The sequence below is a fragment of the Deltaproteobacteria bacterium genome (assembly GCA_016178705.1).
GTDB lineage: Bacteria > Desulfobacterota > Binatia > HRBIN30 > JACQVA1 > JACOST01.
Map to the genome: position 1 here is coordinate 1 of JACOST010000030.1, position 56,861 is coordinate 56,861.

52 protein-coding genes (1 of these 52 running past the window's edge) are annotated in these 56,861 nt (G+C 64.6%); 33 read left to right on the forward strand and 19 right to left on the reverse strand.

The window, feature by feature from the left end; translation table 11 throughout:
- Window positions 1–142 precede the first annotated feature (142 nt).
- The 4 genes from HYR72_21030 to HYR72_21045 all read left to right on the forward strand — a co-directional run bounded on the left by HYR72_21030 (window position 143) and on the right by HYR72_21045 (window position 4,426).
- A complete protein-coding gene (locus HYR72_21030; GenBank protein MBI1817466.1) occupies window positions 143–562 on the forward strand; it encodes a pyridoxamine 5'-phosphate oxidase family protein in 420 nt (139 codons plus the stop codon).
- Between the two features lie 325 nt (window positions 563–887).
- The gene (locus HYR72_21035) at window positions 888–2,057 is read left to right on the forward strand and encodes an acyl-CoA/acyl-ACP dehydrogenase (protein ID MBI1817467.1); all 1,170 of its coding nucleotides are present in this window, start codon (window positions 888–890) and stop codon (window positions 2,055–2,057) included.
- 119 nt (window positions 2,058–2,176) lie between these two features.
- Window positions 2,177–2,986 (forward strand): phosphate/phosphite/phosphonate ABC transporter substrate-binding protein, encoded by an 810-nt coding sequence (locus HYR72_21040; protein ID MBI1817468.1) that lies wholly within the window; start codon window positions 2,177–2,179, stop codon window positions 2,984–2,986.
- Window positions 2,987–3,166: 180 nt separating this feature from the next.
- On the forward strand, window positions 3,167–4,426 hold the full coding sequence (locus HYR72_21045) for a ferritin-like domain-containing protein (protein ID MBI1817469.1): 1,260 nt from the start codon (window positions 3,167–3,169) through the stop codon (window positions 4,424–4,426).
- Between the two features lie 158 nt (window positions 4,427–4,584).
- Here HYR72_21045 and HYR72_21050 read toward each other — a convergent pair whose 3' ends face one another.
- From HYR72_21050 to wrbA, 6 genes are all read right to left on the reverse strand, one after another.
- Window positions 4,585–6,528 (reverse strand): YncE family protein, encoded by a 1,944-nt coding sequence (locus HYR72_21050; protein MBI1817470.1) that lies wholly within the window; start codon window positions 6,526–6,528, stop codon window positions 4,585–4,587.
- Complete coding sequence (locus HYR72_21055; GenBank protein ID MBI1817471.1) at window positions 6,528–6,752, reverse strand: hypothetical protein; 225 nt, start codon at window positions 6,750–6,752, stop codon at window positions 6,528–6,530. The genes HYR72_21050 and HYR72_21055 overlap by 1 nt, the downstream gene beginning before the upstream one ends.
- 104 nt (window positions 6,753–6,856) lie before the next feature.
- Window positions 6,857–7,282, reverse strand: a complete 426-nt coding sequence (locus HYR72_21060; GenBank protein MBI1817472.1) for an ester cyclase — start codon at window positions 7,280–7,282, stop codon at window positions 6,857–6,859.
- A 325-nt stretch (window positions 7,283–7,607) separates the two neighbouring features.
- Window positions 7,608–8,078 (reverse strand): N-acetyltransferase, encoded by a 471-nt coding sequence (locus HYR72_21065; GenBank protein MBI1817473.1) that lies wholly within the window; start codon window positions 8,076–8,078, stop codon window positions 7,608–7,610.
- Window positions 8,079–8,085: 7 nt separating this feature from the next.
- Window positions 8,086–8,400, reverse strand: coding sequence for a GIY-YIG nuclease family protein (locus tag HYR72_21070; GenBank protein ID MBI1817474.1), 315 nt, complete (start codon window positions 8,398–8,400; stop codon window positions 8,086–8,088).
- Window positions 8,401–8,499: 99 nt separating this feature from the next.
- Window positions 8,500–9,105, reverse strand: coding sequence for an NAD(P)H:quinone oxidoreductase (wrbA, locus tag HYR72_21075; GenBank protein MBI1817475.1), 606 nt, complete (start codon window positions 9,103–9,105; stop codon window positions 8,500–8,502).
- A gap of 172 nt (window positions 9,106–9,277) precedes the next feature.
- Between wrbA and HYR72_21080 the strand changes: the two genes are divergently transcribed.
- The 7 genes from HYR72_21080 (at window position 9,278) to HYR72_21110 (ending at window position 18,635) form a co-directional block, all read left to right on the forward strand.
- Window positions 9,278–10,099, forward strand: a complete 822-nt coding sequence (locus tag HYR72_21080; GenBank protein ID MBI1817476.1) for an SDR family oxidoreductase — start codon at window positions 9,278–9,280, stop codon at window positions 10,097–10,099.
- Window positions 10,100–10,103: 4 nt separating this feature from the next.
- Entirely contained in the window at window positions 10,104–10,919 is an 816-nt protein-coding gene (locus HYR72_21085) for an SDR family oxidoreductase (GenBank protein MBI1817477.1), read from the forward strand.
- A gap of 305 nt (window positions 10,920–11,224) precedes the next feature.
- Window positions 11,225–12,385 carry a methionine synthase gene (locus HYR72_21090; protein MBI1817478.1) on the forward strand — a complete coding sequence of 387 codons (1,161 nt, stop codon included), beginning with the start codon at window positions 11,225–11,227 and terminating at the stop codon, window positions 12,383–12,385.
- 24 nt (window positions 12,386–12,409) lie between these two features.
- Window positions 12,410–14,518, forward strand: coding sequence for a M13 family metallopeptidase (locus tag HYR72_21095; protein MBI1817479.1), 2,109 nt, complete (start codon window positions 12,410–12,412; stop codon window positions 14,516–14,518).
- A 128-nt stretch (window positions 14,519–14,646) separates the two neighbouring features.
- Complete coding sequence (locus tag HYR72_21100; GenBank protein ID MBI1817480.1) at window positions 14,647–15,921, forward strand: Hsp70 family protein; 1,275 nt, start codon at window positions 14,647–14,649, stop codon at window positions 15,919–15,921.
- Window positions 15,922–16,119: 198 nt separating this feature from the next.
- Window positions 16,120–17,517, forward strand: a complete 1,398-nt coding sequence (locus HYR72_21105; GenBank protein MBI1817481.1) for a phenylacetate--CoA ligase family protein — start codon at window positions 16,120–16,122, stop codon at window positions 17,515–17,517.
- Between the two features lie 125 nt (window positions 17,518–17,642).
- Window positions 17,643–18,635 (forward strand): hypothetical protein, encoded by a 993-nt coding sequence (locus HYR72_21110; GenBank protein MBI1817482.1) that lies wholly within the window; start codon window positions 17,643–17,645, stop codon window positions 18,633–18,635.
- Here the strand turns inward: HYR72_21110 and HYR72_21115 are convergent.
- The 3 genes from HYR72_21115 to HYR72_21125 form a co-directional block, all read right to left on the reverse strand.
- Window positions 18,602–19,204 (reverse strand): glutathione S-transferase family protein, encoded by a 603-nt coding sequence (locus HYR72_21115; GenBank protein ID MBI1817483.1) that lies wholly within the window; start codon window positions 19,202–19,204, stop codon window positions 18,602–18,604. The two genes, HYR72_21110 and HYR72_21115, sit on opposite strands and share 34 nt — an antisense overlap.
- Window positions 19,205–19,311: 107 nt before the next feature.
- Entirely contained in the window at window positions 19,312–20,055 is a 744-nt protein-coding gene (map, locus tag HYR72_21120) for a type I methionyl aminopeptidase (GenBank protein MBI1817484.1), read from the reverse strand.
- A 46-nt stretch (window positions 20,056–20,101) separates the two neighbouring features.
- Entirely contained in the window at window positions 20,102–20,701 is a 600-nt protein-coding gene (locus HYR72_21125) for an N-acetyltransferase (protein ID MBI1817485.1), read from the reverse strand.
- Window positions 20,702–20,885: 184 nt separating this feature from the next.
- Here HYR72_21125 and HYR72_21130 point away from each other — a divergent pair, with 184 nt between their 5' ends.
- From HYR72_21130 to HYR72_21155, 6 genes are all read left to right on the forward strand, one after another.
- Window positions 20,886–22,094: a beta-ketoacyl-[acyl-carrier-protein] synthase family protein gene (locus tag HYR72_21130; protein ID MBI1817486.1), complete on the forward strand. Its 1,209-nt coding sequence runs from the start codon at window positions 20,886–20,888 to the stop codon at window positions 22,092–22,094.
- A gap of 7 nt (window positions 22,095–22,101) precedes the next feature.
- Window positions 22,102–23,388, forward strand: coding sequence for a hypothetical protein (locus tag HYR72_21135; protein ID MBI1817487.1), 1,287 nt, complete (start codon window positions 22,102–22,104; stop codon window positions 23,386–23,388).
- 2 nt (window positions 23,389–23,390) lie between these two features.
- Window positions 23,391–24,779 (forward strand): cobalamin B12-binding domain-containing protein, encoded by a 1,389-nt coding sequence (locus HYR72_21140; protein ID MBI1817488.1) that lies wholly within the window; start codon window positions 23,391–23,393, stop codon window positions 24,777–24,779.
- 11 nt (window positions 24,780–24,790) lie between these two features.
- Complete coding sequence (locus tag HYR72_21145; GenBank protein ID MBI1817489.1) at window positions 24,791–25,537, forward strand: 3-oxoacyl-ACP reductase FabG; 747 nt, start codon at window positions 24,791–24,793, stop codon at window positions 25,535–25,537.
- A 98-nt stretch (window positions 25,538–25,635) separates the two neighbouring features.
- Complete coding sequence (locus tag HYR72_21150) at window positions 25,636–26,847, forward strand: beta-ketoacyl-[acyl-carrier-protein] synthase family protein (GenBank protein ID MBI1817490.1); 1,212 nt, start codon at window positions 25,636–25,638, stop codon at window positions 26,845–26,847.
- Window positions 26,840–28,078, forward strand: coding sequence for a hypothetical protein (locus HYR72_21155; protein ID MBI1817491.1), 1,239 nt, complete (start codon window positions 26,840–26,842; stop codon window positions 28,076–28,078). The genes HYR72_21150 and HYR72_21155 overlap by 8 nt, the downstream gene beginning before the upstream one ends.
- An 823-nt stretch (window positions 28,079–28,901) precedes the next feature.
- Here the strand turns inward: HYR72_21155 and HYR72_21160 are convergent.
- Window positions 28,902–30,110, reverse strand: a complete 1,209-nt coding sequence (locus HYR72_21160) for a hypothetical protein (GenBank protein MBI1817492.1) — start codon at window positions 30,108–30,110, stop codon at window positions 28,902–28,904.
- 295 nt (window positions 30,111–30,405) lie between these two features.
- Here HYR72_21160 and HYR72_21165 point away from each other — a divergent pair, with 295 nt between their 5' ends.
- The 6 genes from HYR72_21165 to bamE (HYR72_21190) all read left to right on the forward strand — a co-directional run bounded on the left by HYR72_21165 (window position 30,406) and on the right by bamE (HYR72_21190) (window position 35,379).
- On the forward strand, window positions 30,406–31,251 hold the full coding sequence (locus HYR72_21165) for a polysaccharide deacetylase family protein (protein MBI1817493.1): 846 nt from the start codon (window positions 30,406–30,408) through the stop codon (window positions 31,249–31,251).
- Window positions 31,248–32,267 (forward strand): flippase-like domain-containing protein, encoded by a 1,020-nt coding sequence (locus tag HYR72_21170; protein ID MBI1817494.1) that lies wholly within the window; start codon window positions 31,248–31,250, stop codon window positions 32,265–32,267. Before HYR72_21165 ends, HYR72_21170 begins: the two co-directional genes overlap by 4 nt.
- Window positions 32,264–32,821: an isoprenylcysteine carboxylmethyltransferase family protein gene (locus HYR72_21175; protein MBI1817495.1), complete on the forward strand. Its 558-nt coding sequence runs from the start codon at window positions 32,264–32,266 to the stop codon at window positions 32,819–32,821. Before HYR72_21170 ends, HYR72_21175 begins: the two co-directional genes overlap by 4 nt.
- Before the next feature lie 103 nt (window positions 32,822–32,924).
- Window positions 32,925–34,442, forward strand: coding sequence for a cobalamin B12-binding domain-containing protein (locus HYR72_21180; GenBank protein ID MBI1817496.1), 1,518 nt, complete (start codon window positions 32,925–32,927; stop codon window positions 34,440–34,442).
- Between the two features lie 12 nt (window positions 34,443–34,454).
- On the forward strand, window positions 34,455–34,919 hold the full coding sequence (locus HYR72_21185) for a hypothetical protein (GenBank protein ID MBI1817497.1): 465 nt from the start codon (window positions 34,455–34,457) through the stop codon (window positions 34,917–34,919).
- A 4-nt stretch (window positions 34,920–34,923) separates the two neighbouring features.
- On the forward strand, window positions 34,924–35,379 hold the full coding sequence (gene bamE, locus HYR72_21190; GenBank protein ID MBI1817498.1) for an outer membrane protein assembly factor BamE: 456 nt from the start codon (window positions 34,924–34,926) through the stop codon (window positions 35,377–35,379).
- Between the two features lie 88 nt (window positions 35,380–35,467).
- Here bamE (HYR72_21190) and HYR72_21195 read toward each other — a convergent pair whose 3' ends face one another.
- Window positions 35,468–36,988 (reverse strand): aromatic amino acid lyase, encoded by a 1,521-nt coding sequence (locus HYR72_21195; protein MBI1817499.1) that lies wholly within the window; start codon window positions 36,986–36,988, stop codon window positions 35,468–35,470.
- 99 nt (window positions 36,989–37,087) lie between these two features.
- Here HYR72_21195 and bamE (HYR72_21200) point away from each other — a divergent pair, with 99 nt between their 5' ends.
- From bamE (HYR72_21200) to HYR72_21215, 4 genes are all read left to right on the forward strand, one after another.
- The gene (gene bamE / locus HYR72_21200) at window positions 37,088–37,744 is read left to right on the forward strand and encodes an outer membrane protein assembly factor BamE (protein MBI1817500.1); all 657 of its coding nucleotides are present in this window, start codon (window positions 37,088–37,090) and stop codon (window positions 37,742–37,744) included.
- A gap of 116 nt (window positions 37,745–37,860) precedes the next feature.
- Complete coding sequence (locus HYR72_21205; protein MBI1817501.1) at window positions 37,861–38,451, forward strand: hypothetical protein; 591 nt, start codon at window positions 37,861–37,863, stop codon at window positions 38,449–38,451.
- A gap of 95 nt (window positions 38,452–38,546) precedes the next feature.
- Window positions 38,547–39,476 carry a ferritin-like domain-containing protein gene (locus tag HYR72_21210; protein ID MBI1817502.1) on the forward strand — a complete coding sequence of 310 codons (930 nt, stop codon included), beginning with the start codon at window positions 38,547–38,549 and terminating at the stop codon, window positions 39,474–39,476.
- 72 nt (window positions 39,477–39,548) lie between these two features.
- Window positions 39,549–40,892: a tryptophan 7-halogenase gene (locus HYR72_21215; protein ID MBI1817503.1), complete on the forward strand. Its 1,344-nt coding sequence runs from the start codon at window positions 39,549–39,551 to the stop codon at window positions 40,890–40,892.
- Window positions 40,893–40,974: 82 nt separating this feature from the next.
- Here HYR72_21215 and HYR72_21220 read toward each other — a convergent pair whose 3' ends face one another.
- Window positions 40,975–42,429 (reverse strand): B12-binding domain-containing radical SAM protein, encoded by a 1,455-nt coding sequence (locus tag HYR72_21220; protein ID MBI1817504.1) that lies wholly within the window; start codon window positions 42,427–42,429, stop codon window positions 40,975–40,977.
- Between HYR72_21220 and HYR72_21225 the strand changes: the two genes are divergently transcribed.
- Entirely contained in the window at window positions 42,428–43,168 is a 741-nt protein-coding gene (locus HYR72_21225; GenBank protein ID MBI1817505.1) for a 1-acyl-sn-glycerol-3-phosphate acyltransferase, read from the forward strand. The two genes, HYR72_21220 and HYR72_21225, sit on opposite strands and share 2 nt — an antisense overlap.
- A 7-nt stretch (window positions 43,169–43,175) precedes the next feature.
- Here the strand turns inward: HYR72_21225 and HYR72_21230 are convergent, their stop codons facing one another.
- The 4 genes from HYR72_21230 to HYR72_21245 are packed head-to-tail and all read right to left on the reverse strand — an operon-like array spanning window position 43,176 to window position 47,960.
- Window positions 43,176–44,660 (reverse strand): cytochrome C, encoded by a 1,485-nt coding sequence (locus HYR72_21230; protein MBI1817506.1) that lies wholly within the window; start codon window positions 44,658–44,660, stop codon window positions 43,176–43,178.
- Window positions 44,657–45,235, reverse strand: coding sequence for a CRTAC1 family protein (locus tag HYR72_21235; GenBank protein ID MBI1817507.1), 579 nt, complete (start codon window positions 45,233–45,235; stop codon window positions 44,657–44,659). The genes HYR72_21230 and HYR72_21235 overlap by 4 nt, the downstream gene beginning before the upstream one ends.
- Entirely contained in the window at window positions 45,236–46,915 is a 1,680-nt protein-coding gene (locus HYR72_21240) for a VCBS repeat-containing protein (protein MBI1817508.1), read from the reverse strand.
- 58 nt (window positions 46,916–46,973) lie between these two features.
- A complete protein-coding gene (locus HYR72_21245; protein ID MBI1817509.1) occupies window positions 46,974–47,960 on the reverse strand; it encodes a lysophospholipid acyltransferase family protein in 987 nt (328 codons plus the stop codon).
- Between the two features lie 120 nt (window positions 47,961–48,080).
- Here HYR72_21245 and HYR72_21250 point away from each other — a divergent pair, with 120 nt between their 5' ends.
- Complete coding sequence (locus HYR72_21250; protein ID MBI1817510.1) at window positions 48,081–48,761, forward strand: glycosyltransferase family 2 protein; 681 nt, start codon at window positions 48,081–48,083, stop codon at window positions 48,759–48,761.
- 21 nt (window positions 48,762–48,782) lie between these two features.
- On the opposite strand, the gene HYR72_21255 is transcribed toward HYR72_21250, so the two are convergent.
- Both HYR72_21255 and HYR72_21260 read right to left on the reverse strand, forming a co-directional pair.
- The gene (locus tag HYR72_21255; protein ID MBI1817511.1) at window positions 48,783–49,529 is read right to left on the reverse strand and encodes a 1-acyl-sn-glycerol-3-phosphate acyltransferase; all 747 of its coding nucleotides are present in this window, start codon (window positions 49,527–49,529) and stop codon (window positions 48,783–48,785) included.
- 139 nt (window positions 49,530–49,668) lie between these two features.
- A complete protein-coding gene (locus HYR72_21260) occupies window positions 49,669–50,766 on the reverse strand; it encodes a PilT/PilU family type 4a pilus ATPase (protein MBI1817512.1) in 1,098 nt (365 codons plus the stop codon).
- A gap of 116 nt (window positions 50,767–50,882) precedes the next feature.
- Here HYR72_21260 and HYR72_21265 point away from each other — a divergent pair, with 116 nt between their 5' ends.
- Both HYR72_21265 and ispH read left to right on the forward strand, forming a co-directional pair.
- The gene (locus HYR72_21265) at window positions 50,883–51,782 is read left to right on the forward strand and encodes an alpha/beta hydrolase (protein ID MBI1817513.1); all 900 of its coding nucleotides are present in this window, start codon (window positions 50,883–50,885) and stop codon (window positions 51,780–51,782) included.
- A 48-nt stretch (window positions 51,783–51,830) separates the two neighbouring features.
- Window positions 51,831–52,787: a 4-hydroxy-3-methylbut-2-enyl diphosphate reductase gene (ispH, locus tag HYR72_21270; GenBank protein ID MBI1817514.1), complete on the forward strand. Its 957-nt coding sequence runs from the start codon at window positions 51,831–51,833 to the stop codon at window positions 52,785–52,787.
- A 210-nt stretch (window positions 52,788–52,997) separates the two neighbouring features.
- Here ispH and HYR72_21275 read toward each other — a convergent pair whose 3' ends face one another.
- Entirely contained in the window at window positions 52,998–55,073 is a 2,076-nt protein-coding gene (locus HYR72_21275; protein MBI1817515.1) for an AAA family ATPase, read from the reverse strand.
- Window positions 55,074–55,204: 131 nt separating this feature from the next.
- On the opposite strand from HYR72_21275, the gene HYR72_21280 reads away from it, so the two are divergent.
- The gene (locus HYR72_21280; protein ID MBI1817516.1) at window positions 55,205–56,200 is read left to right on the forward strand and encodes an aldo/keto reductase; all 996 of its coding nucleotides are present in this window, start codon (window positions 55,205–55,207) and stop codon (window positions 56,198–56,200) included.
- 236 nt (window positions 56,201–56,436) lie between these two features.
- A protein-coding gene (locus HYR72_21285) for an SDR family oxidoreductase (GenBank protein MBI1817517.1) crosses the window boundary here: on the forward strand, window positions 56,437–56,861 show its 5' portion. 418 nt of this gene lie beyond the right edge of the window; only the first 425 of its 843 coding nucleotides appear in the window; its start codon is at window positions 56,437–56,439; the stop codon falls past the right edge of the window.

Consider the following 56,861-nt stretch of genomic DNA (forward strand, 5'->3'; position numbering starts at 1 on the left):
ACCCGGACGATCCGCAGCCAAGCACGACGCCACGTCGGAAACAGACCGACCGACCACAGCGAATGATTCACCCAATCCACGATCAGCGCCTCCCGAGACGGAGGCCATGCGGCCAAATGGTTTTTCTACAAGCTCGTTAGTGATGACGAAGGCGGAGCGTGAAACGTTCCTGGCGCAAACGCGTCCGGGCATCTTGAGTGTGGTCGAACTGGGGCGCGGGCCGCTCACCGTTCCCATCTGGTACAGCTACGAACCGGGTGGCGTCGTGCGCATGGTTACCGGCGGCTCGTCGAAGAAGGCCGCGCTCTTGCGCACAGCAGGCCGCGCCAGCTTGTGCGTGCAGACCGAGACGCCGCCGTATCAATACGTCAGCGTCGAAGGTCCGATCACCATCGGCACGCCGGACTTCGAGCGCGACGGTCGTCAAATGGCGATCCGCTACCTAGGCGAGCAGATGGGCGAGATGTATCTCGCCATGACCGCCGACGAGCGAACCGGCAGCGTCCTGGTGTCGTTGAAGCCGGAGCGCTGGCTGTCGGTGGACTACAAGAAGATGGCGTAGGGTGGCTTCGCACGAGGAGGAGCCCCTCGATACGCAGCCCTTCGATACGAAGCCTTCGGCTTCTACTCAGCACTGCTACTCGGGGAAACGGTTCTTTCTCGCACCATTTCGATAGCCGCTTGCCTGAGTATCCCTCTTGACCCGACGCGGTCGCTCGGTATGTAGTGCCGTCATGCAACTCGTGGCGCGCGCGGTGCCTCTCCCCGCCGGATCGGGCTTCACCTGACACAGCCCGATCGATCGCGTGCCGTATCGTCGCTAACTCCGCGCAACATGAACCGACAACACCCACGGGCGCGGACCCGTGGCAGGGGAGTGTAGTGCAATGCCTCACATCTACGGTCTCGATGAGACCGCCAGCGAATTCGCATCGGCAGCCAGTCGCATTGCCGCGGACGTGGCCGCCTCGCACGCGGCGGAAGTCGACGCGCAGGCGATTTTTCCCGCCGTGAGCATCACCGCGCTCGCCGAGCGTGGCTTCTTTGGCCTGTGCGTTGCGCCGGACTTTGGCGGCAAAGGGCAGGGGCCGCGCACCTTTGCCGCCGTGGTCGAAGAGCTCGCCGGCGCGTGCGCCTCAACCGCGATGATCTACGTGATGCACGTCACCGCCGCGCAAGCGATCGCGTCGTCGAGTACGTTGTCGTATCGCGACGACGTGCTGCGACAAATCGCCGCGGGTCGTCACCTCACGACGCTTGCGCTGTCGGAGAAGGGCTCGCGGTCACAGTTCTGGGCGCCGGTATCGCAACTCGTCGAGCAGAACGGCGGCTATGTCACCAGCGCGGCGAAGTCGTGGGTGACCGCGGCCGGGCGCGCCGACTCGTATGTAGCCAGCGCGCAGCGACCAGGCGCGGCCTCACCGCTCGAGTCGACGATCTATTTCGTGCGTCGCGGTGCGCCCGGAGTACGCGTGAGCGCGGGATTCGACGGGCTCGGGTTGCGCGGCAACGACTCGGCGCCCATCACCATCGACAACCTGCGCCTGGTCGCCGGCGATCTGGTGAGCGCGATGGGCGAAGGCGCAAAGACCATGCTCGAAGTCATCCTGCCGTGGTTCGCGATCGGCACTGCGGCGATGGCCAGCGGCCTGTGCCGCGCGGCGCTCGCCGCCACTAGCGCGCACTTGGTGGGCCAGGGCTTCGAGCACAGCGGCAGTCGCTTGCGCGATTTGCCGAATCTGCGCGCCAGGCTAGCGCAGATGAGCGTGCGCACCGAGCAGGTGCGGGCGCTGCTCGGCTACACGTTGGGCGAAATGGAGCGGCCCTCGGCGACCACACCGCTGTATGTATTGCAGACGCGGCTAGCATCGCTCGAGGCCGCCATCGACGTCACCGACGCCGCGATGAAGGCGTGCGGCGGCGCCGCGTTCTCGAAGCACTTGCCGATCGAACGCCTGTTCCGCGACGCCCGTGCCGGATGGGTAATGGCGCCGACCGTCGATCATCTGCACGATTTCATCGGCCGAGCGTTGACGGGAATGGAGTTGTTCGGGTGAAAGTGTGAGACGTGACGCGTGACTCGTGAGTCGTGACGTGCGAAAGCGTGCATCCGCCTCCGACCGATTCACGATTCACGATTCACGACTCACGCGCTACGATCTAGAGGAGATGAACGATGCCAGATTCAACCATTCTACTCGGCGCGGTTGCCTACGATCCGAAGGTCGTGACGATCTGGGAAGGCATTCGCGGACACTTCCAGGAGCAGGGCGTGGCGATGGATTTCGCGCTGTTCTCCAACTACGAGCGCCAGGTGGCGTCGCTGCTGGCGGGACACATCGACGTAGCGTGGAACACACCGCTGGCGCACGTGCAGGTGCAGCGCCGCACGCACGGCCGTTCGTGCGCGCTCGGCATGCGCGACAGTGATCGCGACTTCCACGCCAAGGTGGTGGTGCGCAAGGACGCCGGCATCAGGTCGCTTGCCGATCTCGCCGGCAAGACACTCGCCGTCGGCAGCCGCGACTCCACGCAGGCGCGCATGCTGCCGCTGCACTTCTTGAAGGAAGACGGCGTCGATCTCGCGCGCGTAAAAATCCTCGCGTTTGATACCGACGTCGGCAAGCATGGCGACACCGGCCGCAGCGAGCTCGACGTGCTGGCCGCGCTCAACGACGGGCGCGCGCACGCCGGCACGGTCGGCGACTACATCTGGATCGTCGAGCAAGCGGCCGGTCGCGTCGATCCGGCGAAGCTCGAAGTGTTGTGGACCACGCCCGGCTTTGATCACTGCATGTTCGACGCGCATCCGAACATCGCGAGCGAAAAACTCGACGCGTTCAAACGTGCGCTGTTTGCGATGCAGTGGGAGAACCCGGCGCACCGCCGGTTGATGGAGTTGGAAGGTTTACGAAAGTGGATGCCGCCGCGGGAAGAAGGCTACGACAGCCTGCGCGCCGCGCTTGACGATCAGGGCGGGTGGTGAGCGGTGGCATGCAGATGAAACCGCCGATTCACGCCGGTACGCCGTGCTCTTGCCGATGCATGGGCGACGCATGCATCGCCCCTACGCCGGAGTTTTGGGCGCCAGCCAAGAAATCCCCTCTCCCGGATGGGAGAGGGCTAGGGTGAGGGCGATTCTACATTCACGCACGACGATGCCCAGATGGAGACTTCTGCAATCCCACTAGCCTCGATCGCCATCGACGGCGGCGACCTACCGCTCGGCGGAGGATTGCTGGCGCTCGTGCGTCCTGCCCTCGACCGATTCGATCCGGGCGGCGTGCTGGCGGTGCTGTCGTCGTCGCGCGCAGTGCGCGAGGATCTGCCGTCGTGGTGTCGCGTCGAGAGGCATGAGTATCTCGGTTGCGAAGCTACAACCGATGGCCGTGATCGACATTTGATCCAACGAGGGACGCATGGTGTCGCCGCCGGCGACCGCGAGCACGGCATCACGCTGCCGCAACGCGATGGCCGCCTGACCGCGGCGGACATGCTCGCCGCGGTACCGATGCCGCCGCACTCGCAGCCGACGAGTGGTTTCGCCCCGCGTGGCGCAGTGGTCGAACCGGGTGGGCCGGCGTATCCCTTCACGCTGCTCGAACGCGACCACGTCGCGCCGCCCGAAGTCGCGATGCTGTACGACCAAGCCGTTGCCGCGCAGTGGGACGCAACCCGCGACATCCCGTGGCACACCGTGCGTCCGCTGCCCGACGCGCTGGAAGCGGCCGTCGGCCAGGTGATGACGTTCCTCGCCGAGAACGAATTGGCGGCCCTCTACGTCCCGGCGAACTTCCTGCCGCGCATTCATCCGGCGTATGTCGAAGTGGCGATGTTCTTGGCGAGCCAGCTCGCCGACGAAGCGCGACACATCGACGTGTTCCTCAAGCGCGCGCGGGCCGGCGGTGGCGGTGTGGGAATGTCATCCGCGACGACTTCGCGGTCGTTGCACTCGCTGCTGACGCTCACCGACTTCAGCGGAGCGGCGTTCTTGCTCTCGGTGTTGGGCGAAGGAACGTTTCTCGACTTGCTGCGTTTTGTCGAAGAGCACGCACCCGACGACGCCACCGCAGAGCTGACGCGCCGCGCGCGCACCGACGAAGCTCGCCACGTCCACTTCGGCATCGCGCATGTGAGTCACGGGCTTGCGCACGATCCAACGTTGGCGGCGCGTCTCGAGGCCGCGGTGCGCCGCCGCGCCGCGACGTTGCACGACGCCGGCGGCGCGCCCGCCCCATTGATCGATGCGCTAACGATTCTCGCCGCGCGCGGCACCGACCCGCGCGCCATCGCGCGCGGTCACGAAGCCGTGCGCGAGTTACTCCACACCATGCACGAAGCCCGCACCCGGCGTTTGCAGAGCGCCGGCTTCACGGCAGAGCAAGCCGAGATTCTCTCCGAGTTGCACACGCCGAATTTCATGTGAGCGTTGGTCCGACGGCTAGATCTCCTCACTCGACGCTCAGGTTGGCCGGAGAAAGCTTGAAGCACCGGTTGAAATACCCGCGGACGGTCTGTTGTAGATGCGGATGGCGTGGGCTCAAGCGGTCGCCTCGATCCGCTGGCTTGGGCCTGCGACGTCGCTCACGCGTGCGCCCGGCCGCTTTCGCCGTATGAGCGAGGCCCAGCCAGTAGACTTTGGACAGCCACTTCAAGTGCTGCCCACGTCGGGTCGCGACTGTCGAGCGCGTTGACTTCGGCAGTAGGCGCCTTATCGCTCCGAAGTGCGTGGCTGGACTGGTTGCGGCGCCAGCGCGCAACGAGCGCCAGCACGGCCGGCAGGAGCAACGTCCACGGCCGGTCGCCACCGCCGCCCGTCTGACACCCGCCCGCAGCGTTCAGCGATGCCCCCGTGCTCGCTTCGCTGGTGTTCGGGATGCGAGAAGGCGGCACGACGATCGCTCCATCGGCGCCCATCGCTTTCAGTCTCTGTCCAAACTGATCTGAAGCCACGACGTTGGAGATGCGCAACGGGTACGTCCCGGCAGCGAGGTCGTCCGCAATTTTCACGTTGCAGGTGTAGAGGAGGGACCCGTCTGGAATCGGCGCGGCGTCGTCGAACGAGAACACCAGAATGCGAACGCTCGTACAATCCACTCCCGGGGTACATGTCGCGGGGACGAACGCGAATGCGGTGCCGGAGAGGCCGAGGTGCGCGTTCGGCTGGCAATCAGGCCGTCCGCCGGGATTAGCTGCGATCGATGCGCCGGCGCTGAACGTTAGGTCGTTCTGTGTGCCCGCGACGTCATTGCCAGCGTTTGTCAACGTCACCCCGACGCTCCGCGTCGCTCCCGGCGTCACGGTAGCCGATCCAACCGCCAAGCAGATCGTGTTTGGCTCACACTCAGTTGTGGACGAGGGCACTGACGCGATCGCGATACGGCTCGGCCAGCAGTCAACTGCGGAATCGCAGAGCGGGATGTTGCTGGTGATTGTATTGGTGGCCGTGTCGATGACGGCGAGCGACTGGCTGGCGCGGTTGGCCACGTAGGCGGAGCGACCTTCCGGCGTGATCGCGATGCCCTCCGGAAAGCTGCCGTCGGGCAGAGTGATCGTCGCCGCAAGTGTTGCGGTTGCGGCATCGATCACAGCAACCCTATCGGTGCCCACGTCCGGCCAGGTGAGGGTGACGTAGACGGAGCGACCGTCAGGCGTGACAGCAATGCCCGCTGGAAAGTCCGGCGCTGGTAGCGTCACGGTGGCCCTCACCGTGTTGGTTGCCGTGCTGATGATCGAGAGGCTTGCGCTGCAGCCCGAAGAGAAAGCGCACGAATAGCCAACGATGCTCGTCGCATACGCGAACGCCCCGTCCGGGCTCAGCGCAATCTCGCCCGGTCCGACGCCGCCGATGGTGGCCGCGAGTTGCTCGGTGGTCGTATCGAGCACGTACACTTCGCCGCCTGACAGATGGTCACAGTGATACTTGCAGGCCGGTACGTACGCACTGCGACCGTCAGACGTGATGGCAATCGCGTACGGCTCGTCGGCCACCGGGATGCTCGCGACGATGGTGTCGGTGGCCGTCTCCATGACCGAGACGACGTGGTGCTCCGGCCACCCCTCGTACCACGAGCTTGCCAAATACACGAAACGAGCGTCGGGGGTGATGGCCGCCCGCTTGGCTGCCCCGACGAAGGCCTCGTTGACGAAGGTGTTCGACCGGCCGTCGAGAAGCGACAACGCGCTGAGTTGGAGCACGTACCCGAAGCGACCGCTGGGAGTAAACACAATGTCGTCGACACGCCACCAATCCTGCGGGATCGAGGCGACGACTGTGTTGGTGGCAACGTCGACGACCCGGATTTGGCCCTTCTGGCCATCCCGATTGTCGGCGACGTACGCGAACGGATTTGCCGACGCGGTTCGGCAGAGGCCGTGCAATGTTATCGAGAAGATTGCGGCCACGACAGCGGTTCGCGGCAAAGCGGGCAGCCAGATTGCTCGGCGCAGCACGCTGTTGAAGCTCTCATCCCGCTGCAGGCAAAGCAAGAAAAAAAACGCCTCACTCGGTAGTCCGTTACATTCCATCAATAGAAGTCGTAGCGGTATCGATTCAGCTCGAAGTAGCGACAGAGGTGTCGGAGGACTTCCTCACGATCGGTTTGTGGCGGCATGTCGGTACCGACCTCGCGCACGGAGTCTCGATCGACAACGAAATCGAACGGACCAGTTACCATCATCTCGGTGAAGACAACATATCGACGCGATCCAACTCTTACTTCATGTTGGTCGCGCCCGCGTCGCCGAACCATTGTACCTTCAGCCACACGTGAGAATGAATGGAACAATCGCCAGAGTCTGTCCTTCCAGAGCATCGCTATCGAGCTGCTAACCGCCACGGTCGCCCGCAAGGCATTCACGAGCTCGGCGGCGTCGGCACCACACCGAGCTGACGCAAGGCGTGGAGGTTGTCGACGAGGCCGCGCTGATGCACGACTTTGCCGTCGGTGAAGCGCAGGATCAAAATCTCCTCATAGCGGAGCTGCTTGCCGGTCGGCGGGATTGGTCCCCACGGTCCCTTCTGTGTGCCGGTGATCGTCAAGCGCACGACCACTTTGTCGTCTTCGGCGATCATCTCCTCCAGCGCCTCGTGGTAGTCGGGGAATGTGGCGCGCGCGTTCTGCACCATGGCCTTGATGGCGGCGTGACCGGTGCGCAACGGCGCGTAGGGCCGATAGTCGGACACGTAGTCCGGCGAGTAGAGTTCCTCGATCTGGTCGACATTGCCGGTGTTCCACATCTCGAACAAACGACGAACGATGGCTTTGTTGTCGATGGACATCACAACCCTCCAACCCCGTGCTGGCTGCGCGATAGCGCAAATCGCTGTTCGCTACCATTCGGGCAGCGCTCCGCGCAAGGTGGCCCCTCGATACGCAGCCCTTCGATACGAAGCCTTCGGCTTCTACTCAGTGCGGCTACTCGGGGAAGCGGTTTGTTTTCACGATCTCTCCAAATCCGTTTGCCCGAGTAGATCGCGAAGCGATCGTATCGAGGGCCTTCTTGTGCCAAGCCCCATTGGAGCAGATCTCGGCAGCGCTCTCGCTGTCCATGTCCTGGATGGCGGCAGCCGTCCCTGGCTGCCCGGCCCGTTCAGCCGTCGGCGGTCACAACGTGCGCACGTGCCACTCGGCAGTCACGGCGAAGTCGCGTTGCGCGAGGAACGCGCGCTTGCGCGCATCGAGATGTGCGCAGATGACTATGCACGCACCGGCGCCGCGCTGTTTGCTGCGCGCTTCGATCTCGGCCAGCAGCGCGCGGCCGACGGTCGGCCAATCATCTTCCGACGTTACGCAGAAGTCGTCGATCAAACAACCCGGTCCGCCCGGTGCATACACGGGTGGCGCGGGCGTGAGCCGGCCGATCACGAAGCCGCGCAGCGATCCCTCTTCGTCATCGACCAGCGCGATGGTGTCGTCGAGTCCAAGTAGAATCTCGAACCAGGTCACTTGCCGCGCGAAGGAATCCTCGGCCTTGCGCCAGAAGGTTGGCGAGTACGTGGTCAGACGCTGGCGAAACGCCTCGGAAAGCGTCACCATCGCTTCGATGTCGGCGGGAGTCGCGTCGCGAATCGCCATGGGTCGCCTAGCGGTCCGTTGTCGGCGGCGTGTTGTAGCCCGCGTCGCCGTAGGGCCGCAGCTTATCGAGCCACAGCGACTCCAGCGTGTTGAGATCCTCGCGGTAGTCGTGGCTCTTGTCTTCGACGGGAGGCAGTTCGTCCAGCACCTCGAAGGAAAAGCCGTCGGCGCCGTACGTGGTCCAGTCTTGCTGGAGCGCCGCGATCTTGTGGCTACCATGCTGCAACTGGAAGCGGGTGCGATTCAGACTGCCTGGCAGGTTCAGGCTAGCGCCGAGCAGAATCTTGCCGTTGGTGCGATTGCGAACGGCGAAGATGCCCATCGGCGGTGTCGACTCTTTGTATTGGCGTTTGAGTTCGGCGCGGTTGTCCATCGGATCGACTTTCTATCATTTTCGCGTACGCGGAGGCCATGGTGCCGCCTACACGACTGTGAGTGTTCTGGTGACCTCCGCCACGTGCCTACCTTGGAAGCGGGCGATGATGAGTTCGTTCTCGCTCGGCTGCCGTTGGCCATCGCTGCCGGCCATGGTGCTGGCGCCGTAGGGCGTACCACCGGTGATCTCACTCATGTTGTTCAGTTCAGCGCAGGAGTAGGGCACGCCGACGATGATCATGCCGTGATGGATCAGGGTCGGGTAGAAGGACAGGATCGTCGTCTCCTGTCCGCCGTGTTGCGTTGCGGTGCTGGTGAACACGCTGCCGACCTTTCCCACCAGCGCGCCTTGCACCCATAGCTTGCCGGTCTGATCGAGGAAGTTGCGCATCTGCGCGGCCATGTTTCCGAACCGCGTCGGTGTGCCGAAGATGATGGCGTCGTAGTCGGCCAACTCGCTCGGCTTGGCGAGCGGCGCGGATTGGTCAAGCTTCGCGCCGTGGTTGCGCGCGACATCTTCCGGCATCAAATCGGGCACCCGCTTGATCGTGACATCCGTGCCCGCCACGCCGCGAGCGCCGTCGGCGATGGCGTGCGCCAACGTCTCCACGTGGCCGTACATGCTGTAGTAGAGAATCAGAACTTTGCTCATGATGCCTCCCGACCGCGTCCGTCCATAGCAACCACAAACCAGGAACCACAAACGAAGGCTTCGGCATTGACAGGCGACCGCTGGATCGGCCAGACATGGGGCCAAGAAGTTGAAAGTCGAAAGCGGAAAGTCGAAAGCCAGAGACCACACACTACCTCGAAAGGTTGATGCAATGGGAAAGTTGAACGACAAGGTGGCAATCGTGACCGGCGGTGCGTTCGGCAACGGGCGCGGTATCGCGGTGCGGTTTGCGGCAGAGGGCGCGGATGTGGTCATCGCGGATGTCGACGAAGCTCGCATGGCGGAGACGGCGGAGCTGATCCGCGCGCAGGGCCGGCGCGCATTGGTTCAGCGCTGCGACGTATCCAAGAAAGTCGATATCGATCAGCTCATCAGTGCCGCGGTCGCGCAGTTCGGCCACGTCGACATCGCGGTGGCCAACGCGGGGGTGGTCGAGAAGGATACCGACTGCTTGCGGATGACCGAGGCGCAGTGGGACCGCACGATCAGTGTCAATCTCAAGGGCGTGTTCTTCACGCTGCAGGCCGCCGCGAATCAGATGATCGCGCAAGGCCGCGGCGGCCGGTTGATCGCCACCGCGAGTGTGATGGCGGAGTGGGGCAGCGCCGGGAGCCCGGCGTACTGCGCCAGCAAAGGGGGGGTGAAGCAGTTGGTGAAATCGTTTGCGATCGCCTGCGGACGGTCCGGCATCACCTGCAACGCGATCGGTCCCGGCTTCATCGCCACGGGGATGACCCAAAACATCCTCGACAATCCGATGATGGCGAACGCTCTGGTGGACCGAACGCCGGTCGGCCGCATCGGTGAGCCCGGCGACGTGGCCAACGTCGCTGCCTTCCTCGCCGGCGACGCCGCCGGGTTCATGACCGGCACGATTCTCTTTCCCGACGGCGGCATCACCGCCGGAATGTATTCTGCCACGGCGGCGCAGATGGCTGCGCAGATGGCCGCCCAGCAGAGCGCCGGGCGCTGACACGATGGATTTGTCACTCGCCGGCAAGGTGGCGTTGGTCACCGGCGCAGCGCGCGGAATCGGCCGCGCCATCGCGCTGGAGTTGGCGCACGCGGGTGCCGCGGTCGCCGTTGGCGATGTGCGCCTCGCGAAATATCAGGGCGAGCGCTACTACCGATTGTCACGCCGAGTGTCGGGTGCGGATGAAGACGTGCCGACGGTCGACGCGATCATTCAAGCTGGTAGCCGTGCCGTCGGGATCGAGTTCGATGTCGCCGATAGCGCGCAGGTACGCGACGCGGTCACGCGAGCGACTCAAGAGTTGGGGCCGATCGACATTCTCGTCAACAACGCCGGCATCGTGAACAACCTCGCCTCGGTCGCCGTGATGGCGCGCGACGCGTGGGATCGCGAGTTGGCGGTGAATCTCAGCGGCCAGTTCGCGTGCATTCAAACATGCGTGCCGGGGATGGCGGAGCGCGGGTGGGGGCGCATCATCAATATGTCCTCAGTGGCGGCCGAGCAGCCGCTGCCACTGCAGCCGGCGTACGCGGCGAGCAAGGCCGGCGTGATTGCGCTGACGAAAACCGTGGCGAAGGAGTACGCCGCGCGCGGCGTGACGTGCAATGCTGTGCTGCCCGGGCTCATCGCCACGCCGCTGGTGCTGTCGATGCCGGAGCCAGCCCGCGCCGCGGTGGTGCGACAAGTCCCGGCGCAGCGGCTCGGGCAGCCCAGCGAGATCGCCGCTGTCGTCGTGTTCCTCGCCTCGCGCGCAGCGGCCTTTGTGAACGGTGTGGCGATTCCGGTCGATGGTGGATTGTTGCTGGGGCCGATGTCGTAGACGGCACGTCCGAAGCTAAGTACCTCGTTTCGGAATTACAGTAACGAATCGGACGAGGGTTCCTTCTCCCGGATGGGAGAAGGTCAGGATGAGGGGGATGAACTTGATCGGCGAAGCCTACATTCCAGTCTGCTCAGATTCGGCGGCACGTGGAACCTTGTGGCCTTCGGCATTGTCAAATCGCCCTCACCTTGATCCTCTCCCATCCGGGAGAGGAGACCCTTCACAATACGTCACTGCATTTGCGAGAGGCCGCCACTAAGCGCGGCGATAGCGCGTTCGGAAGGCGTATTGATGGAGGCAAGATGGAGCGGAGCGACAAACGCATTCTGACCACTCACGCTGGCAGCCTGCCGCGGCCGGCGGCGTTGGTGGAGTTGATGGTGAAGAAGAGCCGGCGCGAGCTGGTGGACGCCGCTGTGTTTGCGGAGACGGTCGAGCGGGCGACGCAGCATGTCGTTACGCGCCAGCTCGAAGTCGGCGTCGACGTTGGCAACAACGGCGAGCAGCCGCGCGAGAGTTTCTTCACCTACGTGCAGCATCGCCTAAGTGGCTTCGGCGGCCAGAGCCAACGGCCGATCATGCGCGACATCGTTCGCTATCAGAGCTTTTTGAATCTCAAACTTCCCGACTTCTCGGGCACGATGGTAAGCCTGATGAACGCGCCGAAGGCCATCGGCGCCGTGCAGTACGTCGATCGCTCAGAGGTTGAACGGGAGTGCGCCAACTACCGGCGGATACTCGGCGACCAGGCAAGTGGCTTCGTCGAGTCGTTCATGAGCGCGGCGTCGCCGGGAATCGTCGCCAGCGCGATGTTGAACGAACACTACGCCAGCGACGACGACTATGTCATGGCGCTCGCCGACGCGCTGAAGGTGGAATACGAGTACATTGTCGAGCAGGGCTTCGTGCTGCAGCTGGATTGCCCCGACTTGGCGATGGAGCGGCACACGTCGTTCGCCGACCGGCCGTTGGCGGACTTCCTGGCCTTCGTCGACCGCAACATCGTGGCCATCAACCGCGCGCTGGCGAACATCCCACGCGAGCGCGTGCGCTTGCACGTGTGCTGGGGCAACTACGAAGCGCCGCACGACCTCGACGTGCCGCTCGACGACATTCTCCCGCGCCTCTACCAGGCGCGCGTCGGTGCGTTGGTGTTGTCGATGGGCAATCCGCGCCACGCGCACGAGCACCGCTGCTTCGCGCGCCATCCGCTGCCCGCCGACATGCTCTTGGTCGCCGGCGTGATCGACACAACCACCAACTACGTCGAGCATCCCGAAGTGGTGGCCGACCGCATCGAGCTGGCGGCGCGCGCCGTCGGCGATCCGCACCGCGTCCTCGCCGGCACCGACTGCGGCTTCGACACGGCAGCCGGCCTGGGCGAGGTGGCTGAAGAGGTGGTGTGGGAGAAGTTGCGCGCCCTGCGCGCCGGCGCGGATCTGGCGACGCGGCGGCTGCTCTGATGCGACTGTTTTGTTGATCATGCCATGACGGGACGGCGTGCCGGCGGCCGACTGAAACAGTGGGCACATCTCGCGCTGCTGCTCGCCGCCGCGCATTGTAGTCCGCCGCCGCGTAGCGGTGCGCCGGTGGTGGCGAGCAACCACGTGCGCGGGCCGATCGCGATGCCGGAAGAACGCGCCACGGTCGAAGTCAACGCGGCGCTGCTGCGGTCGGCCGATCCCTGCCAGGACTTTTATCGCTTCGCCTGCGGTGGTTGGCTCAACAAGGTGGCGATGCCCTCGGACTATTCGATGTGGGGCCGTGGAATGATCGAGGTCCGCGAATTCCAGCTTCGGGAGTTGCGGCGGTTGTTGAGCGAGGATCCTGCCGATGATCCTGGGCTGAGCAGCGCGGAAGACTTCTTCCGCGCCTGTAGCGAGGCAGGCGATGCGGCAACCGCCGCGGCGAACCTTCAGCCGTTCGTCGACCTGATCGCAAGCGTAAACAACGCGGCGGCGCTGATGCACGCGGTTGGTGTCTTGCACATGATTGGTGTGCCGGTGCTGTTCACCATCACCACCGGCCCCGATTGGATGAATCCGGAGATGACCCTCGTAAGCCTCGACCAAGGGGGCCTCGGGTTGCACGTCCCGAGTTTCTATCTCGGCACAGATCTCGTCAGTCACACGGTGCGCGATCAGTACCGCGCGCACGTGGTGCGTATGCTGGCGTTGGTGGGTGAGTCCGACGCCGCTGCGGATGAGCAGGCGAACACCGTGATGGCTTTCGAGCACAGCCTCGCCGAGATCTTCCGCGCGCGCGATCCACAGCTTGAGCCCCAACGCCTGTATCGCAAGGCTGCCGTGACCGAGTTGCAGGAACTCACGCCGCATCTTCCATGGGAAGCCTACTTCACGGAGATTGGTCACTCGGGGAGCGGCGGGTTCAACGTCGCCGCTCCGGAATACCTGAGCGAGTTGGATCGCTTGATCGCCGCCTCCGACTTCCGCGTGGTGCGAGCCTACCTCCGCTGGCAGCTCGTCCACTACACTGCGGAGATGCTTGCGGACGCGGTCGCGGCAGAGCATTTTAGATTCTACCAATCGATCGTGGGCTCTAATGATGCGGAACCGCGGTGGCGACGGTGTGTGCAGTCCACCGATCAAGCGCTGGGCGATAGCCTGGCGCGCGCGTATCTCAATCGCCATCCCGTTGGCGAAAGCGAGCGCGGGGTTCACGACATGATTGGCTACGTGGCGCCAGCGGTTGAGGCGATGGTCTCCGAGGCGGCATGGATGGACGCGAACACGCGCGGCGCCGCCGCCGCAAAATTGCGCGGAGTCAAACTCCAAGTCGGCCACCCCACCCCATGGCCGGATCGAGATGAAGCGCCGGAGTCTTCCGGGGACTACTTTGCCAAGAGCGCAGCGATTCGGCGGACGGAGTTTGCGCGCGCGCTCAGTCGCGTTGGTACGCCCATCGATCGCTCGCGCTGGATCGCTCCAGCGTTGACGGTGAACGCGTTCTACAGCGCGCCGCTCAACCAGATCACGATTCCGGCTGGGATCATGCGCCCGCCCTTCTTCGATCCAGGGTTCCCGGCGGCCGTCAATTTCGGTGGATTGGGCACGATCATCGCACATGAGTTCAGCCACGCCATCGACCGCGCCGGTCGCCACTTTGACGGAGCCGGACGATTGTCAGATTGGTGGGGGCAGGCGACGGTCGAGCAGTTCGTGCAACCCGCGCAATGCCTGCGGCGGGTGTATGGGTCAACGCCGGCGGTAAAGTTGCGCCCGACACTCGCGCCAATAAACGTCAACGGTGAGGTGACGCTGACTGAGAACATGGCCGACATCGCCGGCGTCAGGGCGGCGTACCGAGCCTACAAGCAGTGGACGGTCAGTCACGACGATCCCCCCTCACGAGTTACCGGACTCAACAACGATCAACTCTTCTTCGTGGCGTTCGCGCAAGCGTGGTGTACCCGAGCGAAGCCGGAGGCCGAACTGGCGTTGATGATGATCGACCGTCACGCTCCACCGCATGTCCGTGTCAACGGCTCGCTGTCGCAGTCGCCGGACTTTGCCGAAGCGTTCGGATGCGAGATCGGTACCCGCATGCACCCCACCGATGTGTGCTCGGTGTGGTGAGACGATCGCGGTCGACGAACTCGGGGGGCTTCCGCTCGTGCCTCCCCGGGCGCAGATCTAGCCAGACGCGACGCGCTCTGGTATCCGGCGCATCTTTCCGTCTCTGACTCTGAGAAGGGCGCAACAGCATGGAACGCTTCGGTCTCGACTTCGGCACGACCAACTCCTCGCTCACCTGGGCGCGCGGTGCGGGCGACGTCACGCTCTGCGACCTCGACTTGCCGGCGATCAATCCGCGCGTGTTGCGCAGCTTGATCTACTTCTCGCTCGACGCGCGCGACTTCGTGGTCGGCCAACGCGCGATCGCGGAGTATCTTGCCGAGGACATGCAAGGCACGCTGATCCAGTCGATCAAGACCTTCCTGGCCGATAACTCGTTCGAGCAAACCTGGATCAACGATCGTTACTACAAACTCGAAGACTTGATCGCGGTGATCTTCCGCCACGTGCGCGCGGTCATCGCGCGGCTCACCGACGAGGACGTGTTCATGGTCATCGGCCGCCCCGCCGTCTTCGTCGAGCGCCCCGAGCGCGAGGCGATTGCGCAGGACCGTTTGCGCAAAGCCGCGCAGCTCGCCGGGTTCTTCGACGTGGAGTTTCAGTACGAACCGATCGCAGCGGGTCTGGCCTACGAGTCGTCGTTGACCAAACCGGAGTTGGCGCTGATCGCCGACCTCGGCGGCGGCACGTCGGATTTCACCGTCATGCGTCTCGGCGCCGGCACCGACGGCGATCGGCGTGACGACATCCTGGCGACCCGCGGTGTGCAGATCGCCGGCGACTCGTTCAACGCGCGCATCATGGCGCAGAAGCTCGCCAAGTATTTCGGCGCCGGCACCACCTATCGCACGATGGAAGGGCGCCAGATGCCGTTTCCGAAGATGCTGCTGGCGCAGCTCAGCCGCTGGCATCAAGTGACGTTTCTCCGCAGCCCGAAGACGCGCGAGTTGCTCGGCCACATCCGCTGGACCTCGAACGCACCGCGCACTGTGAAAGCGTTCGAAACCCTGCTCGACGGCAACTACGCGTTCTTTCTGTTTCAGGAAATCGAGCAGGCGAAGAGCCAGCTGTCCGATCGCGAGGAAGCGGTGATCCGCTTCCAGCGTGACGAGATCGATGTCGACGAACGCCTCACGCGTGCCGAGTTCGAACACCTGATCGCGCCCGATCAAGCGCAAGTGCGTCGCTGCATGGAGTCCGTACTGAGTGCGGCCGGCGTGACGGCTGGCGACATCGACGCCGTCTTCCTCACCGGCGGCTCGGCGCAAATCCCGGTGATCCGAAAAATGTTCGCCGATACGTTCGGCGCGGAGAAGCTCAAGGCCCAGGACTACCTCACCTCGGTGGCGTTTGGATTGGGAGTGAGCGCGCTGCGATCGCAACCTAGTTCGACCGCGCAGTAGCTGCGGTGTTGGCGACCTGCATTCTTCTCTGAAGTGTAGGGGCGATGCATGCATCGCCCTCCGTCTTCTCAGCAACGACACGTGGATCGGAGGGCGACGCATGCGTCGCCCCTACAAACACCCCTGCTGCGCAGCATACGCGCCGGTTTCTCCGCCGCGCGTTGCATGTTATCCCGTCAGTGTGAGGGTCGACGGGTCGTGAGTATCGAGCAGAGCAGCGGGGCAGGTGTGCGCACGGCAAGCACGGAGCACGACGAGGCGCTGCGCGGCGCGATCGCGCGCGCGCGCCGTAGCCCGTTCTACGCGCAACACTTGGCTGGCCACGAGTTGCGCACTCGCGCCGATCTGACGGCGTTACCGCTGACGTTCAAATCACACCTGCGCGACGCGAGTCCGTTCGGCATGCTCGCGGTGCCCGCCGCGAAAGCCTGGCACTACCACGAATCGAGCGGTACGACTGGCGAGCCGATCTCGACGTGGTGCGGCCTCGGCGAGCTACGCCTGATGGCCGCGGTGGTGCATCGCATGGTGCCGGAGCTGGCGCAGGACACGGTGTTGCTCAATCGCTTCCCCCTGTTCGCACCCGTGTCGTTCGTCTTTGAAGAAGCGCTGCGCATGGCGGGCGCCTGCCACATTGCCGCCGGCAACGTGAGCTGGGACGTGCCGTTCACCCGCGCGCTCGATTTCATGCGCCGGCTCAAGGTTACCGCCCTCAGTTGCCTGCCGCTCGAACCGATTCTGCTGCGTGAGTTGGCGCGCGAGCAAGGCGTCGACCTTAAAGAGTTCGCGTCGCTCAAGGTCATCTTTGCCGGCGGCGCCGTGCTGACGCCGGCGTTGCGCCGGGTGATCGAAACGGATTGGAGCGCGCGCGTCGTCGAGATCTACGGCTCGAACGAAACTATGCTGATGGGCGTCGGCTGCACCGCGGGGCGGCTGCACTTGTGTACCAACCTGCTCGAGTTCGAGGTCCTCGATCCTGCTACGCACATCCCCGTCGCTGCGGGCCAGCCCGGCTTGCTGACGGTGACCAGCCTGGTTCACGAAGCCATGCCGCTGGTCCGCTACGTTACCGGCGACCTCGTGCGTGTGCGCACGGAGTTCTGTCGCTGCGGCCAGGCCGGTCAGGTGGCGGAAGTGTTTGGGCGCGCGGACGAAGTGGTCGAGATCGGCGGTGCGCGCGCGACCTCCTACGATATCATGGATGCGGCTTACGACTTCGCCGATGGCTTGGGCACGCGTGTGTTCTTCATGCTGATCCGCAAGCGCGGGCTGCACTTGCTGATCGAAGTGGCGGAGCCGCAGCGCGCGCGCGATGCGAGTGCGGAGCGCACGCTCGCCGAGCGTATCGGCTTGCCGGTGACGGTTGAGTACCTCGCGCACAACGAGGTGATGGATCGCACCGCGTTGTTTCGGACGCCGAAGATCTACAAGCCGACGCAAATCAGCGATTGGCGCGGTGATGGACGCAAGACGATCACCATCATGGAAGCGCTGCTCGAATGGCCGCAGTTCGACTGGCGCACGCTGATGCACATCGGCCTGCGCCAGCTCCGCAACGCCCGCCGCCGCCGCCGACTGCTGCGCGAAGACCGTTGATCGAATGCGGATTGCGGAATGTGGAGTGCGGAATCTACGGAATGCCGAATGCGGAATGGCGAATGCGGAATGAGGCGGTGAGGGATCTCCATTCCGCACTCCGCACTCCGCATTCCGCACTCGTCATGAATCCCCGCGCCACCGCAGGTTCCAATGCGAAGCTGTGGCAGCGCGCGGCCAGCGAGGTGCGCCGCTGTGGCAATCTGTGCGGAGAGTTGGCGACGCGTGGCGATGGGGACGTCGCCGACATTACCCGGTTCGTGCGTGAGACACGGCCTGCAATCGTCGTGGCGGCTGGTGGCGACGGCACCGTGAGCGAAGTGGTGCAGGCGATCATGGCGGCTGGAGTGAATCCGCAACCCGCGCTGGCGATCATGCCGCTCGGTACGGCCAACGACATCGCGCGATCGTTCGGTCTGTGGTCGTTCCGGCAACGTGGCGGGGCGGCGGTCGAGCGTGCGGTCACGGCGTGGCGCGACGGTCGCGATCACCGCATCGATCTCGGTCATGCATCTACGACCGATCGGCAGTGCTACTTCGCCGGTAGCTTCGCCCTCGGCATGGACGCCGACATCCTGGCGATGCGTAACCGCTTGCGCCGTCGGTTTCATCTGGGACGAAGGCTGAGCGGCTACCCGCTCTACTTGTGGAGCTGTGGGGCCAACGTCCTGGCGCGCAGTCACGGCGGCGACGTGCGCTTGCGCGTCGATGGAGCGGAGCAGTCGGCTCGCTTTTACAATCTGCTGGTGACCAACACGCCGCAATACGCGGGCGAGTTTCGCTTCGACGCCGACAACTCGGTCGATGATGGCCGCCTCGATCTCCATCTCTTCGCCGGTGGGCTCGACTATCTGCGCCGCTACCCCGCCGCGTGGCGGCGACATGTTCACTACCACCGAGATGAGCCTGTTGCACCGCCCGGGTTGCAACGCGTGCGTGAACTCCAAATCGAATTGACGGCACCGCTCGCGGCGCAGCTCGACGGCGAAGAATGGGGAACGGCGTCGTCGTTCACCATCAGGGCCGTTCCCAACGCGCTGGTGATTCGCGTGCCTCCCCCGAGTCACCAGTCACGAGTCACGAATCACGATTCCGTGATCGGAATGCATCGCGGCTGAAGGCACACACGCTCCAACCAAGTGCGCACCGCAGGGTAGGGCGCCAGATCAAATCCGCCTTCATTGGCGACGTGGGTGTAGGCATACAGCGCGATGTCGGCGATCGAGTAGCGCTCGCCGACGAAGAATGTGCGCGTCGTTAGGTGCTGCTCCATCACGCCGAGCGCGGCGTAGCCGAGTTGTCGCTTCGCCGGGATCAGGGCGGCGCGCTCGGGCGTCAGCTCCGAGTGCATCCAAAAACGCACCGTCGCGATGTTGGGCTCGTGGCTGTATTGCTCGAAGCACATCCACTGCAAAACTTGCGCGCGCTCCAGCCGGTCAGTGGGGAAGAACGCCGTCCCCTCGGCGAGATAGAACAGGATTGCGTTGGACTCGGGCAGGAATACGCCGTTCTCCGGTTCGAGCGTCGGGATGCGGCCATTCGGGTTCTTCTGGAGAAACTCGGCCGTGCGGGTCTCGCCCTTGTTGATGTCGAGATCGATTCGCTCGAACGGAATACCCAGTTGCGCCAGCAGCAGTCGCACCTTGTAGCCATTGCCCGATGGCAAGTAGTCGTAGAGTCGCAGCATGCCGTCTCCTCTCGGCCGCAGGTTGTAGCACGCGCGCGTGTTGCCGACGCGTGCTCCGTTCCGACGCCCGTGTAGGGGCGACGCATACGTCGCCCGCTTTGAAGATGTCAGATCGCCGTTAGCAGGATCGGACGACCGCGAGTGACAACGAGCGAGTGCTCGTAGTGGGCGCTGAAGCTTCCGTCGGTGGTCTTCATCGTCCAGCCGTCATCGGCTTCAAAGACGGTGCCCGCGCCCGCGGCGATGATCGGCTCGACGGCGATCACCAGTCCGTCGGTGAGCACGCGCCGATCACGCGTCTCGACGTAGTTGGGGATCGTCGGCTCTTCGTGAATGGCGCGGCCGACACCGTGGCCGCCAAGTTCGCGGATGACGCTGAAGCCGCTGCGCCGCACCTCCGATTCGATGGCGCGGCTGACGTCTTGGATACGGCGGCCGGCTTGGATCACTTCGAGCGCGCGTTCGAAGGCGCGCCGCGCGCACTTCGCCAGCGCGCGATGCCGTTCCGACACCGGCGGCACGGCGACGGTGATGGCCGCGTCGGCGATGTAGCCGTCTTGCTCGACGACGAGATCGAGCTTGACGAGGTCGCCGGCGCGAATGACGCGATCACTCGGCACGCCGTGGACGGCTTCGTCGTTGACGCTGATGCAGATCGATCCTGGAAAGTCATAGAAGAGGCGCGGCGCCGAGCGCGCGCTTCGAGCGGCGAGCAACTCGGCGCAACGGCGGTCGACGTCGGCCGTGCTCATTCCCGGACGCAGCTCGCTCTTGAGCTGCTCCAATACCGCCGCGACTATGCGGCCGACGCGGCGGAGATGATCGAGGTCGTGTGGCGATTGGATGCTCATCGTTGTTTCAGCCTAGAGGAATGCTTCGCTTGATGCACGCCCGGTTTCACTCGTCGGACAACAGTCGTTGTCCAGCGCGCATCGCGACGCCCCATGTGGGGAGGAGTTGCGCGGCATGGAGGTCGACCGGTGGGGTCGGGGCGCTGACCAGCGGCTGCAATGCCGATTGCCACCAGCCGACGTCGTGCCACGCACCGAACTTGAAGCCGACGTGCTGATAGACACCGACGGGAGTGAAGCCGAGCGACTCGTGCAGGCCGACGCTGCCCGCGTTGGGCAAGGTAATCCCGGCATAGGCACGATAAAAGCCCTGCACCACCAGGAGCCGGAACAGCGACGTGTACAGCGCCCGCCCGACGCCCATGCGGCGTGCGTGCTCGTGGATGTAGACGGTGACGTCGGCCGACCACTGGTACGCGGCGCGTACGCTGTGTTGGCTGGCGTAGACGTAGCCGAGCACGTCGCCACCGCGATCACATACCAACCACGGCCAGTGCTCGAGCGTCTTCACGATGCGCTGCCGCATCTCTTCCACGCTCGGTACCTCGATTTCGAAGGAGATCGCCGTGTCGCGCACGATCGGCGCGTAGATCGCCTGGATCTGGGCCGCGTCGGAAACGGTGGCGAGGCGGATGGTGGAGGGCATTGGTGTGCACACATAGCGCGTGCGCGCCGATCAAGCCAAGAGAAGCACGAGGAGTGACTTTGCACGAAGATGGAAGGGCCTGCCCACCGGCGCTCTATTGCCGGCTTCGTGCAAAATCCGGCAACGTTGTCGGGCGCGCCTTGCCGCGAAGAAGCGACGCAGATAAGAACGGGCGCATCGAGTCATGAGTGTTTCCCCACAGCGAGCAGTAGTCACCGGATGCGGCGCGTTATCGCCGCTCGGCTGTGGGGTGCCGGCGTTCTGGAGCGGGCTGCTCGCTGGGCGCAGCGGCTTGGCGCCGACAGTGGGCGCCGACGATGTTCAGGTGCTTGTCGGTGCCGTGAAGGACTTCGCGCCCGAGCGTGATCTCGCGGCGGATGAAGTTCAGCGCCTCGATCGCATCACGCAGTACGCACTGATTGCGGCGCGTGAGGCGTTGCGCGACGCTGTGCTTGATTTGACGGCTGTCAATCGCACGCGAGTCGGCGTGATCTTGGCCACGACGATTGGCGGCATGCTGATCGGTGAAGCATATCAGCACGCCAAACACGACGGCCGATCGTTTGATGCGCGGCAACTGCTGCACCATCCGTACTACGCCGTCGCCATGCGGCTCGCGCGCGCGCTCGATGTGCGGGGGCCGGTGGTGAGCCCGTCGATCGCCTGCGCATCGGGAACACAGGCGGTCGGGCTCGCGCTCGAATTCATCCGGCTCGGGCACGGTGACGTGTTCATCGTCGGCGGGGCGGAGACGATCTGCGCGTTCGTGACCGATGGATTCAATTGCCTGCGGGCGACCACCAGCGACGTGGTGCGACCGTTCGATGCCCGGCGCGATGGTCTCGCCCTCGGCGAAGGCGCGGCGGTGTTGGTGATCGAGTCGTTGGCGCATGCGCAGGCGCGCGGCGCCCGGGTCGACGTTGAAGTCGCCGGTACGGGTTTGTCGAGCGATGCGACGCATATGACCGCGCCCGCTCGCGACGGTTCGGGAGCGGCGCGTGCGATGCGGGCCGCCCTCGCCGATGCGGAGATCGAGCCGAGCGCGGTCGACTGCATCAGCGCCCACGGCACTGGCACGGTCTACAACGACGCGATGGAGATCGCGGCGATCACTGCGGTGTTCGGTGACAACGCGGCGCGCATTCCGATCAACGGAATCAAAGGGGCGATCGGCCACACGTTGGGTGCTGCGGGCAGCTTCGAGGCGATCATGAGTGCGCAGATCCTACGCACCGGGGTCATCCCGCCTACTGCCAACTGCGAGCAACTCGATCCTGGATGTCCGCTCGACATCGTGCGCGGCGCGCCGCGACGTCGCGCAGTGCGCATCGTACTCTCGACCTCGTCGGCGTTTGCCGGCAACAACGCGTCGATTGTGCTGCGGCGAGCCTGATGTCGTGATGCAGCCCGTCGTCATCACTGGCATCGGCGTGGTCTCGCCGCTCGGCTGTTCGGTCGCCGAGCTGACGCGCAACTACGCCGCGTTCGAGCGAGTGCCGCGCGCGGGCGAACTCGCGCAGATCCCGCTCGAAGTCATCCCCGCCGACAAGCGCACCCGCATCGGACGCCTCGATCGTTTGTGCCGGATGTTCTTGGCTACCTCGTATCTCGCGGTCGAGGACGCGGGCCTCGGTGTTCCTGTGGACGATGCGGAGCGCGTCGGCCTGTCGTTCGGCACCGGCTTCGGCTGCCTACTGACCAACGCGGAGTATCATCAGAAGATCGTCGACAACGGCGCCGCAGCGGCGAGTCCGCGGCTGTTTGCGTACACCGTGTCGAGCGCTGCTGCGGGCGAGGTGTCGATTGCGTTCGGCATCAAAGGCCCCAATGTCACCACGCACATGGGGTTCGCGGCCGGCCTGGGCGCGATCGGCTACGGCTTCGATTTGATTCAGATGGGCAAGGCCGATGTTGTGCTCGCCGGCGGTGCCGATGCGATCGGCCCCGCCCTGATAGACGGGCTGCGCGAAATGGGACTGCTCAAGGCAGCCGAGCAGTCGCGTCCGTTCGAAGATGCGGTTGCCGGCGTCTGTCCGTCGGAAGCGGCGGCGGTGCTCGTGCTCGAGCGTGCGGATCGCGCGGCGCAGCGTGGGGCGCGCGTGTGGGGACGAATCGCCGGCTATGCCGCCGGCTTCGAGCCGACGCTGACGCATCCGGCTCGCGAAGGGACCGGTGTCGTCGGCACCATGCAGCGCGCTCTTTCGCTCAGCGGCCAGCCGGCGAACGCTGTCGGGTTGGTGCTGAGCAGCGCACACGGCACGCCGATCGATGCGATCGAGCGCGCCGCGATCACACAAGTGTTCGGCGCGCAGCCACGCGTGCTGGCACCGAAGGCTGCCCTGGGCGAGACCTTCGGCGCCAGCGGCGCGTTGGCGCTGGCACTCGCAGCCGGGCTAGCTCACGCCAACCCTCTTCCAGAGGAGGCCGTCGATCTTCTCGCGAACACGCCCTTCGAGACGCCGCCAAAAGAAGGCGGCTCCTCAGGGCGAACGGAAAAGCTTGTTCAGATCAATTCGAGTACCGTTCGGGCTGAGGAGGACCCATCTTCTCAGGGGCCGTCTCGAAGCCCTGCTCACGATTTATCGACACTCCCAGGGGGAGAGGCAGAAAGCACCTCGTTGGTTATGGTCAACTCCCTATGCTATTCGGGCAACGTCGTTAGCCTTCTGTTTCACCCTGAACGATGACCATGGCCAGCCCGTCGCTGCGTGTCCTGCTGATCTCCGCCAACACGGAGAAGCTGCCCGACCCGGTGTTCCCGATCGGCGCCGCGTACATGGCCGCGGTGGCGGAGCAGCATGGACATGCCGTCGACACGCTCGATCTCTGCTTTCTCGACGCACCACGGCCCGCGCTCGATGAGAAGATCCGGGCCTGCGATCCGCAAGTCGTCGGCATCTCGCTGCGCAACCTCGACTCGTCGTCGTATCCGCAGAACACGTCGTACATCGACGACTATCAGCGACTCATAGCCGCCGTGCGGGAGTTGACCGGTGCGCCGATTGTGCTCGGCGGCGCCGGCTTCACCATCACCCCGCAGACGATCCTCGAATACCTGGGTGCCGACGTTGGTGTGGTCGGCGAAGGCGAGATGGCGTTCCCGTGGATATTGCAGCAGCTCGCCGGAGGACAACCACTCGCCTCGACTCCGGAGTTCATCTGCGAGCCGGTGAATGGCGGCGTGTGCGTCAGCTCGGTCGCGCGCATCAAGCAGCTCGACGTCACCGGCATCCCCATGCGCCAGCGCTTCGACATGCAACGCTACTACGAGCGCGGCGGCGCGCTGAACATCCAGACCAAGCGCGGGTGCTACTTCGAATGCGTGTTTTGCAGCTACCCGCTGATTGAAGGCTCGAAGGTGCGGATGCGGACGGCGACCACCGTGGTCGACGAGATGCAGGCCATGCGCGCGGAGTTCGGCATCCGCCATTGGTTCTTCGTCGACAACATCTTCAATATGCCGATCCGGCACGCCAAGGACGTCTGCGCCGAGATCATCGCGCGCGAACTCGACGTCGAGTGGTCGGCCTATCTCAACCCGAAGTTCATGGACGCGGAGTTGTGCGACTTGATGGCGCGCTCGGGCTGCAAGGCGATCGAGTTCGGCACCGATTCGGGCGCGCCGGCGATGATCGAGAATCTCAAGAAGGAATTTAGCGTCGACGACCTGCGTCACGCGTCCGCCCTGTGTCATCAGTATCGCCTGAAGTTCTGCCACAGCTTGATCTTCGGCGGGCCGGGCGAAACCTCGCAGACGGTGACGCAGACCCTTGACCTGATGGACGAGCTCAAGCCGACGGCGGTGATCGCCTTCACCGGTATCCGCGTGCTGCCGGGCACCGGTATGGTCGACATCGCGCTGCGCGACGGCCAGATCGATCCCGACGACAACTTGCTCTATCCGAAGTTCTACATCTCGCCCAATCTTCGCGACGAGCTGATCGATCGCATCGAAGCGTACGCGCACACGCACACCAACTGGATCGTGCCGGGCAAGGGTATCAAGACCAACATCCAGGTGTTGCAGAAGCTGCGCGAGCGCAAGATCAAAGGACAACTGTGGCGACTGCTGCGGTGAGTGCCGACCCGCTGCGCCTCGACGGCAAACGCGCACTGGTGACCGGCGCGTCGCGTGGAATTGGGCGAGCCGCCGCCGAAGCACTCGCATCCGCGGGCGCGGCCGTCGCGATCAACTACGCGCGCTCGGCGAGCGAAGCCGAGGAAGTCGCCGCTGGCATCTGCGCGCGGGGTGGTGACGTGGAGGTGATTCAGGGCGACGTTGCCGATGCCGATGCGGTCACGGCACTGTTTCAGCGGGTCATCGAGCGCTTCGGTGGCGTCGACATCGTGGTCAACAACGCAGCGGTGATTCACGATGGCTATGTGATGATGATGACGCCGGCGGCGTGGGATGAGGTGATCGCGGTGAATTTGCGCGGCGCATTCCTGTGTGCGCGGCAAGCGCTGCGGCCGATGATCCGGCAGAAGTGGGGCCGCATCATCAATGTGATCTCGCCGGCCGCGCTGCTGGGGAAGAGCGGTGCCGCCAACTACGCGGCGGCGAAGGGCGGGCTGCTCGGCTTCGGCAAGTCGCTTGCGCGCGAGGTTGGGCGCTACGGCGTCACCGTCAACGCGGTGTGCCCCGGGTTGATCGAGACGCGTTTGATCGCCAACCTGCCGGCGGCGGAGCGCGAACGCTTTCATGAACAGATCGCGCTCGGCCGTTTCGGCGAGCCTGCCGAAGTGGCGCAGGCGATTCGGTTTCTCGCCAGTCCCGCTGCGAGCTACATCACCGGCGCCACGCTCACGGTCGATGGCGGCCTGACGATGGCGTGAGGACTTCACCACGAAGACGCGAGGACCACGAAGAACGGGCCTCGGGATCCTTCAGGCCTGACTTTGGACATTCGACTTTGGACTTTGGACTCTGATCGGTGAAACGAATTGCCATCACAGGGATGGGCAGCATCAACGCGCTCGGTGCGGGCGTCGCCGCGTTCGTCGATGGGCTGCGGGCGGGACGTTGCGGCATCGGAGCGTTGTCGCTGTTCGATAGCGCAGGGTTCCGCAGCTCGCGCGCCGCCGAAGTCAAGGAGCTGCCTGCGCCAGCGTTCGCGCCGCGCGCAATCAAGCGGCGCGCGTCGCGTACGACAATGCTCGCTCTGATTGCGGCGCATGAAGCTTGGCGGATGGCGGGTATCGAGGCGGCGGTGGCTGCGCAAGCCGGCGTGGTGCTGGGCACAACCACCGGCGGCATGGCCACCGGCGAAGAGGCATTTCGCCGCACGTTGTGCAGTGCGAAGCCGTCGCCGCGTTTGTCGGAGTGGTTGGAGACGCCCGTCTCGGCGCCGGTGGACACGCTGGCGCATGCATTCGAATGTGGTGGGCCGCGCCTGACGGTATCGACTGCCTGTTCATCGAGCGCCAACGCGCTCGGCATCGCCGCCGATTGGATCCGCGGCGGCCGCGCTGACACCGTGTTGTGTGGCGGTACCGATTCGCTGTGCCGCATGACGTACTCGGGGTTCAATGTGCTGCAGGCGCTCGATCGCGAGCCGTGCCGCCCATTCGACAAGGATCGTGCAGGGTTGACGCTCGGCGAGGGCGCGGCGGTGTTTGTCTTCGAAGCGTGGGAGAGCGCATGGCAGCGTGGTGCGCGCATACTCGGCGAGTTTGTCAGCTACGGCGTCAGCGCCGACGCGCATCATCTCACCCAGCCGCGTCCGGACGGCGAGGGGGCGATGATGGCCATGCGGCGCGCGTTGGCAGAGGGTGACGTGGCGGCCGAGGCGATCGACTACGTCAACGCGCACGGCACCGGCACGCCGCTCAACGATGTGGTCGAAACCCGCGCGATCAAGGCGGTGCTCGGCGGGCGCGCGTATCGGGTGCCCGTGAGTTCGACCAAATCAATGATTGGACACTGCCTCGGCGCCGCCGGTGCGATCGAAGCGCTGGCCTGTTTGCTCGCGCTGCAGTTTCGCTTCATCCCGCCGACGGTGAATCTCACCCACCCGGACCCGGAGTGCGATCTCGACTACGTGCCGAGTCGAAGCCGCGCGGCTGAATTGCGTACGGTGTTGTCGAACTCGTACGGCTTCGGCGGCAACAACACCAGCCTGATTCTGCGCGGCTACGATGGGTGAACGATCCCTCCGTGCCGAGGCGGTGGCGGTCACCGGTATCGGCATCGTCAGCGCGCTTGGATTCGGTCGCGAGCAGTTCTGGACCGCGTTGGTAGAGGGACGCTCAGGCATCGCGCCGATCGAGAGTCTCCCGCCCGCCAACGGACCGCCGACTGTGGCAGCGGAAGTGCGCGGCTTCGTCGCGCGCGAGTACATCACCTCGAGCCATCTACGACGGATGGACCGATTCTCGCGCATGATCGTGGCCGCCGCGCGCATGGCGTTACTCGATGATGCGCGAGGTGTGCTCGATGGCGTGCCCCTCGAACGCGTTGGGGTCGTCGTCGGCTCAGCGTTAGGCGAGATCGCCGACTCCGTCACGCACTTGGGGAAGGTGTTTACCAAGGGCGCCGCCGCCGCCAGTCCGATGGTGTTTCCCAATCTCGTCCTGAACGCGGCAGCGAGCTACGCCGCGATGGAGTTGGGCGCCACCGGGATCAACCTCACCGCGGCGCAGAATGAGATTTCGGGGGAGCAGGCGATCATCGTTGGTTGCGATGCCATCAGGGCGGGGCGGGCCGACGTCGTCATTGCCGGCGGTGGTGACGAGTTGGCGGCGATCGTCGTCGACGTCCATCGCCGCATCGGCGCGCTCTCGGGGCAACATGGTGGGTCCGAATGGAGCAGCCCGTACGATGCGCAGCGCAACGGCGTCGTGTTAGGCGAAGGCGCGGCGATGCTGGTGCTCGAATCGGTCGCGCGGTCGCGGTCGCGCGGCGCGACTGTCTATGCAGAGATCGCGGGTGATCTCATCTTCAGTGTGCCGGCGCCGTCGTATGATTGGCCGCCGCACGCGACGGCAGCCGTTCAACCGTTGCGCCGCTTGATCGGCGACCAGCCGCTCGATCTGATCTGCGGCGGCGCGAATTCCACGCGTCGGTTGGATGCGTGCGAGTTGGATCTCCACGCGCGCCTGTTGGGCGAACGGGCAACCGCGGCGCAACTCACATCAATCAAAGGAGCGATCGGCGAGTTCGGCGCGGCCGGCGCGACCACTGTTGCGGCCGCTTGCTTGGCGTTGCACGAGCAGGTGGTACCGCCGCTCTGCCATTTGCGACAGCCCGAACCCGGCTCACCCCTCCGATTCGCCGGGAGACAAGGAGCCCCGTTCGCGATGGAGCGCGCCCTAGTGTGCGGTCTGGCACGAGGCGGAGCCGGCGCCGCGCTGTTGCTGCGCCGCGCGACGGCCTAGTTCGACCGTCCTTTTTGGGCATTAGTATTCTTGACTGGGCCGTCGCGACTGCGCTAGTCGAGTGGCTAGGTACACTCTCATCCAATTGGCTCAATCCCGACGGCACGCTATACGAGATTCGGAGGAACGCCACCAATGCGACCGAATCATAGACATGCGATCGTCCTGGACGCTTTCACCCAAGAGATTGCTGACCCTTGGATCAGCATAGCGGTGGCCTTCGGACCAACTGGAGAGCAGTTCATCGCAGTCGGGTCCGCGGCTGGCGCGTTCAAGGCGCGGCGCAACGCCAGATCAAAAGCTCAAGAGTGGGCTGACCATCAGTACAGCATTGCGCGGCATCAACTTATTTCAAAGCGGTCCTTCAAGGATGCAGTATCGGGAGTGATGAAGCGACGCGCCCGATCTGCGAAGTCGCTCGCGTCGCCCCCGACACAATCACCAAAGTAGCCAAGCGGCTATGCATATCCCGTTTGCGCCTGGCTCTGGGTTTTTGGGGGATTGTGAATCTGCGATCCAACGCGACGCGAGCGTTCTCCGCAGCGGAAGGCCGATCCATATACAGCTCGCCAAAGGTGGAGGGTACGCGGCTCGGATCAAAGTGATCATTCACCCGAGCAGCGCGAGTTTCTTCGGCGCAGAATGGTCCGGAACTCGATTTCCAGCGCGAATCAAGGCCGCCGCTACGGCGCTGCGCAACGCAGGTCTGCGCGGACGGTTTTCCATCTCACATCTCGACGGAACCATCGAAATCACGAAGCTCTCCTAGGGTCGCGCGGCGTCTCTGATACTCGGCTAGCTTTGCTTGGGGTAGCGCGCGTGCCTACAGCGTAGGTTCCGCGCCTGGCGGATCGAAATTCATGATCGTCCCACGCTCTGGGAGATGCTCCCGCAAGATGTCCTCGAACGGGCGTTGGTCGATCACTTCGAACTGGCTCGTCTCGAGCGGGAACCGCGCACCCGACTCGGTGTACGGCGTCACTGCGGCTGAGCCGGCGGAGAGCACGGTGACGATCGGCACCAGCTTGTGCTGGATCGTTGCGTCTTCACGCGTGGTGACGACAAGCTTGCAGGTTGGGAGACCGATCGAGAGTAACGCGACGAGGCGAATGAAGTCGCTGTCGCTGACGCCGCCTTGGCTGCGCCCGCCGGCGATCTGCCGCAGTCGCGGCACCGAGAGATACACCTCCATGCCCAGGTCGAGCAGATGTTGCGCGTGTAGGGCGAGTGCGGTGAGCTCGAAGGCGAGGTCGGGATTGAGACCGACGAGAATCCCGGGATTGGCGACACGCAAGCCAGCGCGAAAGCTGCGGTCGAAGTTAGTCAGCCGCCGCTCGAAGTCGGCGCGCGGATTGTCGGGATCGGCGCCCATGAACTTGACGTAGTGCGAGCGCGAGTAGGTTTCCTGGAACGTACACATGGTGAGTTTGGGCACCACGCTACCGTCGTCGTGGCGGGCGATGCCGGCGAGCAGCGTGTCGAATTCCTCGGCATCGATCGAACCGACGTTGATGAGCGTGTGTCCGAACCGCAGCGCCTGGGTCACGCGCAACGCCTGATTCACATAGTCCAGCGCCCACGGTCGATTGGCGCGGCGATACTCACCGGTGAGCAACGCCACCGCGTGCATCCCCCGTTGGCTCAAGACGCGGAGCTGCGCTTCCACGTTCGCCAAGTCGGCGGTCTCGCGCCGCAGTGCCTGGTTGTCGCGCCGCATGCCGCACATGCGACACTCGGCGTCGCAGGTGTTGGTCATGTACAACGGCGAGAAGGTCTCTAGGCGCGTGGGATGGCGTTGACGCACGGCCAGCGCGAGGTCATACATCGCGTCGCTGTCGAGTGCCGGAGCGAACCACAGTACTGCGATCTCGTCCGAGGTCAGCCCGGCACCGTAGCGAGCGCGCTCGATCAGCGCGGTGACGCCGCGGCGTGCGGTCGTGCAGGCGCGCCGGAGGCGGTGGTCGAGGTCGGTGGGATCAAGTGCGAAATCCATCATTGACACGCCGCGTGTGTAGCGTAGCGCAGCCGGCATCGTCAATCTGATCCTTGACGCTGAACGAACTATCGCAACTTCTTGCCAGCGCGCTTGCGTGAGACCTTGCCCAAGACGGGCGACCCCTCGATACGCAGTCCCTCGATGCGAAGCCTCCGGCTTCTACTCGGGGCTGCTACTCGGGGAAGCGGTGGATTCTATTCCACGAACATCCAAGTCCGTTTGCCCGAGTAGGTCGCGTAGCGATCGTATTGAGGGCCTCCTCGTGCAAGGCCCCTGCGTGGAGTCCTTGCGTTGACCCTGTGGGGCGGCTGGGTTACCAGCACAGCCAACCGTGCCGATTGAACCGCTCACGCCTTCCGCGATCCGTCATGCGCTCAGCGTCGATGTCGAAGACTGGTACCACGATGCCGCGTCTAATGTGCGCGCTCCCTACGAGCAGCGGGTTGAAGCCAATACCTTGCGCTTGCTCGACCTCTTTGCCGAGCACGACGCGCGCGCCACGTTTTTTGTGCTCGGCGAGGTCGCCGCGCAGTATCCCGGGTTGATCCGCCGCATCGCCGCTGCCGGCCACGAGATCGGCAGCCACGGGTATCGACACTGCCGAGTACCACAGCTGCTGCGACGCGAGTTTCGCGATGATGTCGCGCACTCGCTGCGAGTGCTCGAAGACCTGACCGGGCGCCGCGTCGGCGGATATCGTGCGCCCTACTTTTCGATCAAAGCCGATGTCCAGTGGCCGATCGACACGCTGCGAGAACTCGGGATCGCCTACGATTCGAGTATTCTGGCCATCGATCGGCCGCCCGGGTTGGAGCTGGTGTGTCCGCGCACGCCGTTTCGACATCGCAACGGACTGTGGGAAGTGCCGGTCGGAGTGTTGCGGATGCTGTACTTCTGGCACTTGCCGCTGGCCAGCGGCGCGGGGTTGCGGATGGTGCCGACCCGTTTGCTATGGCGCTGTGTGGAGCGCTTCGAACGCGATGTCGGAGCGGGGGTGTTCTATCTGCACCCGTGGGAGCTCGATCCGGCATCGCCCGCGTCGCCCGGCGCAGCCGGCTGGTTTCTGCGCGCCGGACGCCGTCGGCTGCCGGAGCGTTTGCGCGCGCTGTTGCGCGCGCGTGCGTTCGCGCCGATCGGCGAGGTCTTCCCCGATTGCAACGCGGCGGTGACGGCATGACCCAACGGCTCGGATCTGTCGTCCCGGTCATTGTCGGAGTCGGAGTTCTCGCGTGGCTATGTTGGCACTTTGGTCTGAGCGATTTTGCGACTGCGCTTGGTCGATTGTCGCCCGCCACCCTCGTGCTCTACTTCCTCTGCGGTGTCGCGGTGCGGGTGGGGCAGGGTATGCGCTGGCGCATGGTCGCCAACGCGGTGGGTACGCCCTTACCGCTGCCGCGATTGATCGCCGTGCGCTTGGCCGGCGACGCGGTCGGGTCACTCGTCCCGTCGGCCAAGCTCGCCGGCGAGCCGCTGCGCATTGCGTTGCTGTACGCCGGAGGCGTGGCCGGTGCGCCGGCGAGCGCCGGGGTGTCGATCGATCGGATTCTCGAAGTGATCAGCAACATGCTGTGCTTCATCGTCTTCGTCGCGGTGTTCGCGTGGGCGCACGCCTTCGGTGCGCTCCACCGCACGGCGCTCGCGCTCATTCTGATGATGGCGGGTCTGCTGTTGATCTTGTCGATCCCGTTGCTGATGCTGCGGCGCGGAATCCCGCCGCTGGCGCCCTTCTACGGCTCGCGCGCGCAGCGCTGGTTTGCGCCATTGGTTCGATGGATGCCGGTGCTCCAGCGCGTCGAAGCGCACCTGCTGCAATTCTTTCGCGATCGTCCGGTCACCTTGGTGTGGGGCGTGCTGGCGTCGCTGTTCATCGAGTTGCTGACGGTATGCGAGTACCACTTCTTGTTGGCCAGCTTCGCGGTCGATCTCGATCTGCCGACGCTGCTGCTGGCGCTGGTGGGAACCGGAGTCGCTCGCACGGTGCCGGCGCCGGGAGGGCTCGGTGCGCTGGAGGCGAGTCAGGTGGGAGTGCTGGCTCTCGCCAGCGGCCGGCCGGCGATCGGGTTTGTCGTTGGGGTTGTGATGCGGCTGCACGAGACACTGTGGATGGCCATCGGGTTGTTGGCGCTGACGTGGCAGGGCCGCGTGCTGGCGCGTTTGCGATCGGTCACTCCGGAATCAAAACTAGTGGCATGACACTCGGGTTGGTGCTGGCGTTCGTGTTCGCGCTCGGCTGGGTGCCGCTGTACCTCTTTCGCGCGGAGACCCTGAGTGACGCGTTGCCGTTCTATCAACGCGTCGAGCAACGATGGGCGCGTGTGGCGGCGATCGTCATGGGAGTGCATGTCGGCGCGGCCTGCGCGCTGGTGAGTGTGGCGCAGGCGGTCCCGCTGTGGCGCGCCAGCACAGGGCTTGGCCTCTTTGCGTTGGCGCTGGCCTTTTGGCTGTGGGCGCGAGTCATGATCGGCCCGTTGCGGCGCACTCGCTTGCCGGACGAACCGCCGCACAGTTTGCGGCAGGACGGAGCGTTCGGGATCGTCCGCAATCCGCTCTACCTGAGCATGCTGATGGCGGCCGCGGCGCCCGCGTTGGTGGCTGGCCACGCGGTACTCGCGCTGACCTACACTGGCTGTGTCGTGGCGCTCGCCGTGCGCGCGGTGCAAGAGGAGCGCCGCCTGCATGCGCAACTCGGCGCCCAATACGATGCGTACGCGCGTCAGGTGAAGCGGCTGGTGCCCTTCGTATGGTGAATGGGGCTGGGGGTTGGGGGCTAGGGTCTGGTCGGACCCCCAATCCCTGACCCCGTTCCCAAACTCTTGCCGTCGCCCACCGTCGTGATGTAGCTTCGCGCGCATGCTGACGGTGAGCGAGCGCGACGTGAGCGCGACGAAGACGCTGGTGTTGTGCGAACCGCCCTACGTCTTCTGGGATCGCAGCATGGATCGGCTGCGACAAGGCGAGGAAACGATCCCCGGCATGGGCGTGCTGATCCTTGCCGCGGTCGCCCGTCAACGCGGCTACCGTGTCCATCTGATCGACGCGAAGGAACAAGGCACACCGCTCGACGAGGTGAGTCGGCAGATTGTCGCGCTGCGCCCCGACTACCTCGGCCTCTCCGCAACTACGATCTCCGTAACCAACGCGGCACGCATTGCCGACCGCGTGAAGCAACTCGCGCCGGGGGTGACGACGATCCTCGGCGGTTCGCACGTGAGTGCCATTCCAGAACGTACCTTGGATGCCTTTCCGAGCATCGACTTCGGCGTCGTCGGCGAGGGCGAAGTATCGCTGTTCGAGTTGCTCGCGCGCTTGGAGAGCGGCCGGGCGATCGACGACGTGCCTGGGCTTGCGTATCGCCGCGACGGACAGGTGCACAGCAATCTGCGCGCGCCGTATATTGACGATCTCGACGCGTTGCCGATGCCGGCGTGGGATCTGCTGCCGGATTTTCCGCACCGCTTTCAGCCGTCGCTGTTCAGCTATCCGCGCACGCCGGTTGCCACGCTGATCACGTCGCGCGGCTGTCCGTTCTCCTGTTCGTTCTGCGATCGCTCGACCTCCGGGAAGCGCGGCCGCATGCACGGCGTCGAGTACGTGATCGGCTTGTGCCGTCACCTGGTAGGACTCGGTGTGCGCCACATCATCTTCGTCGACGACCTGTTCACCGTGCGCAAACAGCGCGTGGTCGAGCTGTGCCAGGCGCTGCTCGATCACCGGCTCGATCTCACGTGGAGCTGCAACAGCCATCCCAATCTGCTCGACCTCGACACGCTCAAGTTGATGCGGCGTGCCGGCTGCTGGCAGATCGCCTACGGCATCGAATCGGGATCGCAGCGCGTTCTCGATATGGTGAAGCGCGAAGTGAGCATTCCGAAGATGCGCGAGACGCTGCGCATGACGCAGGCGGCCGGGATTCGCAGCAAGGGCTACCTGATGATCGGCCACCCGACCGAAGGGCTCGACAGCCTGGCCGAGGATGTCGCGTTTCTCAAGGAAGTCGAACTCGATCTCTGCCAGATCACCAAGTTCACGCCGTACCCCGGTACGCCCGCCTATCCGACGATTCGCGATCACGGGACGTTCGACGAAGACTGGGAGCGGATGAACGCGATGAACTTCATGTTCGTCCCGCGCGGGCTCAGCGAAGACGTGCTCGAAACCTACTTCGATCACCTCTACAGCACGTTCTACAGCCGGCCAGACGTGCTGTGGGGACTGGCGCGGCTGCTGATGCAGGAGCCGCGCTACATCAAACGCCTCGCCGCGTCGGCGGTCGTCTATCTGCGCAGCAAGTTCGCCGCCGGCCGCTATCTGGTCGGCCGGCTCCCGCAGCGTTACCGCGTCGCGCTTGATGCGCCGACACAACAGTGAGGGGCTATGCGCATGGATCGTCTTGCCCGCTGCGGCCTGGTTGTCTTCGGGCTGGTGCTGTCCGGCTGCGCGATGGCGCGCGTTTATCGCGACCACCCGCTCGACGAGCAGAAAATCGCAACGATTCAGCGCGGCGTGACGACGAAGCGAGAAGTCCTCGATCGTCTTGGCCCACCACAAGAGATTGACGCCCGCGAACTGACGGCCGTGGGCGTCTCACTCGAAGCGGTGATTCCCCGTCCGGGCGAAAAGCCGCCGACCGAGCGCATCATCGCGGCGCGCTACTTCCGCTACACCTACGAACGCGGCAATGGCTTGGCGACGATCCTGATCCTGTTCAACTACTTCGAGTACGATCAGAAGAACGATGACTTGCTGATCTTCTTCAACGGCGACGATAAGGTTGAAGACTTCGCATTTCGCAAGGGCACGGACGAGCTGCCGCGCTTCGGCTTCTGGTCGCGGACATCGAAGTGAAGCGATGGCCTCGGTAGAGGGTGTGCGCATCAGATCCGGTGGTTCGGTGCCACCGCATCGAGTTCGAGGTCGGCCGATCCAGCCACTGGTTGTGATGCTCGTCGGCGTGCTGGTGATCGTTGCCGGCGGCTGCACCATCGGCCGCTACTACACCGGCGCGCCGCTGCACGGCGAGCCGTCGGTGTTAGTCGATGGGCAGTCGACCAGGAGCGACGTGCTGCAGATCTTCGGCCCGCCGACTGTGATCACGCATCAAACCGACGGCGATGCGTTCGTCTACTCGTACCAACAGGAGAACACTTCGGAGCTTCGCCTGCAGGACCCAATCACCGGGGTCAATTGGTTTACCTATAACCGAGACCTCAACCAGCGCGACCGCTTGGTGGTGATCTTCGACTTCACCGGCGTGGTGCGTGGGCATGCCGTCGAACATCACGTGGAAGAGCTGCCGGCGCTGTAGAACGTGCCTCGTGCTCGTGGTTCGTGTTCGTTGAAGAGTGTGTCCGGATGGACCCTTCCGATCACGAGTCACGAATCACGAACACGAGTCACGAACCCAGTCCGCCACCGTCGATCAGTGCGCACACGGCGTCGACATCCTCCGATATCGGACGGTCTTCGATGAGCGGTGCTACGTGGTCGCGAATGAGTGCGTGCGCGGAGCGCGTGCCGGCGCCGGCATGGACCGGGCCGCGGATGTCGAGTGCTTGCGCGGCACACAGCAGCTCGATGGCGATCATGCGCTCGACGTTGTCGATAACGCGAGCGGCTTGTCGCGCGACGACCATGCCCATGCTGACGACATCCTGATTGTTGGCGTTGGTCGGTACCGAGTGTACGCTCGCTGGCGCGGCGAGCACGGCGTTGTCGGCGGCCATCGAGCTGGCGCAATACTGCAACCCCATGAAACCGCTCTGCAGCCCGGCGCCGTTGCGAATGAGGAACGGCGGCAGTCCGGCGTTCAGCGAGACGTCAAGCACGCGCGCGATTCGCCGCTCGGCCATCACGCCGAGCTCCACCATCGCGACCTTCAATTGATCGAGCGCCATGGCGACCGGCTGGCCGTGGAAATTGCCGCCGTGCACGACGCGGCCTTCGTCGACGAGGAACAGCGGGTTATCGCTGACCGAATTGAGTTCGATCTCGAGCACTGCGGCCGTGCTTTCGATCGCGTCGACCACGGGGCCGAGCACTTGCGGAATGCAGCGCAGCGAATAGGCATCCTGCCGCTCCGCGGCCGACTCACGTCCGCGCACGAGCGCGCTGTCGCGCAGAAAGTGGGTGATCCGTTCAGCTACCATGCGCTGCCCGTGGTGCGGGCGCGTACGCTGCAACTCGGGCGCAAACGCCTCGAGGTTGCCGCGCAGCGCGTCGAAGATCATGGCGGCGGCAATCTGTGCGGCCGCCATCAGGCGCCGGGCCTGCGCCACCAACACGGCGCCGGTGCCGGTGTGGAATGAGGTGCCGTTCATCAGCGCGAGTCCTTCGCGATAGCGCGGAACCAGTGCCGTGAGCCCGGCTTCGTGCAGCGCCGCGTCGGCTCGCATCACTGCGCCTCGAAACTCGACCGACCCTTCGCCAAGCAGCGCGAGCGCCATCTGCGCCAGTTCGACGAGATCGCCGCTGGCGCCGACGCCACCGACCTCGCGCACGAGCGGATGAATGCCGGCGTTGAGCATCGCCACCAGCAAGTCGACGGTCCCCGGCTCGACGCCGGAATATCCCTGCGCGAACACTTGCGCGCGCACGGCCATCGCGGCGCGCACGAATGCCGTCGAGTGTGGCGCACCGAGCGTCACCGCATGGCTGCGGACAAGATTGCGTTGAAATTGCTCGCGCGCCGGCGGCGGGATCGCCTGCGATGCGAGCGGCCCGCAGCCGGTGGTCAGACCGTAGACGGGTGTGTCCGTGGTCGCCAGGCGCTTGACGAAGTCGTACGCGCGCTGCACGCGGAGCACCGCACTGCGGTCGATCTCGACGACGGCGTGCCGGCGCGCCACCGCATCGACCATGTCGATGGTGAGATGCGCTCCGCCGATCGCAACTTTCGCTCCTGCTTCCGTTGTCACTTGAGAACCTTCCTGGTAGTGGCGTCGGTGCCCATTACCGGGTGCAGGTAGTGGGGTCAAGAATGATCTCACGTTGAGCGTGGCAAAGGAGAGACACGTATGAAGCGAACCATGTGTGCCGTGGTGGTCACCGCGTTGGCTGCGGTGAGCGGATGCCACAAAGGTCCGTCGCCGGAGTTGATGAGCCGATATCAGGGACGCGGTCTGTTCACCTGTTGCAACCTGCACTACGAGACCGATCAGATCAACGACGCCAACTACTACGTGGGAACGACTCTCGCGTTCGGAACGCCGGTTGCCATCGAGAGTGTGAGCAGCGATTCCGTGACGTTCACCGGCGACGGCAAGAAGCTTACGCTCGAGCATCGCTATGGCCGCGACCAAGAGTCGATGCAGCAATATCTCGACAAGGTGCTGGTCACGGCGGACCCGAAGCCACGCGTCGCCAGCTTCTCCCACTCGGCGCAAGCCGCGATCAAAGAGGGGCGCGTCGAACGCGGCATGACCCGCGAGCAGGTCTTGCTCGCCGTGGGCTATCCGGCGACGCACAAGACCCCGTCGACCGCGGCTTCGGAGTGGACGTACTGGTACAATCGCTGGGTCACGTACAAGGTCGTGTTCGACGACGCCGGCAAGGTTTCCACCGTCGTCGGCCGGCCGGCACCGACGTACGACCAGCCGATTCAAGAGGACGCGCCGCCACCACCACCACCGAAAGCGTCAAAGCCCGCTGCGAAGAGCAAGGGCAAGAAGTAGACGGGAGCGCACCAATGGACACCGTCGATCTTGACCACGGCGTTGGGATTTGCCAGGTAGCGCACGCCGCGCACATCGGCACGCTGAATTTGTAGACTCATTATCGGAGGGAAGTCATGAAGAAGCACACGCACGTCATCACCTTGGGCGCACTCGCCGTCGGCCTTGTGTTCCTGGCAGGCTGCGGCACCACAAAGATTGCCTACAAACCAAAGGCGACGTCAGCACCGGCGGCGACTGCTAGCGTTGCGCTCAAAGTCGTTGATGAGCGCCCCGCCGACAAAGGCGGCTCGACCAAAGACCAAGTCGGCCAGATTCGCGGCAGCTACGGCATCCCGAGTTCCGTGAAAGACAGTAGTCCCGATGTTGCCACCGTGGCGGTGTCAGATGCGACGATCGATGCCTTGCGCCAAGCCGGTATCGGGATGCAAGCCGGCGGTGGGAAGACATTGGTCGCCACGGTGAAACATTTCTGGATGGACGGCATGATGGGATACAAGGCGACGGTCGCGGTCCAGTACACCTTGCAAGATAGCAGTGGCAAAACGCTGTGGACCGCCGAGGTCAAGGGCGGCGCAGGCGGGACCAACCTGTTCCGCGGCGCGGAGTCCTTTACCCAAGACATGTTCGAGAACGCGCTGAGCGACTTGGCGAACAAGGCGCTCGAACAGTTCAAGTCCGACGCCTTCAAGAAGGCGCTGGGCTAGGTCCCTCGTGTCGTTGGCTGCGCTCTGGATCGTGGGGGCGCAGCCGAGCGCGCCGGCTTTTCTTCCGCCGCGACCCGTGATTTAAGCCGGCGCGGATGTCGACCGACATTGGCAGCGACGCGAAGACTGTCGATGCGGCTCCGTTCCAGAAGCGGCTGCCCAACGCCGCGCCCGATTCGCCCGACAACTGGACCCTCTACGATCAGTTCCTCGATATCTGCGAGGGGCATCGCTGGAAAATGGCGGAGGTGCGGAAGGAGATCGAGTCTGTCGACCCCGCGGTGCTCACCGACAACGACCGCCAGGTGATCGACTGCGCCGGCGAGATCGCGGTGGTCGAAGGCAACGCGCCGTCGATCGTGGTCAACCAACTTGCCCTCATGCTCTATGACGCCGAGTTTGCCGCGTGGGCGACGTACCAGGTGGGCGAGGAGGCGAAGCACTTCCACGTCATGCGTCATTATTGCCGGCGCGTCGGACATCCGATCGCGGCGCAACACGGCGAAGCGTACGTTGTCGCGCAGCAAAAGGGGTTCGACCCGAACGATTTCCAAGACGAGTACGGCGTCGTGTTGATCAACCTGTTCGGCGAGACGCTCAATGTTCACCTCTATCAAGTCCTGGCCGGCGCCGCGGACGAACCGGTGCTGAAGAGCCTCCTCCAACGCATCGCGCGCGACGAGCGGCGCCACCAGCAATGGTTCGCGGCGTATTTTCGCAAGCGTGCGGCGGCGGACGCGGCCTACATCGGGCACGCCCTCGTGTCGCTGCGCCGCCTCATCAAAATCGATGAGCCGCCCGAGCGCGGCGCGCAGCGACATCAGGGCACCGGCGCGGCCAACTACCTGCAAGCGACGGAGAAGGTGTTGCGCTACGGTTATTCGCTGCCGATCATCGCCCGCACGGTGCGTGAACAGTGGGAAGTGCTCGAACGCTGCTTCGGCGATCGGCTCGATATCGACCGGCGCCAGTTCATCGTTCGCCAAACGGCGCGGCCCAGTACGATTGCCGCCGCCGTGCGATGAGCGCCTGTGCACCGCGGCCGATGCGCCCAATTGCTAGCAAACTGTGACCGGCGCACACTCGGCAAGTAGATCATGACGAAGTCGTTTGATGTCGTTGTCATCGGCGGCGGGCCTGCGGGCTCATCGGCGGCCGGGTTTCTCGCGCAGTCGGGTTTACGCGTTCGTCTGTTCGAGCGAGAGCGGTTCCCGCGCTACCACATCGGCGAGTCGTTGCTGTCGGCGACGTTGCCGATCCTCGACGCGCTGGGTGTCAGCCCCGCGATCGAGGAAGCTGGGTTCATCCGCAAACCAGGTGGTACGCTGGTGTGGGGCAGTAGCTCGGAGCCGTGGAGCTTCTTCTTTCGCGAAGATCCCGGCGGCCGACCCTATGCGTTCCACGTGCTGCGTTCGCAGTTCGATCACATCTTGCTGAAGCACGCCGCCAGTTTGGGCGTCGACATTCGCGAAGCGCATCGAGTGCAGGAGCTGCGCTACAACGAGGAGACGCAGCGTACGCATGTCGTCGCCCTCGATGAACGCAATGCGACCGTCGAAGCCGACGCCGCGTGGGTGATCGATGCCAGCGGCCAGCAGGCGCTGCTCGGCCATCGTGATCACCTGCGTGAGTTCAATCCGTTCTTCAAGAATCTGGCCGTGTTCGGATACTACGAGAATGCCGAGCGGCTCGACGGTCCGGTGGCCGGCAACATTCTCTCCGCGGCGTTCAGTGACGGCTGGTTCTGGTTCATTCCGCTGCACGACGGCACGACGAGCATCGGTGCGGTCGTGGATGCGCGTCGTTTCGCCGGCGAAGCGGCCGGGGATACGTTGGCGCTCTACTTGCGCTTGGTTGCTGCGTGCGAGCCGGTCGCGCGACGCGTTCGTAACGCCACGCTGGTGTCGCCGATCCGGGTGATCCGCGACTACTCGTATTGCAGCCAGCGCTTCCACGGACCGGGCTATCTCCTGGCTGGCGACGCGGCGTGCTTCATCGATCCGGTGTTCTCCACCGGCGTGCACCTCGCGTGTTTGTCGGGGTATCTCGCTTCACAAGCCGTCGGCGCCATTCTCATCGGTGCGTCGGTGCAGCCGCAACTCGATCAGTACGATGCCCGTTACCGCGCGGCCTTCGAGCGCTATCTCAACTTTCTCTATTTCTTCTACGACCACCACCGCGATCCCGATTCGTACTTCTGGACCGCGCGTAAAATTCTCAGCTCCGACGATTCGCTCGACACGCGCACGGCGTTCGTGCGGCTGATGTCCGGCGGCGGCGATCTTCTCAACGACGACGCCGCGCTGCGCAAGGAATTGGACGCGCGTCACGCGCGGCTGACCAAAGCGGTCCGCGAAGGCCGCTTCGCAGCCGCACCCGACGCCGGACTGTTCCGCGTGCGCAGTACGCTGGTGGAGATGGAGCGGGGGAAGAAAGAGTAGGACCAATGCGGAGCGCGGAATTCGGAATGCGGAATGTACCAAACCCTTCTCCATTCCGCATTCCACATTCTCCATTCCGCATTCAAGAGATCGTTGCCCAAGCGTTCTCGTGTGAGCGCAGGTAACGGTTTACTTTGAGGTTCGCCACCAAGTAGGCGAGGGTCTCGATGTAGTTGCCGGCTGGCGGAGGTAGGAGCCGCTTGGCGATGGCCCGCGTAGTGTAGAATCCCTCGTAGACGTATTTGAAGCCCTCCATCATCTCGTCGCCGGTCATGTTCGTCGGCGTGATCAGCGGGCTGCCGTAGTCGTAGCGACCCCAGTCCTGCTCGACGATACGGCCGGCCTTCATCATGTCGTCGTAATACTTCGTGCCGGGGTAGGGGCACGGCGTGAACAGCTTCAAGAAGGTAATCTTGTTGTCGATCAGGAACTGCAGCGAGCGTTGGAAGGTGTCGACGGTGTCGCCGTCGAGCCCGACCATCAACAGGGCGATCACCTGGATGCCTTTGGCGCGAATCGCGGCAAGGTCTCCGCGGAATCGCTGCGGCAGGTTGAAACCCTTCTTGATCGACTCGAGGCTGGCTTCGTTGATGCTCTCAAGACCGATGGACAGGCTAACGCAGCCGCTCCGCGCGGCGAGGTCGAGCAGCTCGGGATCGCGCGCGATGTTGATGGTCGATTGGCTGGCCCACTTCAGCTTCAGTGGAATCATCGCGCGAAACAATTCCTTCGCGGCTTCGGGATGCGCGATCGGATTGTCGTCGAGAAACAGGATGCGGTTGGCGCCGAGCGACTTGATGGTCTGCAAGTCTTCGATGACCTCGCCGACCGGCCGCGTGCGGAAACTGCGCTGGTAGTAGGTTTGCACCGCGCAATACTCACACGGATGCGGACAGCCGCGTGAAAATACCACGGGCCAGTGGAAGTACATGCGATACAGCCAACTGGTTTTGAACGCGTCGTACTTGAGCAGCGGCAGCCGCGTGTAGTCGACGCGCGGCAGATCGACGAGGTTGTGCCAACGCTCGGCGCGGTAGACGCGGCGATTCAGCCCTTCGGAGAAGTCGGCAAGCAGTTGCGGCCATACGCCCTCCGCCTCGCCGGCCACGACCGCATCAGCGTGCTTGAGCGATTCATCGACGGTCAGCGTGACCCATGTCCCGCCGAGCACGACCCGCACGCCGCGTGCCCGAAAGTGGTCGGCGAGATCGTACGCGCGCTTGATCTGCGGCCCCATCGCGGTAATGCCGACGAGATCATAGTCGCCCTGCAGATCGACGTCGTAGAACAGCTCGTCGACCATCGACACTTCGTACCCGGGCGGCGTCAGCGCCCTGAGGTACGGCAACGTCAGCCCGCTGGTCCAGTAGCGCGTGGTCTTATGCAGCGAGCCGTCCGGGTTGTAGTGAGTCGGCGAGATTAACAGGATACGCACCGGCGGAATGTGCGCAGTTTTGGCGGGTATGTCAACGTGTCGCGCCGCTATACCGAAACCACCTTCGACTTCCTCGCCGCCTATGCTAGCTTGCCGCGCCATGATGGGTCCGACTGAAAGCCAAGTTCTCGCTGCGGTGCCGGCGACGCGCGCGCGCGTGGTGCTCAACCGCATCATCTTTCGCGGCATGCTGTTCACAATGGGCGCGATCGCGGTGGCGATGTATCGCTTGGTTCGGAACAAGAACGTCACCTGGGCATTCGCCAAGGTGCAGGCGCGCAACCTCAGCCGACTGTGCGGCGTGCGCGTGCGGGTGCGCGGCCTCGAACACCTGGGTGCCGGGCCGTATATGTTCACGCCGAATCATACCAGCCATTTCGACATCGCCGCCTTGCTCGGCTACCTGCCCGGCAACAATCGCTTTGCGGCGAAGAAGGAAATGTTCAGCCAGCCGATTCTCGGCGCGGTGTTGCGCACGATGGGCATGATCCCTATCGATCGCGACAATCCGCTCGAGGCCATCGAGCTGCTCAATCAACTCAAACTCGATCAGTTCTCCACGATCATCTTTCCCGAAGGCACGCGCAGCCGCGACGGCAATCTGCTGCCGTTCAAGAAGGGGCCGTTCGTCGCCGCGATCCACCTCGGCGTGCCGATCGTCCCGGTCGTCTGCAAAGGCACCACCGAGGTCATGCCCAAGGGCAAGTATCTGTCGATTCTTCCCGGCGATGTGGAACTCGTGGTGTTGCCGCCGATCGCGACCAGCGGTCTAACCTACGATGACCGCGACCGCTTGCGCGAAATGGTCCGCGAGCAGATCGCGGCCGAACTCAAGCGCTGAGGGCGGGTCAGAGACACCGCAGGTAGGCGACGAGATCCTGCTTCTCGTCGGCGTTGAGTTGCGTGCCCAGGACGATGTTGAAGAACTCGACCGTGTCTTCCAAGGTCAACAAGCGCCCGTCGTGCAAGTAGGGCGGCGAGTCCTTGATGCCGCGCAGCGGGAAGGTTTTGATCGGCCCTTCCGGTCGACCGGCGTAGAAACGTTCGACGCGCAAGTCGTGCATGGTGTTGTCGGTGAACTGAGTCGCCGCCCGGTGACAACTCGCGCACTGCGCCTTGCCTTGGAAGAGCGCTTCACCGCGTAACTCCTGCGGCGTTGCCTGAGCCGGCATCAGGCGATTCAGCACGTCGAGCTTCGGTGCCGGCGGGAAGTCGATGATGGCGTTGAAGTCGCCCATGTGATTGGTCTGCGCCTTCTGCAGGTCGCGGCCGCCAATCGCGGCCAGCATCGTCGTATCGCCATCGAAGTACTCTTCGACCTCGGCGAAGTGGTCCATCGTGCGGATCGAGCGCTTGGACGAGAAAATGAGTTGAGCGTAGTTGCCGCGCATGGTCGGCGTGTCGACGCGCAGACGAGCGTAGTTCGGCCGCGCGTCGGGCGCGAGTTCCATCGCCCCGTTGGTGTGTCCGTTGACGTGACACGAGAAGCAAGCGACGCCCTGCGACGGCTCGGCGGTGACGCGATGATGAGTGACGTTGAACCAGGTAGTTTGAAATGGCGTGACGAGCAGCCGCAGGCCGTCGAGTTGTTCGGGCGTCACCAGTCCGTTGAACATGTCGAAGTAGTTCGCGTACGTGATCTCCACGCCGCGCGTCACGTCACCAAGCTCACGATGCGTGGTGAGATAGAGCGCCGGTGGAAACTCGGGCAGGTAGCACTCGGGAATGTCGAACCGGACGTCGAACCGCTCATGTTCCAGGTGCACGCGCGTCCACGTTGGCGGGAAGACCATGTGCGCGGTCGACTGCAACGGATGATCGAGCGGCTTCCACGGAAACGCGTCTTGTGTGCGAATCTCGTCCGGCGACTTGGCGGCGTACTGCTCCCAGCTCGTGACGCCCTTGGGTAGGCGACCGGTCGGCCCCACCGGCTGCGGCTTGCCGCGCGACATGGTCGCGGCCTTGTCGGTCTTGCAATCGAGGTGAAAGCGCGACTCGAGCACTGCGTGCGCCGCTTTGTCGACGGCCGGGCGTTGCGCCTCCATCTTCTTTTTCCACTCGACGAAGGGCATGCCAAGATCCGGACTGCCGAACGATGACGATGCGCTGCCACCGAACTGCGACAGCCCGCCGGCGGGGTTGGTGGTGCCCGGTGGCGCCGCGGGGTACGGCTTGAGCGCACCGGGTTGCTCGTCTTTGCGCCACTCATCGATATCGCGCGGCTGGTTGTAGCCGGGGCTCTGCAGCAAGAAGCCTTGCGCCGGATCGGCGGCCCGTGCGCCCACGCTCGCCACCATCGTGAATGCCAGCACTGCTCGCCACGCTCGCTTCATCTGTTCTCCCCGCGAAGATTGACGACTTGCGACTCGCCCTCGCGCAGCATGAGCCGCTGATCCGCCGACACATCGAGGAGCGTAGTCTCCTCGCCCGACGGCCATCGCACGTCAATCGAATCGACATGTGTGCGCGGTCCGAGCCCAAAGTGCTGGACCAGCGACGACCCCGACAAGTACGCCGACCCCGCGTGCACTTCGCGGATCTGGCGCTGGCCGTCGGTCGTCACGGCTATGCGCGCACCCACTGCGTCGCGGTTACTGCGCGTGCCAGTCAGCTTGAGTTCGAGCCAGTGGCCAGGACCGCCGACGTTGTGCAGCACCTGCGCGGGTTGGTGGTAGTTGCGCAGGATTACGTCGAGTTGCCCGTCGCGGTCATAGTCGACGATGGAGACGCCGCGGCCATCTTCGATACGATCGGCCTGATCCACATAGCCGACATCGGTAAACGTCCCGTCGCCATTGTTGCGAAACAGGCAGTTGCGCTCGCGGCCGTTCAGACTGTGTTCGCCGATGTTCACCAGGGTTCCTGAGCTTTGATCGCGGCGCCGACCGACGCCGTCAAACATGTCCATTCAGACATCGTCAAGCAACGGGCCCGAGATGAATCCGTTAGCAGCATAGATGTCGAGCCGGCCGTCGTTGTTGTAGTCGAAGAACTCGGCGCCCCACCCCCACTGTCCGTCGCGCACGCCCGCCTTGTCGCTGACATCGGTGAAGGTGCCGTCTCCGTTGTTGTGCAGCAAGGTGCTACCGCGGGTAAGCTCGTTGATGACGGAATGGATGTCGGAGCGCGGCACCCAACTCAGATACCAGGGCACCGGGGGTGGGTACTCGGGATGAAACATGACCCAGCGCGAGTTGGCGTACATGTTTGAGATGAACAAATCGAGATAGCCATCGTTGTCGTAGTCTCCCCACGTGATGCCCATCGCCGCGCCACGGTCGAGTGCGCCGGCGGCCGCGGCCACGTTGGTGAAGGTGCCGTCGCCGTTGTTGCGATAGAGCGATTTGGTGCCGAACTCGTTGCCGACAAAGATGTCCGGGTAGCCGTCGTTGTTGTAGTCGCCCCAGGCGCCCGCCAAACCCCAGCCGGACTCGTGAATGCCGGCTGCTGCGGTGACGTCGCTGAAGGTGCCGTCGCCGTTGTTGCGATAGAGCGTGTGCGGTACGCCGTTGTGCGCGTCCCAGCTAGGGCTCGGCGCGGTCTTTTCGTGGTCGCCCATGCGGACGACGTAGACGTCGAGGAACCCGTCCCGATCGTAATCGGCGACGATCGGCATGCTCCCCCATCGGCTGGGCTGCAGGCCGGCGGTGGCGGTGGCGTCGACGAACAGTCCGCAGCCGTCGTTGCGGTAGAAGCGATCGCCGCGGATGCCGCAGACCCAGAGATCGGCGTCGCCGTCGTTGTCGGCATCGAAGAAGACCAGTCCGGTCGCTGCGATATCGAAGTCGTCGCCAAAGCCGGCGCTCACGGTCACGTCGGAGAACGTCCCGTTGCCACTGTTGCGGTACATCTTCAGATGGTTCGTGCTCAACAGCGCGACATCTTCGAAGCCGTCGCAATCAATATCGCCGACGGCGACGCCGGAGCTGGCCGCCATGTCGCCGATCAGGCGAAACGGCGGCGAGCCGGAGATGTCGTGCGTGTCCTGTACCCCGGCGGCTTCTGTCGCCAGCTCGAAGCGAGGTTGCGAGCTGGCGAGCAGGTCGCGCGACGTCACCTCTTCGCTGGTCAGGACCCAATCGTTGCCTCGCTGCGCGATGGTCACGCGCGCGCGCTGATCGAGCAGGCGGTACTCACGATTCGGTCCGATGCCGCGCACCAATAGGTGCACATCGGCGGGGTAGCCGCGTGCATCGCGCTGATCCCAGTAGACGCGGTGAATGCGCACTTCCGCCTTGTCGATCACCTCGAACAAGTCGAAGAGATGCTGATAGCGATCGCGCATTGGCTCCGTCGCTGCGGGGCCCATCCAGCGCACTCGTCGTTCGCTGAAACTGTCGGCTACGGGAACGGGCTCGTTCCAGGGGAGGCCGTTGCCGCTGTCGGTTGCGTAGATTTGGAGAATGGCGTCGAGATCTTTGGCTTTGATGTTCTGCGGGAGATGGCGGTGTACGGTCGAATTGATCGGTTCGATCTCTAACTTGCGCGCGTCTTCCCAGTGCCGGCCGGCAAACAATAGGCAGCCCGACGCCGGCAACAGCAAGACGAGCGTCAAGAACTTCTGTAGGTTGGGAAGACGGCTTCGCATGCGAGCGCAGCGTCAGATAGCACGTCGAAAACCAAATGCTCAAGTGAGATTCAACACGTTATGATCGAACTTGACGCGGTAGACTGTCCTGGGCCTGGTCCGTAGTCGTGTGCGCACTGGTCGTGGCCGGGGCGTCGGCCGGCCAAAATGGACCGAACTGGAACCATTGCGTCGGGAACTCGCGCACGATCGCTTCGAACTCGCCGACCACTTCGGCCATGACGCGGTCGAGCGCGTGACTATCACGGGCTTCGCGAGCGAGCCGGAAGCGCCCGCCGACTCGAATCTCGTAGTGACGAGTGCCGAGCCGCGGAATGAAGACGGGGACCACCGGCGCCCGGGCGAGCCGTGCCAGCACGAACGGCCCCGACGGAAATGGCGCCAGCGCGCCAAAGAACGGCACCAGCCGCGCACCGCCGGGGCCGAGCATGCGGTCAAGCTGGATGGCGACGATCTCGTTTTGGCGCAGCGCGCGGATCATGTTGAGCGACGAGAACACCGAGCTGTCGCTGAACAGCACCCGGACGCCCGCCCGTTCGCGGGCGGCGCGCACGTACTCTTGGGTCGTGGCGTTCATCTCGCGAGCCATGACCACGTTGATCGGCCGCTGATAGTCGCGCAGGGTCTTGGCGGCGATGTCCCAATTGCCAAAGTGGCCGGTGACGACGACGGCTCCGTGCCCGTCGCGCAGCGCTTCGGCGAGCGGATCGTGCGCCGGTAACTCGAGTCGAATCGGATGCGGGCGCGGGCCGTAGTACTCCATCGTTTCGGTGAAACAGTGCGCGAATTGCGCGAACATCTGGAGCGCCATCAACCCGGCGGATCGCGGGTCGCTCTCATTCAGGATGCGCCGCAGGTTGGCAGTCGCACCGCGGCGATTGCTGCCGACCAGTGTGAAGATGATCGCGGCGATCGCCGGTGGCGAATAGTGCTTCCACCATTCGGGGCCATAGACGCATCCGAGGTAGGCAAACTTCCGCCACCACAGCCCATCGAAACGAAGTGCTTGCCCCAGGCGCGCGAGTGAAGGTGAGGCGACACTCATCGCGGTTCAGCTAACACAGAGCGCCGGAGAGGGGAATGCCGCGCATGTCGAGAAATGCGGGCAGAGAAGCAAGACCGCCGCGCGTTGACATGTCCGCCGCTGCGGCACAGGGTACCTCCGATGCCAGACGTCGCGGTGCTGATTCCGGCGCTCAATTGCGAGCGTACGATAGCTGACGTAGTAACTGGCGCGCGCCGATTCATTGCCACGGTGCTGGTGGTCGACGATGGTTCGCGGGACGCGACCGGCGAACGCGCCGCCGGCGCCGGCGCTGAGGTCGTGACCCATCCGCGCAATCGCGGCAAAGGCGCCGCGCTGCAGACCGGCCTGCAACTACTCGCCCGCCGCGGCTTCGACCGCGTGCTCACCATGGATGGTGACGGGCAACACCTCAGCGCCGAGATCCCCGTGCTGCTGCGCGCTTCAGACGCGGCGCCCGCGGCCATCGCAATTGGCGCACGCCAGTTCGAAGCGGTGGCGATTGCTCCGCTGAAGTTGTTTGGCAACCGGTTCGCCAATCGCTGGGTCGAGATCGCCTGCGGTCAGCGGCTGCCGGATACGCAATCGGGGTTCCGCGTCTATCCGTTGCGCCGGACGCTGGCGCTCGGCGCGCGCGCAGAGCATTTCGCCTTCGAGACCGAAGTGCTCATTCGGGCGGCGCGCGCCGGCCTCACGATCCGTTCGGCGCCGGTCGATGTGTACTATCCACCAGCGGATGAGCGCGTGAGTCACTTCCGCCCGTTCCTCGATACGGTGCGCATCATCTTCGTGGTCTTGGGATTGATCTTTCGGATACGGTGACGCGCGTTTCGATCAGGCCGCCTACGCGGCTGATGCGGTGGTGCGGTCGCCGAGTTCGCTGGCGATCACCTCGCGGACTTCTTGCATGAGCTGATTGACCTCTTTGTGCGCGAAGCTGGCCGCGGGGATTTCCGGCAGCACGCGGATGCGGATCGCGTGCCGGCCTTGCAACACGAAGCCACGCTTCGGTAGCGCGCGCGATGTCCCCCACACCACGATCGGGAGGATCGGCGCCGCGGTTTGCAAAGCCAGTTCGAAGGCGCCCGGTTTGAAGGCACGCATGTGGCCGTCGGGCGAGCGCGTGCCTTCGGGGAACATCATGATCGAGCTGCCCTGCGCGATCGCGTCGCGACACGCGCGCATCATCCGCTCGATGCTCTTACGATCGCCACGCCGCAGCTTGATGTAGCGGTTGAGCGCCATGTTCCAGCCGATGGCCGGCACCCGGAAGTTCTCGACCTTCGACACCCACTTGAAGTGCTTGAACAGCCGAAAGAGCACCAGAATATCGAGCAGCGATTGGTGATTGGCCACCATGACATAGGCCACGCCGGCGCGAATCCGTTCGCGCCCTTCGATGCGCACGCGCCACACCGGATTGAGCCAGGTGTAGAGCGAGGCCCAGAAGCAAGTGAATTGGTGGAGGAGCGCCAGTCTGCGATCGAACAGCACGGTTGTCGCCCAGATCACTAGGGCGAATGGAAACAGCAGGAGCGAACTCACAACCAGAAAAAGCCAGAACAGGAGCGAGAGCGCGCGCGCTAGCATCGCCGCCTTCTACACTGCCCGGTCGGCGGAGGCCAGCGGCAAGAGGAGTAAGGTGCCAAGATGAAGGTTGCGAAGGCCGGACAAAACTCGAACGTGATGTCTTGAGGCTGCCCTTCGTGTGCGGAGCGGCGCCAGCGGTCTACGCCTGCTGACGTGGTTGCGTCTTCTCCGCGAAGTCGCGCGCTTGCAACTCGAAGTCGGCTGGGTTGCGACAGTGTGCCAGCGCTTCCACATAGGTGATGTGGCCCTCGCGAAACAGTGCTGTCACGGACTGATCGAACGTCTGCATGCCGTAGGTGTTGTGCCCCTGTGCGATCACTTCGGGTAGATCGCGCCCACGCTGCTTCTCGATGTACTCGCGTACCCGGGCGCTGCCGACCAACACTTCGACCGACGGGACCAAGCCCTTGCCATCGGCGCGCTGGATCAAACGCTGACTGACCACGCCGCGCAGCACGCTCGCCAACACGAGGCGAATCTGCTCGCGTTGATGTTCGGGAAAGGCGCTGATCGTGCGCAGCACCGTCTCCGATGCATCGACGGTGTGCAGCGTGCTCAGCACCAAGTGGCCGGTCTCCGCCGCGATGATCGCGGTCTCGATGGTTTCGAGATCGCGCATCTCCCCGACCATGATGACGTCCGGGTTCTGGCGCAACGCCGAGCGCAAGGCGGACGGGAAATCGCCGACGTCTTCACCGATCTCGCGCTGACTGATGATCGACAGGCGCTCATTGTGGACGTACTCGATCGGATCCTCGATGGTGATCACGTGGCGGGCGCTGACTTGGTTGATGTGTTCGATGATGGCGGCGAGCGTAGTGCTCTTGCCACTGCCGGTCGGGCCGGTCACCAGCACCAGCCCGCGCCGCTCGCTCGCCAAGCGCTCGACCACGGGGGGCAGGTTGAGTCCGGCGATGGTGCGAATTTCACGCGGGATGATGCGCAAGACGATGCCGATCTTCCCACGTTGGCGAAAGACGTTGACGCGGAACCGGCCGAGGCCGACGTGGTCGAAGGCGAGGTCTGCGTGCCGTTCGGTGGCGAAACGCATGCGATGGGCGTCGTCGACCAGAATCTCATTCGCCGCCTCACGCACTTCTTCAGCCGAGAGAGGCTCGGCGTCTTCCATCGGGCCGAGATTGCCGCCGGCGCGAAACATCGGGCGCATCCCGTCCTTGAGGATAACGTCGGATGCTTCCCGTGTGAGCGCAGCATCGAGAATGTCTGTCAGCGTCATGGTGGCGTCTCCGTCTTGCGTCCAGATTATCGCGCTGGCTGAGAAATACCAGTGCTAAGTCGCAAAGTCGTATGCCGCGGCTTTCGCATTTGCTGCCAGCCCGATAGGCTCGACCCATGCTTGATCGAGATGAAATCCAGCATCAGTTCGTGGCGGCCAACGGCCTGCGCTTCCACGTGGCGTCATGCGGCACCGGCGATCGCCTCGCGCTGTGTCTGCATGGATTTCCCGAGTGTTGGTATTCGTGGCGCCATCAACTGCCGCTGTTGGCGCGGCTGGGGTACCGCGCTTGGGCGCCCGACCTGCGCGGGTATGGCGAAAGCGATCGGCCACTCCACCGCGAGGACTACGCGGTCGAGCGCTTACTCGACGATGTCGCGGGTCTGATCGACGCGGCGCAGGCGCGCTCCACGATCATCCTCGCGCACGACTGGGGCGCGATCATCGCGTGGTACTTCGCGCTGCGCCAACTGCGACCGCTCGATCGCCTGGTGATCATGAACGTGCCGCATCCGGCCGTCATGGATCGTGCGATCCGCCGCCCGCGTCAGATGTTGCGCTCGTGGTACGTGTTGTTGTTCCAGATTCCGCGCCTACCCGAGGCGCTGCTGCGCGCGCGGAACCATCGCGCGATCGGCGATGCGTTCCGCAACTCAGCCGTCGACAAGTCTCGCTTTCCCGACGACGTGCTGCGGGTCTACCGCGATCACGCGGCACGACCCGGCGCGCTCACCGCGATGATGAACTACTACCGCGCGCTGGTGCGTGGCGGCGGTGCGGAGCGCCAACGCCAACTCGGCTATCCGCCGATCGAGATTCCGACGCTGATGATCTGGGGCGAACGCGACGTGGCACTCGGGAAGGAAACCACCTACGGCACCGACGCCTTCGTGCCGAACCTGACGCTGCGCTACCTACCCAACGTGTCGCACTGGGTCCAGCAAGAGGCACCCGAGACCGTCAACGCGATGCTCGAAGCGTGGCTGTCCGGGCAGACCGTGCCTGAAGCCGCGTGAAGGAGATCGGCGCTTGTCGCTGACGGTGGCCCGTGGCAGAGTCGGGGCGTGACCGCTCCACCGATTGTACTCGCGAGTCCGCGCGGATTCTGCGCCGGGGTGTCGTACGCCATCGACATCGTCGACCTCGTCTTGGAGCGCTACGGGCCGCCGGTCTATGTACGCCACGAGATCGTCCACAATCGCTACGTCGTCGAGAAGCTGCGCAGCCAAGGGGCGCGGTTTGTGGAAGAGCTGGCCGACGTTCCCGACGGCGCCCTGCTCATCTTCAGCGCCCACGGTGTGGCGCCGGCTGTCCGCGACGAGGCGCGCACGCGCAATCTCCGCGTGGTCGACGCGACGTGTCCGCTGGTGACGAAGGTCCATGTTGAAGTCCTGCGCTACGCGCGCGACGGCTACGACATCCTGCTGATCGGTCATCGCGGCCACGTCGAGGTCATCGGCACCTTGGGCCACGCGCCGGAACGCATGCAGTTGATCGAATCGGTGGTCGATGTCGAGCGGGTGAACGTGCGCGATCCCGAACGCGTGGCCGTGGTGACGCAGACCACACTGTCGGTCGACGACACGCGCGCGATCATCGAGGCAATCCGGCAGCGCTTCCCGCACGCGCACACGCCGCGCAAGGACGACATCTGCTACGCCACGCAAAATCGCCAAACGGCGGTGAAGGAACTGGCGCGCCAAAGCGATCTGGTGTTGGTGATCGGCTCACCCGCCTCCAGCAACGCCAACCGCCTGGTCGAGGTCGCGCGCAACGAAGGCACCCCTGCGCGCTTGATCGAAGCCGCCGGCGACATTGATGCGGCGTGGCTGCGCGATGTGCGCGCCGTCGGCCTCACCGCCGGCGCCTCGACTCCCGAAGCCTTGGTCGAAGCCACCATCGCGTGTTTGCAATCGCTCGGCTGTGGCGCGGTGCGCGATCTGACTACCGCGATCGAGAACGTGACCTTTCCCCTCCCGCGCGAGTTGCGCGAACCGGCTGCGCGAGATGTCCCGTTGTAGGGGCGCACGGCGTGCGCCCTCGATACGATTGCTGCGCGATCTACTCGGGCAAACGGACCTGGAATCGATAGGAAGAAACCGCTTCCCCGAGTAACCGCACCGAGGAGCGGCCGAAGGCTGCGTATCGAGGGGCGGCGTATCGAGGGGCGAGTGCGAAACCGCTTACGGACGCAGGCTGAAGCCTGTGGCTACGGGAGAAGTGACGAAACATCATGGGTCGTGACGCACGACCCCGGACGGTGTGCCTACGCTGGTGAGCCACAATTGGTGAACGGCGCGGGTTGCGCCGACGTGGAGTAGGCGGCGCGCGGCCGGCGTGTCAGGAAAGTTCGTATTGCTCACTTCGATCAGGATAACGTAGTCAAACTCCAATCCCTTCACCTGCTCGATCTCGGTGACCTCGATGCCGGGGGCGAAGGTGAAGTCCTGATTCTCCACTTGCCGCACACGCGGCACTTCGCTGTTCGCCAGGCCCCGGTAGTAGATCGCACTGAGTTCGCGCGACGGAGTCAGCAAGGCAACCGATGCCAGCCGTTCGCTTTCGGCGAGGTGCTTCAGCGCGTCGGCCAGGAACGCGACGCAGGCGCCGTGATCGGTGAAGCGAAACAGTTCCACCGGCGGGCCGGCGCGCGTGGTCAGCGGCGGCTGGTCATCCTCACGTAGGTCGCCGAGCAGTCCGACGGCAAACGTCATGATCTCGCGCGTGCAGCGGTAGCTGATCTGCAATGTGCTGACTTCGGTACCTGGCAAGCCGAGATGCATGAAGAACTCGGCCCACGAGGTGAAGCCCGAGTCTTTGACGACATGCTGCTGGGTGTCGCCGGCGAGCGTAATGCTGCGATGCGCGTCGAGGCAATCGAGCAGAACGCGGACCTCGACCGGCGAAAAATCCTGCACCTCGTCGATCGCGATGTGTCGATAGCGCAGGGTCGAAGTCGTGCGCCCGGGCAATGCCCCAATGCGCAACTGCCACGCGCGCAGCAGCAGCGCGTGGTCTTCGTCGTCCAACTCGGCGTGAGTCTTGGCCTCGCCGGCGAGCCACGCACTCAGTTCGTCGTAGCGCAGGCGATTCCAGTCGGTGGCGCGCTGAAGCGCCTCGGTACTGAAGGCGGTGGGGTCACGCTCGGCGAAGATCGGTTGCAGGAATCCGGGCTGGCACAAGACACTCACCCAGTCGTCAATGACTTGTTCGGGCGTCGGCGGTCCGTCGACGCGCGCGACTTGGCGTTCGAGCGCGACCAACACCGCCGGGTGCAGCTTGAGGCGCTGGACTACGGCGGGCGTATCGTCGCGCGTCGCGCGCGGCAGCATGGGAAAGAGCCGGCGCACTTGGTCGGCGGCCCACTCGTGAAACGTGCGCACCGGCACGCGCTGGACGCCCAGCGCCGGCAGCACGTGGCTGACGTAGTCGCGCAGCGCGGGCGAAAACACGATGACCACGGTGTCCGTCGAATCGACTGTGGGATCGTCGAAGGCGAGATAGGCGATGCGGTGTAGGGCAACGGTGGTCTTGCCCGACCCCGCGGTGCCGCGGATCACCACAAATCCCGACGACGGCTTGGTGATCAACTCGAACTGCTCCGGATCGAGCAACCCGGCGATGTCGGGAAGGTGCTTGTCGTGGCGCAACTGCGATCCGTGCGGGTCGGTACCGAGGCGGCGATGGTCGGCATCGCCGCTGGCATGGGCGCGCAACGCGGCGCCCTCGCCGCCGGCGAGTCGCGGTGGTTCACTAGCGCGCTGGTGCCAGCCGGTCGGCGCACTCGGCTCCACCGAGAAGACGCCTTCGGGGGCTTCGACGCGCTGCAGCGTTTGCTCGCGAATGGTCACCGTGCGGCGCGCCAGCACGGTGCCGCTGCGCTCGCGTCCGGCGATGGTTTCCTCGTACTCGTCACCTTGCTGATAGCGATAGAAGATGAGCGAGACCGGCGCGTGGCGCCAATCGACGATGTGCACGCCGCGTTGCAGATGGGTTGCGGTGCCGAGCAGAATGTCCTGCTCGCCGCTGTCGTCGCGCACGCGCAGGTGCGCGAAGTACGGCGAGCTGCGGTTGACCCGCGGCGCTTGGCGCGAAGTCCGCACCTGATCCAGCAGCGCCGATTGCCGATGCCACTGCTGCTGCAGCGCGGGTTGATCCTCCGTCTTCTCCCCGCGCAGCATCTCGCGCAGCCGTTCGAGATCCGCAACCAGCGCGGCTTCCGACGGTCCCGTCGCCTCGGGCTCCTTGAGCACCGCGACGACGCGCGCGAGCACGTCGAGTTCTTCGTTGACGATCGGATGAGGCACAGGGCCGCGATGCTACCGGGTTCGCGGCGGCGGGTACAGTGGCCGGGCGGAGCGCTCTTCGTTCGTGCGTGCGTGGCATGTAGGAATCCGCCGCGCGCTGGTCTAGCATCGCCGGCCACTGGTGCCCGCGAATGGATTTGCGAACGCTCGGTCGAACGAATCTCACGGTGTCGCGCCTCGGCGTCGGCTTGGCGGCGCTGGGCCGCCCGGGCTACGCTAACCTCGGCCACGGCGCCGATCTCGCGTACGACTACGACGTGAACGCGATGGCGGCGCGCACACACGCGGTGCTCGATGCCGCGTGGGACGCCGGGGTGCGCTACTTCGACACCGCGCGCTCGTACGGCCGCGGCGAGGAATTTCTCGCGACGTGGCTGAGCACGCGACGCATTGCACCCGCCGCAGTCACGGTCGGTTCGAAGTGGGGGTACACGTACACCGCGGAGTGGCGTGTCGAGGCGGCGCAGCACGAAGTGAAGGATCACTCGCTTGGTGTGTTGCGCCGGCAGATCGGCGAGAGCCGCGCGCTGTTGGGCGCGCAGCTCGATCTCTACCAGATCCACTCGGCGACGCTCGACAGCGGTGTCCTCGACAACCATGCGGTGCTCGACGAACTCGCGCGACTGCGCGCGGAGGGCGTGGCGATTGGGCTGACGCTCAGCGGTCCACGCCAAGCGGATACGCTGCGCCGGGCGATGGCGATACGGATCGGCGGGGCTCCGCTGTTCGACTGCGTGCAAGCGACGTGGAACCTACTCGAAGGCTCCGCCGCGCCCGCGCTGCGCGCGGCGCACGCCGCCGGCCTCGGCGTCATCATCAAAGAGCCGCTCGCCAACGGCCGCTTGACCGATCGCAACATCGACGCGTCGTTCGCGGCGCAGCGGCGCGCGCTCGAACGCGTGGCGTCGCGGCTGCACACCACGCTCGATGCGCTCGCGTTGGCGGCCGTGCTGGCGCAGCCTTGGGTGGACGTGGTGCTCAGTGGCGCCGCGACCGTGCCGCACCTGCAATCAAACGTGACGGCCCTCACGGTGGCGTGGGACGAAGCGACGGCGGACAGTCTGATGGCGGTCGGCGAAACGCCAGAGCACTACTGGGCGACCCGCAGCCGGTTCCCGTGGAACTAGTCGCAAGGCGAAAAAGGATGAAACCGCCGATGCACGCCGATCAACGCCGATGCTGACTCCAGAGCGTATTGATGACCTCCCTACAATTTTGATTCCGATGAGGGGCGCGATTCCCATGCTTCCCTTCCTAAGGTCTTCGTCGGCGTGCATCGGCGTCCGCCGGCGGTTCCATGTTTCTTGGGAACGAGGCTCATGAGCACAGGAGGCGAGAGCGAATGGCGGAAACAGATCAAGTCATGAACGGGCGAACCTGCCTGATCACCGGTGCGACCTCCGGCATTGGCCGCGCGACGGCGATCGAATTGGCACGCCGTGGCGCCACGCTGGTGTTGGTGGCCCGCGATCGTGGCCGCGGCGAAGATACGATGCGCGAGATTCGCGAACGCACCGACAACCGCCAGGTGACGCTGCTGCTCGCCGATCTCTCGTCGCAGCAATCGATCCGAGAGTTGGCACGCGCGTTCCTGGCGACCAACCGGCCGTTGCACGTGCTGCTGAACAATGCGGGCGTGGTCAACCTCGGGCGCAGCGTCACCGTCGACGGCATCGAGACGGTCTTCGCGGTCAACCATCTCGGGTACTTCCTGCTCACCAACCTCCTGCTCGATCGGCTCAAGCAGAGTGCGCCGGCGCGCATCGTCAACGTCGCTTCCGAAGTGCA

Bases quoted from the DNA above. Each gene is read 5' to 3' on its own strand.
- HYR72_21030 (MBI1817466.1), top strand. From the start codon at position 143: ATGACGAAGGCGGAGCGTGAAACGTTCCTGGCGCAAACGCGTCCGGGC.
- HYR72_21140 (MBI1817488.1), top strand. From the start codon at position 23,391: ATGGCCAGCCCGTCGCTGCGTGTCCTGCTGATCTCCGCCAACACGGAG.
- HYR72_21250 (MBI1817510.1), top strand. From the start codon at position 48,081: ATGCCAGACGTCGCGGTGCTGATTCCGGCGCTCAATTGCGAGCGTACG.
- HYR72_21135 (MBI1817487.1), top strand. From the start codon at position 22,102: ATGCAGCCCGTCGTCATCACTGGCATCGGCGTGGTCTCGCCGCTCGGC.
- HYR72_21085 (MBI1817477.1), top strand. From the start codon at position 10,104: ATGGATTTGTCACTCGCCGGCAAGGTGGCGTTGGTCACCGGCGCAGCG.
- HYR72_21070 (MBI1817474.1), bottom strand. From the start codon at position 8,400: ATGGGCATCTTCGCCGTTCGCAATCGCACCAACGGCAAGATTCTGCTC.
- HYR72_21055 (MBI1817471.1), bottom strand. From the start codon at position 6,752: ATGGTTCGGCGACGCGGGCGCGACCAACATGAAGTAAGAGTTGGATCG.
- HYR72_21045 (MBI1817469.1), top strand. From the start codon at position 3,167: ATGGAGACTTCTGCAATCCCACTAGCCTCGATCGCCATCGACGGCGGC.
- HYR72_21050 (MBI1817470.1), bottom strand. From the start codon at position 6,528: ATGGAATGTAACGGACTACCGAGTGAGGCGTTTTTTTTCTTGCTTTGC.
- HYR72_21185 (MBI1817497.1), top strand. From the start codon at position 34,455: ATGGATCGTCTTGCCCGCTGCGGCCTGGTTGTCTTCGGGCTGGTGCTG.
- HYR72_21040 (MBI1817468.1), top strand. From the start codon at position 2,177: ATGCCAGATTCAACCATTCTACTCGGCGCGGTTGCCTACGATCCGAAG.
- bamE (MBI1817498.1), top strand. From the start codon at position 34,924: ATGGCCTCGGTAGAGGGTGTGCGCATCAGATCCGGTGGTTCGGTGCCA.
- HYR72_21255 (MBI1817511.1), bottom strand. From the start codon at position 49,529: ATGCTAGCGCGCGCGCTCTCGCTCCTGTTCTGGCTTTTTCTGGTTGTG.
- HYR72_21100 (MBI1817480.1), top strand. From the start codon at position 14,647: ATGGAACGCTTCGGTCTCGACTTCGGCACGACCAACTCCTCGCTCACC.
- HYR72_21280 (MBI1817516.1), top strand. From the start codon at position 55,205: ATGGATTTGCGAACGCTCGGTCGAACGAATCTCACGGTGTCGCGCCTC.
- HYR72_21230 (MBI1817506.1), bottom strand. From the start codon at position 44,660: ATGAAGCGAGCGTGGCGAGCAGTGCTGGCATTCACGATGGTGGCGAGC.
- HYR72_21090 (MBI1817478.1), top strand. From the start codon at position 11,225: ATGGAGCGGAGCGACAAACGCATTCTGACCACTCACGCTGGCAGCCTG.
- HYR72_21170 (MBI1817494.1), top strand. From the start codon at position 31,248: ATGACCCAACGGCTCGGATCTGTCGTCCCGGTCATTGTCGGAGTCGGA.
- HYR72_21125 (MBI1817485.1), bottom strand. From the start codon at position 20,701: ATGCCCTCCACCATCCGCCTCGCCACCGTTTCCGACGCGGCCCAGATC.
- HYR72_21130 (MBI1817486.1), top strand. From the start codon at position 20,886: ATGAGTGTTTCCCCACAGCGAGCAGTAGTCACCGGATGCGGCGCGTTA.
- HYR72_21155 (MBI1817491.1), top strand. From the start codon at position 26,840: ATGGGTGAACGATCCCTCCGTGCCGAGGCGGTGGCGGTCACCGGTATC.
- HYR72_21245 (MBI1817509.1), bottom strand. From the start codon at position 47,960: ATGAGTGTCGCCTCACCTTCACTCGCGCGCCTGGGGCAAGCACTTCGT.
- HYR72_21065 (MBI1817473.1), bottom strand. From the start codon at position 8,078: ATGGCGATTCGCGACGCGACTCCCGCCGACATCGAAGCGATGGTGACG.
- HYR72_21220 (MBI1817504.1), bottom strand. From the start codon at position 42,429: ATGGCGCGGCAAGCTAGCATAGGCGGCGAGGAAGTCGAAGGTGGTTTC.
- HYR72_21095 (MBI1817479.1), top strand. From the start codon at position 12,410: ATGACGGGACGGCGTGCCGGCGGCCGACTGAAACAGTGGGCACATCTC.
- HYR72_21240 (MBI1817508.1), bottom strand. From the start codon at position 46,915: ATGCGAAGCCGTCTTCCCAACCTACAGAAGTTCTTGACGCTCGTCTTG.
- HYR72_21160 (MBI1817492.1), bottom strand. From the start codon at position 30,110: ATGCCGGCTGCGCTACGCTACACACGCGGCGTGTCAATGATGGATTTC.
- HYR72_21210 (MBI1817502.1), top strand. From the start codon at position 38,547: ATGTCGACCGACATTGGCAGCGACGCGAAGACTGTCGATGCGGCTCCG.
- HYR72_21235 (MBI1817507.1), bottom strand. From the start codon at position 45,235: ATGGACATGTTTGACGGCGTCGGTCGGCGCCGCGATCAAAGCTCAGGA.
- map (MBI1817484.1), bottom strand. From the start codon at position 20,055: ATGAGCATCCAATCGCCACACGACCTCGATCATCTCCGCCGCGTCGGC.
- HYR72_21175 (MBI1817495.1), top strand. From the start codon at position 32,264: ATGACACTCGGGTTGGTGCTGGCGTTCGTGTTCGCGCTCGGCTGGGTG.
- HYR72_21205 (MBI1817501.1), top strand. From the start codon at position 37,861: ATGAAGAAGCACACGCACGTCATCACCTTGGGCGCACTCGCCGTCGGC.
- HYR72_21080 (MBI1817476.1), top strand. From the start codon at position 9,278: ATGGGAAAGTTGAACGACAAGGTGGCAATCGTGACCGGCGGTGCGTTC.
- HYR72_21110 (MBI1817482.1), top strand. From the start codon at position 17,643: ATGAATCCCCGCGCCACCGCAGGTTCCAATGCGAAGCTGTGGCAGCGC.
- wrbA (MBI1817475.1), bottom strand. From the start codon at position 9,105: ATGAGCAAAGTTCTGATTCTCTACTACAGCATGTACGGCCACGTGGAG.
- HYR72_21035 (MBI1817467.1), top strand. From the start codon at position 888: ATGCCTCACATCTACGGTCTCGATGAGACCGCCAGCGAATTCGCATCG.
- HYR72_21265 (MBI1817513.1), top strand. From the start codon at position 50,883: ATGCTTGATCGAGATGAAATCCAGCATCAGTTCGTGGCGGCCAACGGC.
- HYR72_21115 (MBI1817483.1), bottom strand. From the start codon at position 19,204: ATGCTGCGACTCTACGACTACTTGCCATCGGGCAATGGCTACAAGGTG.
- bamE (MBI1817500.1), top strand. From the start codon at position 37,088: ATGAAGCGAACCATGTGTGCCGTGGTGGTCACCGCGTTGGCTGCGGTG.
- HYR72_21260 (MBI1817512.1), bottom strand. From the start codon at position 50,766: ATGACGCTGACAGACATTCTCGATGCTGCGCTCACACGGGAAGCATCC.
- HYR72_21180 (MBI1817496.1), top strand. From the start codon at position 32,925: ATGCTGACGGTGAGCGAGCGCGACGTGAGCGCGACGAAGACGCTGGTG.
- HYR72_21225 (MBI1817505.1), top strand. From the start codon at position 42,428: ATGATGGGTCCGACTGAAAGCCAAGTTCTCGCTGCGGTGCCGGCGACG.
- HYR72_21215 (MBI1817503.1), top strand. From the start codon at position 39,549: ATGACGAAGTCGTTTGATGTCGTTGTCATCGGCGGCGGGCCTGCGGGC.
- HYR72_21060 (MBI1817472.1), bottom strand. From the start codon at position 7,282: ATGTCCATCGACAACAAAGCCATCGTTCGTCGTTTGTTCGAGATGTGG.